The following is a 57671-nucleotide window of genomic DNA, read 5'->3' as shown; positions in this document are numbered from 1 at the left end:
TTGTCTGGGCGGGCGAGGGCTACCAGGGCCAGTACCCGCTGCTGGTGTCCGACCGCTATCTCATCGTCGAAGCGGCGCTCAAGCGCTGCGCAGAAATCGGCACGCGGCTGATCGCCCACGGCTGCACCGGCATGGGCAATGATCAGGTGCGTTTCGACCTGGCGGTGAAGGCGCTGGGCGACTACGAAATCCTCGCTCCCATCCGTGAGATCCAGCGCGAGCACAAGGAAGTACGCGCCTACGAACAGGCCTACCTGGAACAGCGCGGCTTCGAAGTACGCGCCAAGCAGAAGAGCTATACGATCAACGAAAACCTGCTCGGCCTGACCATGTCCGGCGGCGAGATCGACCGCTGGCAGGCACCGGGCGAGGGCGCGCGCGGCTGGTGTGCGCCGCGCAAGGACTGGCCGGCACAGCCCTTGCGCCTGCAGATCCGTTTCGAACAGGGCGAGGCGGTGGCGCTCGACGGCGAGCGCATGGCCGGCCATGTCATCCTCGCCCGGCTCAACGCTGCGCTGGCGCATTACGGTGTCGGCCGCGGCATCTATACCGGCGACACCACCATCGGCCTGAAAGGACGCATCATCTTCGAGGCGCCGGGCCTGATCGCGCTGTTGTCGGCGCACCGTGCGCTGGAAGAAACCGTGCTGACGCGGCATCAGAACCGCTTCAAGCCCGAGGTGGCGCGGCGCTGGGTGGAACTGGTCTACGAAGGCTTCTACCACGACCCGCTCAAGCGCGATCTGGAAGCCTTTCTTGCCTCCAGCCAGTCCTGTGTCAACGGCACGGTGACGCTGGAAACCAGCGGCGGCCTGGTCCATGCCGTGGCGATCGAATCGCCGCACATCCTCAACGCCAAGGGCGCCACCTATGCGCAATCGGCCGACTGGGGCGTGGCCGAAGCCGAGGGTTTCATCCGCCTGTACGGCATGAGTTCCACGCTGTGGGCCGAGGTCAACCGTTCGTGAGCACCGGCCATGCACTGCTCGACGCCTGCCTGCGCCATCTGCGCGCGCTGGTGTCCTACGACACGCAGAACCCGCCGCGACGCATCGGCACGGACGGCATTTTCGATTATCTGCAGGCGCAGCTGCCGGGTTTCCGCCACGAGCTGCGCGACCACGGCGCCGGCGCGGTCAGCCTGTATTCGGTGCGTGGAAAACCGCGCTTTCTGATCAATGTGCATCTGGATACTGTGCCGGCGACACCGACCTGGACGCGCGACCCCTTCGACCTGCTGGTGACCGCCGACCGCGCCATCGGCATGGGCGCCTGCGACATCAAGGGCGCGGCAGCGGCCATGCTTGCCGCCGCCAACGCTGTCGACGGCGATTGCGCCTTCCTGTTTTCCTCTGACGAGGAAGCCAACGACGCGCGCTGCATCGCTGCATTCCTGGCCCAGCCGCGCGACTACGAAGCGGTACTCGTGGCCGAGCCGACCCAGGCCGAGGCTGTGCTGGCGCATCGGGGCATCAGTTCGGTGCGCCTGCGTTTCGCCGGCAAGGCCGGACATGCTTCCGGCGCCAATGCGGCGAGCGACAGCGCCGTGCATCAGGCGTTGCGCTGGGGCGAGCGCGCGCTGGCTTATGCAGAATCCCTGAGCCATCACCGTTTCGGCGGTCTTACCGGCCTGCGTTTCAATATCGGCCGGGTCGAAGGCGGCATCAAGGCGAACGTGATCGCACCCTCGTGCGAGGTGCGCATCGGCTTCCGTCCGCTGCCGACCATGGCCACCGAAGAGCTGATGGAAACCCTGCAGAGCCTGGGCCCGGCCTTGCCGGCGGAATTCGAGCCGACCTTCTTCGGCGCCTCGCTGCCGGCCGGCGATACCGCCCAGGCGGAAACACGCCGCCTGGCCGCGCGCGACGTCGCCGACGAACTCGGCCTGCCGATCGGCAATGCGGTGGATTTCTGGACCGAAGCGGCGCTGTTTTCCGCTGCCGGCCTCACCAGCCTGGTCTACGGTCCCGGCGACATTGCCCAGGCACATAGCGCCGACGAGTGGGTGGCCTTGGGTCAATTGCAGCAAGTTGCAGAAAGCTACGTACGGATAATTGCCCATGGCTCCCGCTAAGGATGTTCGCCAGACCATCGTGCGCCTGCTGTCCAGCATGGCCAGCGCGAAGGAGATCCACCAATACCTGAAGCGTTTCTCCCAGCTCGACGCCAAGCGCTTTGCCGTGGTCAAGGTCGGCGGCGCGGTGCTGCGCGACGATCTGGAAGCGCTGACCTCGTCGCTGGCGTTCCTGCAGGAAGTCGGCCTTACGCCCATCGTGGTACACGGCGCCGGCCCGCAGCTGGACGAACAGCTGGCCGCCGCCGGCATCGTCAAGCAGACCGTCGACGGCCTGCGCGTGACGCCGCCCGAAGCGCTGGCCATCGTGCGCCGGGTGATGCAGACCGAAAATCTGCGCCTGGTGGAATCGCTGCAGGCTTTGGACGTGCGCGCCACGTCCATCGTCGGCGGCGTGTTCGAATCGCGCTATCTCGATCAGGCGCGCCTGGCCCTGGTCGGCGAAGTGCAGGCGGTCAACCTGGCGCCGATCGAAGCCAGCCTGAATGCCGGCTCGATTCCGGTCATCGCCAGCCTGGGCGAAACGCCGGGTGGACAGATCCTCAACATCAATGCCGATTTCGCCGCGAACGAACTGGTGCAGGTGCTGCAGCCGTACAAGATCATTTTCCTCACCGGCACCGGCGGCCTGCTCGACGGCGACGGCCGCGTGATCGATTCGATCAACCTGTCCACCGAATACGATCATCTGATGAGCCAGCCCTGGATCAATGGCGGCATGCGCCTGAAGATCGAACAGATCAAGGATCTGCTGCAGAACCTGCCGCTGGCCTCGTCGGTCTCGATCACGCGGCCGGCCGAACTGGCCAAGGAACTGTTCACCCACAAGGGTTCGGGCACGCTGATCCGGCGCGGCGAGAAAGTACTGCGTTTCACGGCCTGGGAGGGCATCGACCGGCAGCGCCTGCGCGGGCTGATCGAATCGAGCTTCGGCCGTACCCTGGTGGCCGACTATTTCGAGCGCACGCAGCCGTTCCGCGTCTACGTCAGCGAAAACTACCGTGCCGCGGTAATCCTGACCGAAGAGCAGGGCCTGACCTACCTGGACAAATTCGCTGTGCTGGACGAGGCCCAGGGCGAAGGCCTGGGCCGGGCGGTGTGGCAGGTCATGCGCGAGGAAAACCCCAGTCTGTTCTGGCGTTCGCGCCACGGCAACCTGGTCAACCCGTTCTACTATGCCGAGTCCGACGGTTGCTACAAACAGGAGAAGTGGAAAGTGTTCTGGTACGGCCTGGACGGCTTCGACACCATCGCCCGCTGCGTCGCGCATTGCAGCGACCGCCCCGCAACCCTGATCGGCTGACCGCATGAGCAAGAGCGTAGGTATCATCGGCGCGCGCGGCCATACCGGGGCCGAGCTGATCCGCCTGATTGCCGGCCACCCCGGGCTGGAACTGGCTTTCGTTTCCTCGCGTGAACTGGAAGGCCGGCGCGTGGCCGACAGCGTGGCGGGCTTCGACGGCGAGTTGTGCTACGCCAATCTCGATGCTGAAGCCGCGGCGCAGCAGGCAGCCGACGCGGTAGTGCTGGCCCTGCCCAACGGCAAGGCCGCGCCGTATGTCGCGGCGATAGACGCAGCTGCACCGCAACGTGTCATTGTGGATCTTTCCGCCGACTACCGCTTCGACCGCAGCTGGTATTACGGCCTGCCGGAGCTGACCCGGGCGAATTACCAGGGCCAGCGCCGCATCAGCAATCCCGGCTGCTATGCGACCGCGATGCAACTGGCCATTGCACCCCTGAAGGAACTGCTGGCCGGGCCGCCGAGCTGTTTTGGCGTATCGGGCTATTCCGGCGCCGGTACCACGCCGTCGGACAAGAACGACGTGGACAAGCTGCGCGACAACCTGATGCCGTATTCGCTGACCGGCCATGTGCACGAGCGCGAAGTCAGCGAGCAGCTGGGTTTTCCGGTCGAGTTCATGCCACATGTGGCGCCGCATTTCCGCGGCATCACGCTGACCGCGAACCTGTGGCTGCAGCAGGCGCGGACGCGCGATGCGATCCGCGCGCGCTACGCCGAGCACTATGCGGGCGAACCGCTGCTGCGGCTGCTGGACGATGCGCCCTGGGTCAGCCGCATCGCCGGCCGTCATCATTGCGAGATCGGTGCGTTCGCGCTGGCGCCCGGCGGCAAGCGCGTCGTCGTGGTGGCGACGCTGGACAACCTGCTCAAGGGCGCGGCGACCCAGGCGCTGCAGAATCTGAATATCGTGCTGGGCTTTGCCGAATTCGACGGCATTCCGGTGCTGGCCGACGGAGCACAGGCATGAGTGGATTGTTGTGGCACAAGGATGGCGTGGAAGTCGATCCGCGCATCATGCAGTTCCTGGCCGGCGATGACGTGCTGCTGGACCGCGAGCTGTTCCTGCACGATGTGCAGGCCAGCCAGGCACATGTGCAGGGACTCGAACGCATCGGCCTGCTCGGTGCCGACGAGTGCGCCGGCCTGCTGCGCGAACTCGATGCGCTGGCGGCGGATTTCCGCAGTGGCGCCTTCGTACTCGATGCGCGCTACGAGGACGGCCATTCGGCCATCGAGGCGCGCCTGATCGAACGCCTTGGCGACGCCGGACGCAAGGTACATACCGGCCGCAGCCGCAACGACCAGGTGCTGGTGGCCTCGCGCCTGTGGCTCAAGGCCAGGCTGGACGAACTGATCGCCCATTGCACCGCTGCGGCCCGCGTCTGCCTCGACCGCGCGGCCAGCGAGGCATTGCCCATGCCGGGCTATACGCATCTGCAGCGTGCCGTGGTGTCGTCCACGGCGATGTGGTTTGCGGGCTTTGCCGAGGCGCTGATCGACGATGCGCGCCGTGCCCAGGATACGCGCGGGCTGATCGACGCGAATCCGCTGGGCACGGCTGCCGGCTACGGCGTGAACCTGCCGCTGGACCGCGATTTCACCACCGCGGCGCTGGGCTTCGCGCGCCTGCAGGTATCCCCGGTCTACGCCCAGCTGTCGCGCGGCAAGTTCGAACTGGCGGCGCTGGATGCGCTGGCCTCGGCACTGCTGGATCTGCGCCGGCTGGCCTGGGATCTGAGCCTGTTCACCACGGCCGAGTACGGCTTCGTGCATCTGCCGGCGGCCTATACCACGGGCTCGTCCATCATGCCGAACAAGCGCAATCCCGACGTGGTGGAACTGATGCGCGCCAGCTATGCCGCCGTCGCCGCGGCACGCTGCGAAGTGGAACAGTTGCTTTCGCTGCCTTCCGGCTATCAGCGCGACCTGCAGTTCTCCAAGGGTTCCATCGTGCACGGCTTCGGACGCGGCCTGGGTGCGCTGGCATTGTTGCCGGGCCTGTTGCGTGCGCTGGAGTGGAACGAAAGCAGCATGCTCGCGGCGATCGAACCGAGCATGTACGCGACCGATGTCGCGATAGAGCAGGCCGCCGCCGGCGTGCCGTTCCGCGAGGCCTACCGGCGTGCCGCCGAAACCGCGGCCAGTTCCGGCGAGGGACGCACGCCGCAGGGCAGCCTGGATGCGCGCGTATCGCCGGGCGGCGCAGCCGATCTGCGCCTGGACGAACTGGAGCGTCGCTGGCAGGCGCTGGCCGTGGCGACATGAGCACCAGCCGCCATAGCGAACAGGAACTGCCGCGCTGGCGCCGCGCCGTGCTCAAGGTCGGCAGCAGTCTGCTCGCCGCCAACGGCGGCGGCCTGAGCACGCGCCATGCGCTGGGCCTGGCCGAATTCATCGCGTCCAGCCACAGGGCAGGGCGCGAAGTGGTGCTGGTCTCTTCCGGTGCGGTCGCTGCCGGCCGCGCGCTGGTGCGCGCGCAGCCCGAAGCCGCGCATGGCCTGGCTGCGCGCCAGGCGCTGGCGGCGATAGGCCAGACCACGGTCGTTGCGCTGTGGCAGCGTTTTTTCGACCGTCCCGTGGCGCAAGTGCTGCTGACCCACGACGACCTGCGCAATCGTCGCCGCTACCTGAATGCGCGGGCGACCTTGCGCGAGCTGCTCAGTCTTGGCGCCTTGCCGGTGGTGAACGAAAACGACACCGTTGCCGTGGACGAGCTCAAGCTCGGCGACAACGACAATCTCGCTGCCATCGTTGCTGCCCTGGTCGATGCCGACCTGCTGCTCATCGCCACCGACATCGACGGCCTGTACTCAGCCAATCCGCGCAGCGACCCGGCCGCGCAGGCCATCGACGACGTGGCCGCAGTGACGCCGCAGGTACTGGCCATGGCGGGCGGCGCCGGCAGCAGCGTCGGTACCGGCGGCATGCTGACCAAGCTCGAAGCGGCGACCAAGGCCGCCACCGCAGGCATAGGCACGGTGCTGTTCAACGGCACCGATGCGCAGGCCATGCGCCTGCTCGCCGCCGATCGCCTGCGCGGTACGCGCTTCCGTGCCGGCGAAACCCGCCTGCATGCGCGCAAATACTGGCTCAGGCATGCGCCGCTGGCAGGTGGACGCATTCGCGTCGACGCAGGTGCGGCCAGGGCCTTGCAAAGCGGCGGCGCCTCGCTGCTGCCCGGCGGCATTGTCGGTGTCTCGGGCGAATTCGCCCGGGGCGACATGGTGGAAATCGAGACAATGCTCAATGAGCAGGCATCGAGCATCGCCCGCGGCATCAGCCAGTACGCCGCCGGCGAAGTGCGCCGCATTGCCGGACGCAAATCGGCCGAGATCGAAGGACTGCTCGGCTACAGCTACGGCGAAACCGTCGTACACCGCGACGATCTGGTCGCCACCGCAGGAGCGAACCCTTGAGCATCGGCGTGAAGGAACAGGCATTGGCCGCGCGCGTGGCGGCGCAGCAGCTGGCGGAAATGGACACGGCGGCGCGCAACAGCCTGCTCGAAGCCATCGCGGCGAGCATTGCTGCCGCGCAGGATTCGATCCTTGCGGCCAATGCGCAGGACATGGCCGCGGCGCAGGAGCGCGGCATTTCCGGCGCGATGCTCGACCGCCTGCGCCTGGACAGCAAACGTGTGCAGGACATGGTGCTGGGCATGCGCACGGTCATCGCCTTGCCCGATCCGGTCGGCCAGGTGACGCGGCGCGAACAGCGCCCCAACGGTTTGCTGATCGAGCGCGTGCGCGTTCCGCTCGGCCTGATCGCGATGATCTATGAGGCCAGGCCCAACGTGACCGCCGACGCGGCGGCGCTATGCCTCAAGGCCGGCAATGCCGTCATCCTGCGTGGCGGCTCCGAGGCGCAGCAGTCCAATCGCGCGATCGCGCAGGCGATAGGCGAGGGCCTGGAAGCCTGCGGCGTGCCGGCAGCAGCGGTCAGCGTGCTGGCAGATACGCGCCGGGAAAGCATGATCGAATTGCTGCAGCTCACCGATATTGTCGATCTGGCCATTCCTCGTGGCGGCGAAGGCCTGATCCGTTTCGTTGCCGAGCATGCGCGCGTGCCGCTGATCAAGCATTACAAAGGTGTCTGCCATCTGTTTGTCGATGCGAGCGCCGACCCCGAACTCGCACTGCGCCTGCTGATCGACGGCAAGACCACGCGGCCCGGCGTGTGCAATGCGCTGGAAACGCTGCTGGTGCATGAAGCTGCGGCGGCGCAGTTCCTGCCCGCGGCTGCCGCAGCGCTGCACGCGCGCGGCGTCGAGATGCGCGGCTGCGAACGAAGCCGTGCCATCGTCGCCGGCCTCGCGCCGGCCAGCGAGGACGACTACGCGGCAGAGTTCCTCGACCTCGTCATCGCCGTGTGCGTCGTCGCCGATGTGGAGGAGGCCATCGCGCATATCCGCCGCTACGGTTCCGATCACACCGAAGTCATCGCCACGCGCGACGAAGGTAATGCGCGGCGCTTTACCCAGGCCTTGCGCTCGGCTGTGATCATGATCAATGCCTCGTCGCGCTTCAGCGACGGCGGCGAGCTGGGCCTGGGCGCGGAGATCGGCATCTCCACCACGCGACTGCACGCCTATGGGCCCATGGGCGCGGAATCGCTGACGATCGAGCGCTACGTGGTGCGAGGGGAAGGGCAGGTCAGGCATCCCGCCTGAACGGCAAGCCATGCGTGCACCCGTAGGGCGCGATGAACGAACGCGAATTGCGCCGCGAGATCCCGTGCGGCGCGGCAAGCCGCAGACCGCGATGGTGCAATTCGCTGCGCTCATTGCACCCTACGACTAGCAGCAATCCCTGGCGTGCAGTCCTGGCGCCGTTTGCGCGATTCGGGCATCGCCGCCGGCCTGCCGTCAACGCATGTAGGCCGAAGGTCATGGGCGCTGCGCCGCGTGCGCCGAGCAGTGCGATGTATGCCATGAGTTGGGTCGCCGCAACGCAACCGTTTGCTATCGATGCTCATCCAAGTGAGGGCAAGCGCAACACACGTCCCCCTGGAGTATCGCCATGTCTAACTATAACGTCCTGTCTTCTTCCACCTTGCCGTCCAAGTTCGCGGCCACCTGTGCCGCTGCTTTCGGTTTCGCGGTGATCGGGCTGTTCACGCCGTCGCTGCCGCAGCCGGGCGCGGGCACGCCGCACGACAGCGGCATCGTCACCTTGCCGACCATTGTCGTCGTACCCGATGCTGCCGATCGCGCCGCTGCCGCGGCGCTCAGCAACGTCGTCGCCGCTGCCAGCGGCAACTCGGCCGACGGCGCCTGAATCCGTTCGACGGCGCCGCGACTGCTACGCCTCAGGGCGTAATGCGTTGCACGCCGTCGGCGAAAATGCGATCGATCGCGATCGGATCCCAGTAGGTTCCGGCCATGGTCATCAAGGCCAGCAAGGCCACGCTGTCTTCGTAATAGCCTTCCTGGCGCGTACGCACGCTCTCGTAGACCGCGTTGAGCCAGCTCTGCTGCGACGGCGTCACCATCGCTGCCACGCCGATAGGCGCGGCAAAGAAGCTGCTGAAGTAGTTGGTCGCGATCGGCGTGCCGTCGAGCAGATAGCCTGGCCGGATATTCGTCGCCACGCCGCCGCTGGAACTGGCCGCCCATAGCGAGATGCGCCGGGCCTGGCGCGCGGCATTGGCGTCGTCGTGCAGCAGTGCGTGCGTGGCCAGGCGCCAGGGCACGCGGCCGGCGTTGTAGTTGTAGTGGCCGTCGTGCGGCCCTTCGAGGAAATTCGCGGCCGCCGGCTTCAGCTGGCTGGAGCCGGCGCTTTCGCGCACGGTGAAATCCGGCAGCAGTCCGGTTGCCGGCGCATAAGTGGTCTGCAGGTGTTCCACTGCCGCCGTCGTCGCGGCGACGGCCTGTTGCCAGATCGGAACCGTGTGTGCGGCGGCAAAATTATAGAAATGCGCCGGCATGAAATCCGACGGGCGCACGCTGTACTGGTTGTAGGTGGCGTCGTCGGGCGACACCCAGTCGCCCAGCAGCGGCAGGTGCGAAGCCGGGCCCATCACCGAAGCTGCCTGGCCGGCCAGCATGTCCAGCGCCTTGGCGCGGAAATCGATGGCAGCGCCGCTGGGCCATTGCTTCGCCGCCAGCAGCAGGCCCAGCGCAATATCGTTGTCCCCGTCGAAGGCGCTGTCATTGCCTTGCTGGGCCTGGCCGGCGGCGCTGATATTCCAGCTCATCAGGCGATTGTCGATGCCGCTGCGGTGCGCGTCGACATAGCGCCACAGCCCGGCCGCTATCGTTGCCGCATCGGCTTCGCTGCCGGCCATCAGGCTGACGATGACCAGACCGTAGCCTTGTCCTTCCGACACGGTATTGCCGTTGCCGTCGGTATTGCACAGCACGCGGTAACGTGGATTGCCGCTGCCGTCGGTGCCGGCGGCGCGCAAGTACGCTGTCTTCCAGCGCGCATAGGCATCGCGCACGTCCTGGTCCAGCTGGGCCTGGCTGCGGTGACTGGGCCTGATGCTACCGGCTGCATAGTGCACATGTTGCGGAAACGGAAAAGCGGGCGTTTGCGCCTGCGCGGCGCCGGAAGTGGCGGCGGCAAGGGCAAGCAGGATCAGGCGGCGCATGGCGGGGTTCCGTGATTCGCGGGCTAGCACGCACAATAGCCACCGTGGCCGCGACCGGTCGTGACCGGCTGCATGGAATGCCGGTCCGGCCGCGGTTTTCCCGCCAGGTGCCGAGCGATCGTAGCTGGTATCGCAATGGCCAGCCGCGGTGGCGCACGTGGCGGCGGCTACGCAAGGGCTGGCACCGGCGGCGCAATCCGCTGCGCTCATCGCGCCCTGCGAGGTGTGCGTGGGAAGGGGGCGATGAGCGCAGCGAATTGCACCGTCGCCATGCGCGGCTCAGGCGTCACGTACCACGAGCAGGCGCAGTTCCGTCATGTCTTCGATCGCATAGCGTATGCCTTCGCGGCCCAGGCCCGAGTCCTTCACGCCGCCGTAAGGCATGTTGTCGACGCGGAAGCTCGGCACGTCGCCGACGATGACGCCGCCGACTTCGAGCACGTCCCAGGCGCGCAGGGTCTTGCGCAGGTCGTAGCTGAAAAGCCCGGCCTGCAGGCCGAAATCGCTGTCGTTGACCGAGGCCAGCGCGGCGTCGAAATCGTTCCAGCGCTGCAGCAGCACGACCGGGCCGAAGGCTTCCATGCACGATACCGACTGCTTCGCGTCGACATTTTCCAGCACGGCCGGCTGCAGCATGGCGCCGTCGCGGCTGCCGCCGCAGAGCAGCCGGGCGCCGGCCTTGACCGCCTCGTCGATCCAGCCCTGCAGCCGCTGCGCTTCCTTCACGTCGATCATCGGTCCGATGAAGGTATCTTCGGCGCGCGGGTCGCCGCTCTTGAGCGACTTGACCTTGGCCACCAGGCGATCGCGCAGTTCGTCGTAGAGATCGTCATGGGCGAGGATGCGCTGCACGCTGATGCAGCTTTGTCCCGATTGGTAGAACGCACCGAATACCAGGCGCTCGACGACGAAGTCGAGGCGGTCGCGCTGGTCTGCATCGACGATGCAGGCGGCGTTGCCGCCAAGCTCCAGCACGACTTTCTTCTTGCCTGCGCGCGCCTTCAGATCCCAGCCCACGCCGGGCGAGCCAGTGAATGACAGCAGCTTGAAGCGCTCGTCGGTGGTGAACAGGTCGGCGCCGTCGCGGTGCGCCGGCAGGATAGAGAAAGCGCCGGCAGGCAGGTCGGTTTCGGCCAGCACTTCGCCGATGATCAGCGCGCCGATGGGCGTGCGGCTGGCCGGCTTCAGCACGAAGGGGCAGCCTGCGGCGATGGCCGGCGCCACCTTGTGTGCCGCCAGGTTGAGCGGGAAATTGAACGGCGAGATGAACGAGCAGGGCCCGATCGGCACGCGCTTGGAAAAACCGCGATAGCCGCGCGCCCGTGCGGAGATTTCCAGATTGATGGTCTCGCCGTCGATGCGCAGCGATTCTTCCGCAGCCACTTTGAAGGTATCGATCAGGCGGGCCACTTCGCCGCGGGAATCCTTGATCGGCTTGCCGGCTTCGATGCACAGCGCCACGGCCATTTCCTCGGCACGTTCGCGAAAGCGCTGAATGCAATGCTCCAGCACCGCCTGGCGCTGGTAGGGCGCGAAACGCCGCAGCGGTTCCTGTGCCTGTACCGCCGCGGCAATCGCCGCGTCGATGGCCTTGGCATCGGCCAGGGCGACGCGCGTGGCGACCTTGCCGCTGAATTTGTCGGTGACTTCCAGATCGGTATTGGCGGCGACGGCCTTGTTGGCCAAGTAATACGGATAGGTTTCGGCGAGCACGGCGGTCTCCTGCAGGGGCGCTACCAAGCCGGCCAGGTTGCCTGGCCGGCCCGAACAGACGGCGGAATCAGATCGCCTGGCTCAGCTCGCGGATCTCGCGATTGAGCACGCGGTCGTTGTCGGAATAGTCGATGGGTACGTCGATCAGATGCACGCCCGGCGTATCCAGGCAATGCTGCAGTAACACGGCGAATTCGTCGCTGGAGGCGGGCCGGTGGCCGTGGGCGCCGTAGGATTCCGCATAGCGCACGAAATCCGGGTTGCCCATGTCCATGCCGAAATTGGGAAATTCCATATGTGCCTGTTTCCACTTGATCATGCCGTAGGCATCGTCGCGCAGCAGCAGCACCGTCAGGTCGAGTTTCAGCCGCACGGCGGTTTCCAGTTCCTGCGAGTTCATCATGAACCCGCCGTCGCCGACCACCGCTACCACCTTGCGTTGCGGATGCACGATCTTGGCGGCGATGGCCGAGGGCAGGCCGGCGCCCATGGTCGCCAGGGCGTTATCCAGCAGCAGTGTATTGGGCTGGCGGCAGCGGTAATAGCGCGCATACCACAATTTATACATGCCGTTGTCGAGGCAGAGAATGCCGCTGTCGGGCATCACCCGGCGTGTGTCGGCGACCAGGCGCACCGGATAGATGGGGAAGCGCGCGTCGCTGGCGCCCTGGTCCAGGTGTTTCTCCAGGTGCTGGCGTACCGTGTCGAACCAGCTGAAGTCCCAGTGCGGCTGGCGCTCCAGCGCCTGGGTCAGCTGCCAGATCGTGTTGGCTACGTCGCCGACGACTTCGATCTGCGGAAAGTAGACCGTGTCGACTTCGGCGCCGGAGAAGTTGATATGGATCACCGTGCGCTTGCCGCGGCGCATGAAGAACGGCGGCTTCTCGATCACGTCGTGGCCGCAGTTGACGATGCAGTCGGCCTGCTCGATCGCGCGGTGGACGAAATCGCCATCGCTCAGCGCGGCATTGCCCAGCCACAGCGGATGATCTTCGTCGATGACGCCCTTGCCCATCTGCGTGGTGAAGAACGGAATGCCGCTATGGTCGATAAAGGCGCGCAGCATCTTGGCGCAGGTCTTGCGGTTGGCGCCGGCGCCGACCATCAGCAGCGGGCGCCGTGCCTGGCGGATGGCGTTGGCCGCATGCGCGACGGCTTTTTCGTCCGCGATGGGGCGGCGGTGGTAGCTGGCGGGAATCACGATCGCGTCGGTGTCGTCGCGGGCGATGTCCTCGGGCAGTTCCAGGTGCGAGGCGCCCGGGCGTTCTTCCTCGGCGCGGCGGAAGCTTTCGCGCACCCGGGCCGGAATGTTGTCGGCCGAGACGATCTGGCGCGTGTACTTGGTCAGCGGCTTCATCATGTCGACCACGTCGACAATCTGGAAATGTCCTTGTTTGGACAGTTTCACCGGCTTCTGCCCGGTGATCATCAGCATGGGCATGCCGCCGAGGTTGGCATAGGCGGCTGGCGTGACCAGGTTGGTTGCGCCCGGCCCCAGCGTGGCGAGGCAGACGCCGGCGCGGCCGGTCAGGCGGCCGTAGGTCGCGGCCATGAAGCCGGCGGCCTGTTCGTGCCGGGTCAGCACCAGCTTGATCGAGGACTGGCGCAGCGATTCGAGCAGGTCGAGGTTTTCCTCGCCGGGAATGCCGAAGACGTATTCCACGCCCTCGGCTTCCAACGCCTTGACGAACAGATCGGATGCTTTCATCGCCCGCTCCTTCGGTGGAGGGGCGATTCTGTGCCCCGCCCCGATAGCGGTCAATGCGTGCCCTGGCGATACCGCGGTGCTGTTCGCCGCTGGCGCCCTGCGATGAATTGCGTCGGCTTCAGCCTTCGACGCGGACGTTCAGTTCGCCGTCGGCGAGACGGGCGCGCAGCAGCTGGCCGGCTGTCGTATCGGACGGCGTACGCACGATGCGGCCGCTGGCCGGATCCTGCAGCAGGGCATAGCCGCGACCGAGTACCGCCAGCGGGCTGATCGCATGCAGTGCACGCGCCAGCTGCGCCAGCTGGCCCTGGCGCGCATCCAGCCGGGCGCGCAGGCTGCTCTGCAGCAATTGCTGCCGGTTGGCCAGTGCCAGGCGCAGGCGCTGCAGGCGTTCCCGTGGATGCTGGCGCAACAGGCCTGCCTGCAGCGTGTCCAGGCGCGAACGGGTGCGCTGCTGGCTGCGCGCCAGCGCGTGGGCCAGGCGTAGCTGCAGGCCGTCGAGCCGGCTGCGGCCCAGTTGCAGACGCGCGGCAGGACTGCGTGCCTGCAACTGGGCCAGCAGGCGATCGAGCTGCTGCTGGTGCCGCTGCAGACGCCGCTGCAGCAGCAGTTGCAGCCGGCCTGCGCGCTGTTCCAGCGCGCGGCGGATTTCCAGCGCATCGGGTACCAGCAGTTCCGCCGCGGCCGACGGAGTCGGCGCGCGCAGATCGGCGACGAAGTCGGCGATGGTGAAGTCGATTTCGTGGCCGATGGCCGAGACCACCGGTATCGCACTGGCATGGATGGCGCGGGCCACGGCTTCGTCGTTGAAGGCCCACAGGTCTTCGATGGAGCCACCGCCGCGAGTGAGCAGGATCACGTCATGGCGCGCCGCCGCAGCAACGCGCTTGAGCGCCAGCACGATGGCCGGCGGCGCTTCCTTGCCTTGTACCGGCACGGGCACGACGTCGACCTGCAGCAGCGGATAGCGCCGGCCGAGCACGCTGAGCACGTCGCGCACGGCCGCGCCCGAGGCCGAAGTGATCACGGCGAGACGGCGCGGGTGCGATGGCAGCGGCCGCTTGCGCTCGCTGGCGAACAGGCCTTGCGCCGCCAGCAATGCCTTGAGCCGTTCGAACTCGCGCTGCAGCGCGCCTTCGCCGGCTTCTTCCAGGTGTTCGACGATGAGCTGGAATTCACCGCGCGCTTCGTACAGCGACACACGTGCCCGCGCCAGCACCTGCATGCCGTCGGCAGGGCGGAAGCGCAGCAGGCTGCTCTTGGGCTTGAACATGGCGCAGCGCACCTGGGCGCCGCCGTCCTTGAGACTGAAATACAGATGGCCCGAGGCGGGGCGGGCGAAGTTGGACAGCTCGCCGGCCAGCCAGATCAGGCCGAATTCGTCTTCGAGCAGATCGCGCGCGCGCCGGGTCAGCTGCGAAGGCGTCAACACGTCGCGGCCCAGGGAATACTCGACGCGGTCTTCGGACATCGGTCCAGGCAGCAGTGCCGGCACCGGGCCGGACGGGCCGGCAGTGTAGGTGCGCCCGCCGGTTGCGGCAACGGCGCGCACTGCCGTGCCCGCAGCGGCCCGGCCGGTTTGTGCCAAGCGGTAACCAGGCTGCAGATACGCCACCGCACTGGTTATAGTGGGACATGACATCAGGGGTCATAACGAAAATGGCAGCAACCACGAGCGTGGCCGAGGCGAATCAGGTGCCGGCCGGCGAACGCGCACTGCGGCAGCGCCTGGATACTTTTGTCGGCGGCTGGCGCGAAAACCTCGGCGGCGGCTGGGACGGCGCCAAGGCCAGCCTGCTGCACGAGGAGCTGGAGAAGATCAACGCCGAAGCCGACGCGCAGGATCTCGGCGAGATTGCCGCGCTGACGCTGGAACTGATCGTGTTCCTCTGTTCCTTTGTCGAAAATGGGGTGATTCCCAGCAGCGCGCAGCGCCAGGCACTGGCCGGCATGGTCGACAACCTCGGCCGGCCCGCCACTACCGCCGCCGAGCGGCCGGCGCCGCGTGCGGCCAAGCGCGCCGCGGCCAGCCATGCGCGCGGACTGGTGCATTACCTGTCCAGTGCTGCGCGCAGCATTGAGGCGCTGGCGCCGACGCTGGGGGCGCAGCGTTTCCTGGTGCGTCCGTTCGAAGACATTGCGCCGCTGATACTGGCGATGAGCGAAAGCGCGCCCGATGTGCTGGTGATCGACGATGCCTTCGTGCCGCAGCTGCATGGCGTGCTGGAAGCGTTCGCGCGGGCACGCGACCGCAGCGATCCGCCGGTCTGCCTGGTGCTGTCCGAAGGCGGAGATCTGGCGCGGGTGCTGTATGCCCAGCGTGCCGGTGCCGATGCGGTCGTGTCCACGCGTGACGCAGTGGCGATCCTGGCGCGTATCGAAGAGATGCTGGAGCAGCGCCGCAGCCTGGGCTACCGCGTGCTGGTGGTGGAAGACGATCCGGCCCAGGCCAAGTTCTGCGAATCGGTGCTGCACCATCGCGGCATCGTCACCGAGGTCTGCGCCAACGCCGCTGGCGTGATCGAGTCACTGCACGCCTTCCATCCCGACCTGGTGCTGCTGGATTTCTATCTGCCCGACGGCAACGGCATCGAAGTCGCCCAGACCATCCGCACCGAACCTGGCTGCGCCTTCCTGCCGGTGGTATTCCTCTCCGGCGAGCAGGACCTGGACCGGCGCTTCGACGCCATTTCCATGGGCGGCGACGATTTCCTGACCAAGCCGGTGAAGCCGCGCCATCTGCTCATGACAGTGGAAAGCCGCGTGCGCCGTGCGCGAACGCTCAGCGCGAGCGAGGGCTCGGCCCGGGGCGAACGGCGCGGCACCTTGTCGGGCCGCGATGTTTTTCTGCAGGAATTGCAGAACCTGGCGGAGGCCGGCAGCGAAGCCTGCGCGGCGCTGGTGTTTATCGGCGTGGACGAGATCGAATCGGTACGCGAACGCATAGGCTTCGTCACGGCCGGCACCCTGGGCCAGCAGCTGGCCTCGGCCATTGCGGCGGAATTGCCGTTTGCGCGGCCGCTCTGTGCCTACGGCGAATATGCATTCCTGGCGCTGGCCCAGCGCCACGACGAGCTGGCTTTGCGCGAAGCGCTGGAACAGGCGCGCCAGCGCCTGGCTGCGCGGACATGGCTGTCGGCCGACGATCCGCTGCGGCTGGGTTTCAGCCTGGCGGCACAGCGCATCAGCGGGCCGGCGGAGCGCGCCGAAAGCCTGATCCGGCGCGTGCGCCAGCAGGCTTTGCAAGTGCAGGGCAACGGCGGCAACGGCATCGCACTGGACCTGCGCGATCCGAACGTCGCCAGCGAAGACCCGCGCGTGCGCCTGGTGCGCGCCATCCTGCGTACGCCCGCCGATCCGAGCAATTCCGTGCTCGAATACCAGCCGCTGGTAGCACTGGCGGGCAATCTCGGCCACCAATATCTGGCGCGCATGCAGCTCAAGCCGCCGCGCAGTTCGCACGGCATTCTGATTTCCGCCGACGAATACCTGCCGCTGGCGCGCGACCTGGGCCTGGCCAGCCAGGTGGACAAGCGCATCGTGCGGCTGGCCCTGCGCCAGCTGCATGCGCACCAGGAAGAGCTGGGCGAGCTGCGCCTGTTCCTGCCGCTGACCGCCGAGTCGCTGCTGGACCCGGCGTTCGCGCCGTGGCTGGCGACCGAGCTGCGCACCCAGGGTGTGCCGGCGGCGGCGGTGGCGCTGGAGTTCTCCATCGCCGACCTGTGCGAGCAACTGCCCGGCGACGCTGCGATCGAAGCCTTGCAGCGGGTCGGTGCGCGCTTCTGCCTGCGCGCTGACGACGAGTCGGAACGTGCCCAGCGCTGGTTGACGCATGCGGCGTTCAGCGTCGTGCGCTTCGAACGCCCGGCTGGTGGCAGCGACAAGCATTCGCCCTGGGCCGGCGTGGCCTCGCGCTTCGCCACGGTGCGTGCGCTGGGCAAGATCGTCATCGCCACTGGCGTGGCCGACATGGGCGATTTCAGCGAACTGCTGCGCAGCGGTGCGCACTATGCCAACGGCGCCGTGGTCTGCGACTGGCTGCGCGATTTCGAATTCGATTTCGCCGGTGCAGAAATGTAGTTCGGCTATTTTTTCGAGCCGGCGTGATTGCGCCGGCGCGAATGCACGTAGCGGCAGAGCAGGCTGATGCCGACAAAACCCGCGACCAGCGCCGCCGGCCAGGCCAGCAGCACCGGCCAGCGCAGGCCCAGCGCGGTCAGCGCCAGCAGGCTCAGGGCGATCCAGGGCAGCGAGGTGGCCTCGGCCTGGCCGAGTACGCGCTGATTGCCCAGCGCCGCGCCGACGCTGTGGGCGATGCGCATCATGCCGGCCGCCGCGCGGCTGGAACTGCCGCCGGCATGGCGGCCGCCGGCTTCTGCTATTTTGTGCACTTTGCGCTTCTTCAGCACGATCTCGGTGGCGTTGTCCAGGTCGGCCAGATACTGCTGTTCCATCTGCGCGGCAAAATCGCGGTCTTCCACCGCCAGGTCGATCTCGCAATTGCCCATCCAGCTGGCGATGTTCAGATTGCTGGAACCCACGCGTGCCCAGCGCGAATCGGCGACCGCGGTCTTGGCGTGCATCATCGAGCCGTTCCATTCGAACACGCGGATGCCGGCTTCCAGCAGCGGCCGGTAGCCAGCCTGGGACATGCGCGCCACCGCCGGAATATCGCTGGTGCCCGGCACCAGCAGGCGCACGTCGACGCCGTCGCGCGAGGCTGCCGACAGAGCCTGCACGTAGGGCGGCAAGCCGACGAAATACGCATCGGCCAGCCACAGGCGTTGCCGTGCCATGGCACAGATCAGCTGGTCCAGGCGGAACAGGCCGGCCGTGCTGGGCTGGGTGGCGATGACGCGCACGTCGACCTGGCCGGCCTCGGCGCCCGAGCTTTGCAGCAGCTCCGCCGCCAGCGGCTTGCCGAGCTGCGACCACAATTCGGCAAATGCGTGCACCAGTTCGGCCACGGCCGGGCCGCGCAGGCGCACGCCGGTATCGCGCCAGGGCGGCATTTTTTTCTTGGCATCGCCCAGCCATTTCTCCGACAGGCAGACGCCGGTGATATAGGCCTCGGCATTGTCGATCACCAGCAGTTTGCGGTGATCGCGGCTGATCCAGCCGAGCAGGCTGTCCAGCCGTGGCGGGTTGTACGAACGTACTTCGCCGCCGGCGGCCAGCAGCGGCTGCCAGAAGCCGCCGCCGTCGCTGCCCAGGCAGCCCATCCAGTCGCGTACCACGCAGACGGTCACGCCGTCCTGGGCGCGGGCGACCAGGGCATCGCGGATGCGCCGCCCGACGGCGTCGTTGCGGATGATGTAATTTTCCAGAAATACGTTTTTTTGTGCACGGCCTATCGACGCCTCCCAGGCATCGAAGTGCACGGCGGCATCGATCAGCAGATCGACGTCGTTGCCGCCGATGAGCGGCGCACCGGCGGCACGGCTGAAAGCCTGCTCGGCCATGCGGCGCCAGGGAGAGAGCGCCAGCAGCGGGGGCGGACACGCGGGAATGGTCATGCGTGCAAGTGTAGCTGCCGAGTCTGTTTACGGAATGTGCTCGGCGGGCGCCGGGTTGTCCCTCAGGGACGTGCCGGTGTAGTTTTCCAGCACCTGCAATGGAGCCCGCCATGGATTTCGCGATCGAACACGACACCGCTGCGCAGCGCTTCCACACCCTGGTCGACGGCTTCCGCTGTGTGCTGGACTACCGCCTGGAAGGCCAGCGCATGGCCATCGTACATACCGGCGTGCCAGGCGAAGTCGGCGGCCGCGGCATCGCTGCCCAGCTCACCGCCGCGGCGGTGGCGGCGGCGCGGGCCAATGGCTGGAAGGTGGCACCGCTGTGCTCGTATGCGCAGGTCTGGTTCGAACGTCACCCGGAAGAGGCTGACCTGCTGGGCTGAAGCGGCAAGGGGAGGGTAGCTCCATGGGAACGCGCGATCCGCGCATCGATGCCTATATCGCCAAGTCGGCCGAGTTCGCCCGGCCCATCCTGGAATACCTGCGCGAGACGGTGCTCCAGTACTGTCCGGCGGTGGAAGAAACCATCAAATGGGGCTTTCCACACTTCATGTATCACGGCATGTTCTGTTCCATGGCCGCGTTCAAGCAGCATTGCGCATTCGGTTTCTGGAAATGGCCGCTGCTGTTCGGCGAGACGTCCAGCGCCGAGGCCATGGGCGATTTCGGCCGCATTACCTCGCTCAAGGATGCGCCGGGCAAGAAACTGCTGGCCGGCTATCTGAAACAGGCCATGCAGCTCAACGAAACGGATACCAAACCCGGCGCCGGCAGCAAGAAAGCGCCCAAGCCCGCGGCCCGGATACCCGACGACCTGGCCGCCGCGCTGAAGAAGAACCGCAAGGCCGCGGCCGTGTTCGATGCCTTCAGCCCGTCGAACCGGCGCGAATACATCGAATGGCTGAGCGAAGCCAAGCGCGAGGAAACCCGCGCCAGGCGCCTGGCCCAGGCGCTGGAATGGATCGCCGAGGGCAAGTCGCGCAACTGGAAATACGCATCCTGCTGAGCAGCGGCGAATCCATCGCCGCCGCCGCTGCCGGGTCGCTTATTCCGGCGCGCGCTGCAGGCGGAATACCGGATACAGGTTGAACTGCTCGTCCCAGGACGCATGCCGCCGGGCGAAGAATTGCAGGCGCGCGGCGGCGTTCCTGACGAAATCGGGTTCGGTGGCGAGCTTGCGCTGGAATTCGGCGGCGAGTTGCGGATCGCGTTTGAGCTGTTCGCGCGCCACGTCCTCGGCGACATATTCCTCCATATATTCCTTTTGCTCGAAAGCGGCATTGAACTGGCCCCAGGCGGCGAGCGAGTCGGGCGCCTGTGGTTCCAGCAGGGCGACGACGATGCGCGAGCGCGCCTGCGCCAGCGGAATGTAGACGGCGCCGGCGGCGAGATCGCGGGTTTCGTCCTGCCAGCTGCCTTGTAGCGTGGCGCGGTCATGGCCTTCCACCGGCTGTCCGCTGAAGCTGGTCGCGCTGGCGCGGAAGGTTTCCAGCGCCTGGCGCGGCAGGGCGGTGGCGAGGCGCTTGTAGCTGACGCCGTGCAGTTCCAGCGTGGGCACTACGCGGGCGGCCCAGGCAACCGGCACCAGGTAACCGCCCTTGGGCGCCTCGACTGTCGCATTAGGCTGTACATCGTCGCGCAGCGGCACTTTCCACACTTGCGGTTTGCGTTCGTCGTAGCGCGTCATCAGCGCGCCGGAAACCTCCGACGGCGTGCGCGTATAGGCGTAGCCGCGGAATTCGACCTCGCGCGCCTTGTCGCTGGCCTTGTAGTCCAACGGCACCGCCGTGCCGCCCAGCGTGGCGGCGCGCTCGTCCGCGGTGAGCTGTTCCGCGTGCCAGTCCTTGCCGCGTTCGGCGATGAGTTCCATCACGTCGAGGATGGTGTTGCGCGTGATCTTCACGCGTACCGGATACGGCTTCCACGAATGCGTTTCCACCAGCATGCCGAAGCGGTTGCGCAGTGGCAGATAGCCGGTGGAGAAGCGCGGCGGCGCGACGCCGTCGGCAAAGCCCGAGGCAGGGTCGTCGCCGATCACGAAGGACGGATAGAAACCGACCGGCAGCGAACCCTGCTTGCTCAGTTTGGCGATGGTCTGGTCGCGCAGCTCGCGGCCGAGCTTGCGCAGTTCGTCGTCGCCGGAATACAGCGGTTCCACCGAGATGGAGACGTCGTGCTCGAACTTGGCCCCGTCGGTGACGTGCAGGTCGACATAGACGGTCGGGTCCCAGCGGTTCATCAGCGCCAGCATGGCCTGCATCTCCGGCGTTTCGGCCTTGAGATAGTCGCGATTGAGGTTGAGATTCTGTGCCGTGGTGCGCCAGCCCATCTGCTCCGGCCCGCGCTGGTTCGGCCGGTTCCAGGCGCCGAAGCGTTCATGTCCGTCGATATTGAACACCGGTACGAACACCAGTACCTGCTTGTCCAGCAGGCCTTTGCCGGCCTTGCCCTGCAGCAGTTCGCGCAGCAGCAGGAAGCCCGCGTCCTTGCCGTCGATCTCGCCCGCATGAATGCCACCCTGGAACAGGCTGACCGGAATGCCGCGCTCGCGCGCCGCCTCGGGCGTGCGTGCGCCGCTGCCGCTGGCGACCAGGGCCAGCATCGGCCGGCCTTCCGGCGTGCGGCCGAATTCCTCGCAGCTCACCGTGTCGGGAAAGCTCTTGGCGAAACGTGCGCACAGGTCGATCACCTCGTCGTAGCGGCCGGTGCGCTTGAAGCCCGACTGTTCCGACAGCGTGCGCAGGTTGTCGGGAGCAGCCACGGCATTGGCGCCCAGCAGCAGGGCGGCGAGGTAGGCGGCAGAGCGGATCATGGATACGTAGCCTGGTAGGGACAGGAATGCGCAAGCATAGCCATTGCGTAGTCGTGGCGACATGCGCAAGCGCCGTGCTTTATCCAATCGGCAGGAATCGCTGCAGACAGGTGTTGCCTGGCCGCATTCGTGCTCAGGCCAGCTGCCACAACAGCGCGGCCAGGCCGAGCTGCGCGAGGAAGGCCAGGGCCGACCAGCAGCTCGCCGCCAGCCAGCTCCAGCCACGCAGGTCGGAGCGTCTGGCAATGACGCTGAGCAGCAGTCCGGCCAGAAGGTTGAAGCCGACGAAGATCGTCAGTGCCACGCCGATCAGCCAGGGCTGCGCTGCAGCGCTACTCATGCCGTTGAGGCCGATCACCAGCATCAGCATCAGGGCAAGGAAAACGAATACGCCGATGGCGGCGAACAGGAAGGTCAGCAACAGCAGTACAGGCATGGTCGCGGCACCTGCGGAGGACGCCGCAGGATAGCAACCGTCGTCGGGTTTTTGGCACAGCTACAGCGTGCGCAGTTGCTCGGCCAGGCTGCGGGTCTGCGCACTGGCCACATCGCCGGTATGCGCGGTGGATTTGTTCTCGATCAGCAGGATCAGGCATTCCTGCTCGGCTATCGGCAGGTGGCGCACGCCCTTGGGCACGACGTAGAGCTGGCCGGGGCCGAGTTCGACCTCGCCATCGGGCAGGCACAGGCGCAGGCGGCCCTGCAGTACGAAGAACAGTTCGTCCTGCTCGTCATGGCTGTGCCAGACCAGTTCGCCCTGTACCTTGGCCACTTTGAGATAGGCATCGTCGAGTTCGCCGATCACGCGTGGCGACCACAGCTCGGCCAGTCCGGCGGCAAGCTGGCGTGGATCGAGTGCAAGCGGCCTGGCTACGGCATCGTTCAGCACAGCATGGCTCCCAGTTGTCCGGCAAAGATCGTTTCGCCCCAGCGCAGCCACAGCGCGGCCAGCAGCGCGGCGACGGCCAGCGCGGCAAGCCAGGCGATACGGCGCCAGGACAGCGTGGTTTTCACGGCGTGGACTCGGCCGGGCGCAGCAGCGGACGTGCAGCGACGGCATCGTCGCGGGTCAGCCAGCTGACGCCAGCGGCGAGCAGGCCCAGCGCGATGCTGGCGATCCAGATCGGCGTATAGCTGCCGGTAGTGTCGTACAGGCGGCCGGCGACCCAGGCGCCGACGAAGCTGCCGACCTGATGGCTGAGGAATACGACGCCGTACAAAGTGGATAAGTATCGAACGCCGAACATGCTGGCGACCGCGCCGTTGGTCAGCGGCACCGTGCCCAGCCAGAGGAAGCCGAACACGGCGGCAAATACCAGGGCCGAGGCGCCGCTGAGCGGCACGGCGAGGAAGATCGCAATCGCCACGGCACGCGCGGCGTACAAGGCGGCGAGCAAGCGCGGCCGGCTGTGTCGCCCGCCCCATAGCCCGAACAGGTACGAGCCGGCGATATTGAACAGGCCGACCAGGGCCAGCGCGCTGGCGCCGACACCGGCGGCAATGCCCTGGTCGACCAGGTAGGCAGGGAAATGCGTGGCGATAAACGCGATATGGAATCCGCAGACGAAGAAACCGGCATTGAGCAGCCAGTAATGCGGATGCGCGGCGGCGTCGCTCAAGGCCTTGCCCAGGCCACCGGCCGGTTCGCCGACGACGGCGGCGGCAGGATCTTGCACGGGCGGGCGAATGCCGATCGCCGCGACGATGGTCAGCAGGATGAAGACACACAGGCCGAACAGCGCGCCGCGCCAGTCCCAGCCGGCAATCAGGGCCTGGGCAATCGGTACCACGGCAAACTGGCCGAACGAGCCGCCAGCGGTGACCAGGCCGAAGGCCATGCTGCGTTGCTGTGGACTGACCAGGCGGGCGACGCCGGTCAGCACGACGACAAAGGTGGTTCCGCTCAGGCCCAGGCCGACCAGTACGCCGAGGCTGGCCATGATGCCGCCCGGCGACAGGGTTAGGCCGGCCATGATCAAGCCGGCGGCATAGACCAGCGCGCCGACGACCAGCACGCGGCGAACGCCGTAGCGGTCGGCGATCGCACCGACGAATGGCTGGGCCAGGCCGAACAGCAGGTTCTGCACGGCGATGGCGAAGCCGAAGTATTCGCGCCCTATGCCGAACTCGCGGCCGATGGGTTGCATGAACATGCCGAAGCTCTGGCGTACGCCCATGCTCAGGGTGACGATGAGCGCGGCGCAGGCAATGGCGATGACCGCCGTGCGGGACCAGCTTGCCGCGGAAGAATGCGCCACAGGAGAATCGAAAGGTTTCATCGGCAAAGGCCCAAGCGAAGCTGTAGCGCAGGGTAGCGATGCGCGTATTGTCGCAACAGCGCTGCGGCGCGGGATTCAGTATCAATGGACGATTGAGAATGAGCGAATCGCTGTCCGACATTGCCGTGTTCGTGGCCTGCGCCGACAGCGGCCGGCTCAGCCTGGCGGCGCGTTCGCTGGGCATCACCCTGGCGGTGGCCAGCGCCGCGCTGAAACGGCTGGAGGTGCAGCTTGGCGTACGCCTGATCCTGCGTACCACGCGCAGCCTGCGCCTGAGTGTCGAAGGCGAACGCTATCTGCCGCATGCGCGCGAAGCGCTGGCTGCGCTGAGCGCCGGCCGCCTGGCGCTGAGCCGCGACCGCGAAGGACTGCGCGGCCTGGTGCGCATCACCGCGCCGGCGGATTTCGGCCGCAATCGCCTGGCTGGCTGGCTGGACGAATTCGCCGCCGGTCATCCGCAGGTGCAATTCCAGATCAGCCTGGACGATGCCATCACCGATTTCTTCGCCGCGCCGGTGGACATTGCCCTGCGCTATGGCAATCCGGGCGATTCCAACCTGATCGCGTTGCCGCTGGCGCAGCTGCAGCGCGTCGCCTGCGCCGCGCCCGACTACCTGGCGCGGCATGGCGCGCCGGAACATCCGCGCGAACTCGCCGCCCATGCGACCGTCTGCTTCATGCGCCAGCAGCGTCCGGCCGACCGCTGGCGCTTCGTGCGCGGCGAGGAGGAGTACGAAGTCAGCGTGTTGCCGCGCTGGATCTTCAACGATGCGGAAATGGTGCGGCGCTGGGCGCTGCGTGGTCGCGGCATCGCCAATCGCGTCTGGGCCGACGTGGCCGAAGACGTGGCTGCAGGCCGGCTGCAGCGCGTGCTGCCGCAATGGCTGGGCGAGACCGAACCGCTCAACCTGATGTATGCGGAACGGCGCCTGTCGCCGGCCCTGCGGGCGCTGATCGACTTCCTGCTGGCGCGGCGCGAGGAACTGGCGGCCTGCCAGCCTTGAGCGCCGCGGCGGGGAATCGACGGTATCTCAGCCGCGCTGCTTGAACGCAGCCAGCCCGGCGGCGGCCTGTGCGCGCACTTTCTTCTGCAGGAACGGCGACCAGCCCAGCAACATGCCGGGTGCGCCCAGCGCCTGGCGCGACCACCGCCAGAAATCGAAATTATCCAGATGTTCACTAATCAGGCCGTCGCGGAAACGGAATTCCGCGTGGATGATGTTGTGTACCGGCCGGCCGCTGGCGCTGAAGCTGTACCAGGCCTGCCAGTCGGCGCTGCCCTTGTCGCCGTCGGCGCGCACATTGGCGAATTCCACGCGCAGGTCCTTGCCGCGCTCGCACAGCATGCGCCACATCGCGCCGATGTCGGCGCCGTACAGGTCGAAGGCCGGATCGTGGAAATGGGCATCGCCCGCATAGCAGGCTGCCATGGCCGCGGCATCGCGGCGCTGGAAGGCGCGATAGAACGTGTCGATCAGATCGGTTTCGCGACTCATGGGAGTTCCTTGGCAGATTTTGCGCAACGGCACGCGGCAGGCCTACTTTCATTCGTCCGTATGGTGCCACGGACAGCCCCGTCCGGCAGAGGCGTATTCGTCAGTGTGGCGGATCTGCCACTAGCGCTCGCCGGTTGCTGCCGTCCGCTACCGGCCTTCGCCTGAGAACTGGCGATGCGGGGTTGCCGGTCCGGGCTGCGTTCGACGCACCTTGCGTCGTCGCCGCCGCCCATGCCTTGCGCAACGGGTTCCGGCATCCGGAAAAGTATGGAAAGAGTAGCTAACAATACTAATTTACCTTTGGGGGGATGCTGCGCTGGGACACGTCCCATCAGCGCTGATCCGGCAAATTTCGTTGCCGCTGGACCGGCATTGCGCGCATGGCCGAGGAGAATCGGCTGCGCTTACATTCGCGTTGAAATCTGACAAGGAGCAATACCATGGTGAATCGAGTCATAGGCCGCCTGATGGCGCATGAGCTGAGCGAAGAAGAAGTGCGTCAGGTGAGCGGCGGCGACCCGAATCCGACCATCTCGGCGGACACGGCGAGCGGACCCGACTGCAGGCCCGACGATTGTGAGGTCGGCTGATAGGTAGTAGCGGTGCCTGGTGCACGTTCGTGCACCAGGTTTGCGCCTGTGACGCGTCTGCAAGCGCGCACCCGGCTCCACGCGTACGACGCGGACAAACAGGTACTGACGTGAACATTCTCATTTATTCCATTACCTACGACGTACATGTCGCGGCGGTCACACTTGCCCTGGCAGACCAGGGCCACGCGGTTCAGATAATCCACGGCAGCGACTATCCGACACGTTCCTGCATGAGTGCCTGCATCGACACCGGGCACGATCTGCGGCTGTTGCATGAACTCGGACAGGCGCGGAGTGTGCTCAGCGATGCGGACACCGTGTGGAATCGGCGCTATGTCACTCACGAATTGCCCGACGATGCCGTGCATGCAGCCGATCATGCGTTCGCCAGCCGCGAGGCCCGCAGCTTTGCCGATGGCGCGCGCGTTGCGCTGGCACAGCGCGGCTTCTGGGTGAATTCACCCGCGGCGCAGGCGTGCGCGAGACACAAGCTGGCGCAGCTGCGCGTGGCGCGCGAATGCGGGCTGCGCATTCCAGCCACGCTGATCAGCAACAACAAGTCGGATGTATTGGCGTTCTGCCGTCGACAGGGCGGCCGCACGATCTACAAGCCGCATATGCCAGCCACCTGGCTCGCGTCGGACAACAGCGGCAACATGGCTTGCCTGTACACCGCCGTTTGCAACGAGGCCGATCTGAACGAACTGCCGGAATCGGCATTCCAGCTTTCTCCCGGCATCTACCAGGGCTATGTGGAAAAACACTACGAAGTCCGCGCCACGTTCTTCGGCGAAGAGGAGTTGTCGCTGCGCCTGGAATCGCAGCAACAGGAAATCAGCCGTATCGATTGGCGCCGCGGACAACGCGGCGACATGCAGTACCAGCCGCATCGCTTGCCCGACGCTATCTACCAGGCTTGCCTGCAGCTTATGCGCCGCTTCGGCATTGTCAGCGGCTGCTTTGACTTCATCGTCGACAGCGACGGTGAATATGTCTTTCTCGAAGTCAATGAAGGCGGCCAGTTCCTCTGGGTGGAGCAGCGCTGCGCGGAAATTCCCATGTTGGACACTTTTTGCGATTTTCTCGTTTGCCGCGATCCGGCCTATCGGCGCAAGCACGATTCGCCGCGCCTGAGCTTTGCCGAGGCCTATCGTGATCCGCGCTTGAAAACCTGGCTGGACGACAATGTCGCGGCCCATGTGCCGGCCACGGTCTGGCATGTGAGCGCCGAATGAAGCGCATCCAGGGCGGCATCAAGGATTGCAGCGGATATGCGTGAAGCGATTGTCGCGGCCGAGGCGGCCGAGTGCGGGCTTGCCTGCCTGGCCATGATTGCGGCACATCACGGCCAGCACTACACGCTGCGCGAATTGCGCCAGCGTTTTCCCACCTCGATGAAAGGCGTGACGTTGGCACGCCTGATCGCGATTGCATCGGAGCTGGGCCTGCAGGGCCGTGCGCTGCGCATCGAACTCGATCAGCTGGAGCAGCTGGCCATGCCCTGCGTGCTGCATTGGGATCTGAGCCATTTCGTCGTGTTGCTGCGCAGCGGTAGACGTGGCATCACCGTCCTGGACCCGGCCTCGGGTCTGCGTGAACTCAGTTATGCGCAGGCGTCTGCGCATTTCACCGGGGTTGCACTGGAGCTGTCGCCGACGGCGGACTTTCGCCCGCGGCCTGCATCGCCAGCGATCGGCGTGCGCGAGCTGACCGGACCGGTCGACGGACTGGCCAAGGCGCTGGGCCTGGTACTGGTGCTGTCGCTGAGTTTGCAGGTGTTCGTCGTGCTGGCACCGTTCTACCTGCAATGGGTGGTCGATCAGGTATTGGTGTCGGCAGATCGCGGCTTGCTTGTCGTGTTGGGGCTCGGCTTCGGCTGCGTGCTGCTGTTGCAGGTGGGTACTGGAGTATTGCGCGGGTGGACGGTGGTCTATCTGTCGGCGCGTCTGGGCTTGGCTTGGGCCGGCAACGTGTTCATCCATCTGCAGAAACTTGGTCTTGATTTTTTCCACAAACGACAGCTTGCCGACATCGTGTCGCGCATGAACAGCATCCAGTCGATCCAGCGCACGCTGACCACCAGTTTCGTCGAAGGCATTGTCGATGGCCTGATGGCGGCGGTCACGCTTGCGATGATGCTGCTCTACAGCGCCAAGCTGGCGCTGGTCACGTTGGCGGCGGTCGCGCTCTATTTCATCCTGCGCCTGGCCGCGTTCCGCGGTTTGCGAGACGGTACCGAGAAGCAACTGCTGGCCGCGGCGCGACAGCAAGGCCATTTGCTGGAATCGATACGCGGAGCGCAGTCGGTCAAATTGGCGGGCGCTGAAGCGGAGCGGCGCTCGGTCTACTTCAACCTCATGCATGAAAGCGTCGGCAGTGACGTCCGCGTCGCGCGCCTCGGTCTGGGCTTCGGCGCCGCGAATCAGATCATATTCGGCATCGAACGCATCGCGGTGATCTGGATTGCCGCTCATCTGGCCATGCGCAACGTGTTCTCGGTCGGCATGCTGATCGCCTATCTCGCCTATAAGGACCAGTTCGCCCTGCGTGTCGCGGGGCTCGTCGACAAGTGCATGGAACTGCGCATGCTGCGCCTGCACGGCGAGCGCCTGGCCGATATCGTGCTCAGCGAGGCCGAAGCGGAAGTTGTCTGCGCGGCGCTGCCGGCAGTTTGCCGCATCGAAGTCGAAGCGCTGGGTTTTCGCTATGGTGCTGGCGAAGCCTGGGTTGTCGAGGACTGCAGTTTCGTGGTGGAAGAAGGCGAATCCGTCGCCATCGTCGGTGCCTCGGGCAGCGGCAAGACGACGCTGGTCAAGCTCATGCTCGGCCTGCTGGTGCCGGAACGCGGACGCATCTGCCTGGGGGGCCGCGATCTTGCCCAGATCGGTGCGCGCAACTACCGCAAGATCGTTGGTGCGGTCATGCAGGACGATCAACTGTTCGCCGGCAGTCTGGCCGACAACATTGCGTTCGGCGATGTGCAATGCGATCTGCAGCGTGTCGAAGAAGCCGCGCGACTGGCTGCTGTGCATGATGAAATTCAGTCGATGCCCATGGGCTACCACAGCTTGGTCGGCGACATGGGGACCGTTTTGTCGGGTGGGCAAAAGCAGCGCGTGATCCTTGCACGTGCGCTTTATCGAAACCCCCGCATCCTGTTTCTGGATGAAGCGACCAGCCACCTCGATGTGGAACGCGAGCGACTGGTGAACGACGCGGTGCGCGATCTTCGCCTGACCAAAGTGATTATTGCGCACCGGCCGGAAACCATTGCCAGTGCCGATCGGGTACTGCTGCTACGCGACGGGCGCATCGTGCCGCTCGCGTCGCCACAGCGATTGCATGATGTGTGCGCATGAGTAGAACGCTGTTTCGTGCCCAAGCGGTACAGGCGCGGCGCGATGAACGGCTCGGTCGCATCAGCCTGGTGCAACCGCTGCGTTTGTGGCTGCTGGGCGTGGCCGTTGCGGTGGCGGCTGTATTGATTTTGCTGGTGCTGGCGCTGGGAGAATATACGCGGCGCTCTCGTGTCAGCGGTGAGCTGGTACCCGATCTTGGCTTGTCCAGCGTGCTTGCGCCGGGCGACGGTGTGGTCGGACGGATCTTTCCCCAGGAAGGCGACGAGGTTGGCGTCGGTGCCGAGCTTGCGCTGATCACCGTGCCGCGGGTGACGGGCGAGGGTAGCGACACACTCAGCGTGATCCGTAGCGGCATCGCCCAGCGGGGCGAGAGCCTGCTTGAGCTGCAACGATCGCAGCTCGCGCAGCTCGATGCCCAGGCTGCTGGCCAGAGGCAACAGCTTTCGGCGGCACGGCGCGAGCTGGAGCAGATCGAAGCCGAAGTCGGCACGCGCAAGGCACAGGTCGATCTGGGGCGCGAAACTTTGCAGCGCTACCGCCGCATTGCCAATGACCGCTACGTCAGCCAGATTCAAGTCAATCAGCAAGAGCAGGCCGTGCTGGAGCTGGTACAGGCACAGCAGGCATTGCAGCGCCAGACGACAACCATACGACGCACGGTTGCCCAGCTGGAACAGAGCCTGCATGAATTGCCATCGCGGCGCGATGCGCTGCAGGCGGCGACGCAGCGCGATCTGGCCTTGCTGGCGCAGGAGCGCGTGCAGCAGGAGGCCGGCGGCGAACTGCTGTTGCGCGCACCGCTGGGCGGCTTGATCGCCAGCCGTGCGGTCGAGCCCGGGCAGGCAGTGAAGAGTGGGCAGATCGTGTTGACCTTGCTCCCGCACCATTCGCGATTGCAGGCGCAATTGTCGGTTCCCAGCCGCGCGATCGGGTTTGTCGAGATCGGTGATCGCGTGCTCCTGCGCTATCAGGCGTATCCGTACCAGAAGTTTGGCCATCACGCCGGCACGGTGGTGCGGGTGTCGCGCAGTCCAGTAGCGCGGGGCAGTGCGGAGGCCGCGCCGGCCGACAGCTACTACCGCGTGCTGGTGGACCTGGATGCGCAGAGTGTCAGCGCCTACGGCAAGCCCGAAGCGCTGCGCCCCGGCATGATGCTGGACGCGGATATATTGGGCGAGCGCCGTCGCTTGTATGAGTGGGTACTGGAACCGCTGTATTCGTTGTCCGGTCGCGTCGGCGATTGATGGCGTTGCTGCGCGCGACGGAACACAATCGCAGCTGACCTCACAAGCGGGAGCAGCGGCGATGGCCAAGGCAACGGCTGGCAAGCAGGGCGATGACGGCAGCGCCGAGGTCGATGTATTTCTTGATCGGCTGCAGCACCCGGCCAAGGATCTGGCCGTGCAGCTGCGTCGCGGTGTACTGGCGGCCGACGCGCAGATCCGCGAAGGCATCAAGTGGAATGTTCCCAGTTTTCGCACGAGCGACTATTTCGCCACGATGCATTTGCGCGCCAGGCAGGGCGTAGGCCTGATCCTGCATTTCGGCGCGAAGAAGAACGCGATTGCCGAGCATGGCGTGACGATTGCCGATCCGGCCGGGCTGCTGCAGTGGCTGGCCAGGGACAGGGCGATGATCGTGTTTGCCGATTTGCCGCAATGGGAGGCGCAGCGGGGGGTGTTGCAGGTTCTGCTGCGAGAGTGGATCAGCAAGATGGGCTGAGGGGTTCAGTTTTTTCCAGAGGCGGGGAAGTCAATGCTTCGGCATGGGCTTTTGTTGCGAAGCCGCCGGGCGCTGCTGGGGTTCGTCTGGTGGCTTACGCCAACCGCGGTCTCCACCGTGTCTGCTTGCCTGGACGCAACGCGCCTGGCAGGCGGTTTCCTGCCAGGCGCGGAATGGGCTTGCCTGGCGATCAGAAGGTGATGCTCCAACTGTCGATCTTGCCCGTGTCGCCCGGGCCGTTGTCGTTGACGCGCAGTTTCCAGGTGCCGTTCAAGGCTTCGCTGCCGAGGTTCAAGGTGTAGTTGCCGACCAGGTTGTCGGTGCCGGCGCCGGTGCGGTTGTGGATGTTGTAGAGGCTGCCGTCGGGAGCGACCAGATCGACTTTCAGATCGCCGCGGTAGGTGTGCACGATGTTCACGTTGACCACGGCATTGTTCGGCGCGTTGCCGCTACGGCCGGATACGGCGATGGGGCTTTCCACCGTGGTGTTGTCGGTGATGGCGAAATCGGTGCCATTGCTGTAGGTCTGGACGCCGCCACCGGTGCTGTAGTCGCCGAGCAGGCTGGCAGCGGAGAAGGCCGCGCTGGCTTTCAGGCGTACGTGATACGTGCCCGCCGCCGGTGTGGGAAACGTACAGGTTTCCATATTGCCCGATTGCAGTGGGCGGCAGTCGTAGCTGCTGTCGGTCGGCGCGCTGCCGAATTTCACGTACATGTCGGCATTGCCGCTACCGCCGGAAAGCGTGAACGCGAGATTGCTGGCGCCGGCCGGTACGGCCAGGGTGAAATTCAGTGCGCTGCCGGCGGCCGCGGCAAGGCCTGTCGCTGCCACGCCCTTGGTCAGCACCGTCGTGCCGGGCGGTGGGCCGCCGCCGTTGGTCTTGGCCATTTCGCCGAGGAAGGCCAGGCCGAGCTTGGCGAAATGCACGCTGTGGCTGGCCGTGCCGCCCATCTTGGCCAAGGTATCGTTGGCGGTATGCAGGTTGGGGAAGGTCGGGCCTTCGTCGTACATGGCGGCAGGAAAGCCGGCCGAGGTCCACGAGGCATGGTCGGAGCAGCCATAGCCGCAGCTGGTATTGATCAGGGTCAGCCCCGATGGCGCCATGTAGGCGGAGAACAGGTCGCGCAGGAACTGCACCAGCGTGGCGTTGGAATAGTCAGTCATCACGCGCAGGGTCGAGGTGGAGTTGCTCGCCTTGTAGTTGGTCATGTCCATCTGCAGCACGCCGACCACGTTCTTGCCTTGCGTCTTGAACGACTGGGCAATGGCGTTGGAGCCGCGCAGGCCGACTTCCTCGGCGGCATAACCCATGAACTTCACCGTGCGCTGCGGCTTCCAGCCGCTGGCCATGGCGATGCGGATCACTTCCGTCAGGGTGGCGATACCCGAGGCGTCGTCGTCGGCACCGGGCGCGTTCATGGTTTCGCCGCTGCCGGAATTGGAGATCGAGTCCAGGTGTCCGCCCAGCACCACGATTTCGTTCGGCAGTTCATTGCCCTGTACGGTCAGGATCACCGACGGCTGGGTGCTGCAATTGCTGCATCCGGTAAAAAGTTCGGCGCTCACGTCGCTGCGGCCGTTGCCCAGGGCCAGCCACTTGTCGCGAATCCAGGTCGCGGCATTCCTGCCGTGCGTGGTGGCGTAGTAGCGGTTCGGATAGGACGTGGACAGATGGGTGATGCTGGCGCGGATATTCGCTTCGGCGACCTGGCCCAGCCAGGGGCTGACCGTGGCCTGGTTGTCGATGGTGTAGGCGGCAAGGAATTGTTCGTTGACGGCCTTGTGTGCGGCGTTGTCCTGGATGAAGGTTTCGGCTTCGGCCCGCGTGGCAAAGGCGAAATAGCCGCCGCAGCGGCGTTCGCCTTCGTGGATGCGCTGGCTGATGTCGGCCAGGCGGAAGGTGTCGACTTCGGCCAGGACGAGTTCCTTGCCCAGCGTGTCCTTGAGCAGCTTCGGCGCGCGTGCCAGGTCGGCCACGCTGCGCAGATAGCTTTCCCGCGAGGTGACCACGTAGACCGGCGCGAACGGATCTTCGCCCCGCTGCAGCATCGCTTCGCTGCTGCCTGGGCTGTGATCGGCCAGGCCGTGGGCGAGTGCGGTAGTGGCCAGCAGGGCGGTGCAGAGCAGGCCCAGTGCGAGCGACAGCGCACGCGGACGCAAGGTGTAGGCGGACTTCGGGTTCGGCCGGACGCGCGCAGCGCCGCCTTCACCCGCAATGGAATTGCGCATGAGTCATTCTCCCCGTAATGGATCGCTGCCCCCCGGCAGCGGCGATGCGAAGCACCGCGGCGCAGGAGTTAAGGGAAGAATGCACAGCGACGCAAGGGCATTAGCTGTTGCGTCGCAGCAGACATGCGGTGGCGAATTCTGTGCTTTGTGAACGGTGCACGCTTTTGGACAAGCGCAGGTTTGCGGGGGATTCGCTGCTGGCGGCTGCGGGATGGCAGGGTATGGCGTAGAGCGTCGCTGTGCCGGTGGCTGGCGCGGGTTCTGTTGCACGGCAATATCGAGGATGGGCGCCGGGGCGGGATCTGGGCCGATCGAGTGCGCTTGCGCGCGGATCGGTGGCCGGCCTGCGTGGAGGGCTATGCTGAATCGGAGCGCTGCGAGTGCGTTGCCGGTCCGCAGCGCGCCAAGCCTATTCCCGCAGTGGGCTGCGCGGCCATGGTGCCGGTGCAATTCGCTTCCGCTCATCGCACCCTACGCAGGCAAGCGGCCGTTGATCGCCTGGCCGCCGGATAGAAACACCCTCCCCTTGAAGGGGAGGGCCAGGATGGTGTTGCTGCCTGCAGCTGCGTCGTTGGTCTTCCGGCCGAATCAGGTATTCGCCGAGGCCGAGCGCATCCCCACCGCCCGCCTGGCGCGGTGGTTGATGCGTTCGCGCAGATCGTCCAGCACCGTATACGCGGCCGGCACCACGACCAGGCTGAGCAGGGTCGAGGTGATCAGGCCGCCGATCACGGCAATCGCCATCGGCGCGCGGAAGCTCGCGTCGGCGCCGAAGCCCAGCGCGATCGGCAGCATGCCGGCGCCCATTGCCAGCGTGGTCATGATGACCGGGCGCGCACGCTTGCGGCAGGCGTCGACCAGGGCGTCGTGCTGGCTGAGACCGTGGTCCTGTTCGGCGATCACGGCGTAGTCGACCAGCAGGATCGAATTCTTGGTCGCGATGCCGATCAGCATCAGCAGGCCGATCAAGGCTGGCAGGGACAGGTAATTGTTGGTCAGCAGCAGCATGCCGAACGCGCCGCCGGCGCACAGCGGTACCGCGACCAGGATGGTCAGCGGCTGCAGTGCGTTGTTGAACAGCAGCAGCAATACGGCGTAGACGCAAAAGATGCCGGTGCCCATGGCAACAAGAAAACCCAGGAACAATTCCACGAAGATTTCCGCATCGCCGGTATTGCCCATCTTCACGCCGGGCGGCAGCTGCTTGAGCGAAGGCAATTGCTCGATCTCGGCCATGACTTCGCCCAGCGGGCGGCCGTTGAGCTCCACGTTCATGGTGACGTTGCGCTGGCGGCCGTAGCGGTCGATCTGTGCCGGACCGCTGTCGAGACGGATATCTGCCACCGCTGCCAGGGCGACCGGCCCGTCGCGGCCGGGTACGCGCAGCAGGGAAATCAGCGCGGGCTGGTCCAGATTGTCTTCGGCGATGCGTACGCGGATCGGAATCTGCCGCTCTGGCAGGTTGAGCTTGGCCAGGCGCTGGCGGAAATCGCCGGCGGTGGCGATACGCGCCGCTTCGGCAATATCGGCGGTGGCGACGCCGAGGTCGGCGGCGCGCAGGGGATCGGGCGTGATCACCACTTCGGGCCGCAGCAGTGATGCGGTCGAAGTGACGCTGCCCAGTCCTTTGAGGTTGCGCAGGTCGCGCTCCAGCGCCTGGCTGGCCTCGGCCAGCAGGCGCGGATTGTCGCCGGCCAGTACCAGCTGCAGCAGTTCGCCCGGTTCGCTGCTGATATAGCTGACGCGCACGCCGGGCAGGTCGGACAGGCGTGCACGCACTTCGCGTTCCAGCACTTTCTGGTGGCGTTCGCGCTCGGCCGGCTTGCCCCAGTCCAGCGTCAGCGTGGCCTTGCGCACGTCGCCGACCAGGGCCTGGTTGGGATCGCCCATATCGAGCACGCCGCCGATGGCGGTATACACGCGCTTGAGTTCGGGCAGATCGGCCAGCCTGGCGCGGGCCAGCTCGGCCACTTCGCGCGTTTCTTCCAGGTTGGCACCGGGCGGCAGTTCCAGGCTCAGGTTGCTGCGGCCCAGATCGGCCGGCGGGATGAAGGTGGCGGGAATCAGAGGCACGATCGCCAGCGAGGCGATGAACAGGCCGAAGGCCAGCCACAAGGTGCGTGTACGGTGCGCGAGTGCACTTTCCACCAGGCGCAGATACCAGCGCATCAGGCGGCCTTCCTTTTCCTCGTGTACTTCGGGCTTGAGCAGGTAGGCCGCCATCATTGGCGTGAGCAGGCGCGCCACCAGCAGCGAGAACAGCACCGCCGTGGCGGCAGTCCAGCCGAATTCGCGGAAGAACTTGCCCGGAATGCCTGGCATGAACGCGACCGGCACGAATACTGCGGCCAGGGTCAGCGAGGTGGCGATCACCGCCAGGCCGATTTCATCGGCGGCATCGGTCGCGGCTTCCTGCGGCGATTTGCCCAGGCCCAGGTGGCGCACGATGTTTTCCACTTCGACGATGGCGTCGTCGACCAGGATGCCGACCACCACGGCCAGCGCCAGCAAGGTGATCATGTTCAGGCTGAAGCCGAACCAGTGCATTACGGCAAACGTGGGAATAATGGACAAAGGCAGGGCGAGCGCCGAAATCCAGGTCGCCCGCCAGTCGCGCAGGAACAGCCAGACCACCAGCACGGCGAGCAGGGAGCCTTCCCACAGCATGGTCATGGACGAGGAATACGAGGCTTCCGCTTCCTCGACGGTGGAGCTGACTTCGGCGAAACGCAGGTTGGGATAGGTCTTCCCCAGCTCGTCGACTTTGGCGCGCACGGCGCGGCCGACGCCGACTTCGCTGGAGCCGCGCGTACGCGTGATGGCAAAACCGACAGCGGGCTTGCCGTCGAGCAAGGCCAGCTGGCGCTGCTCCGCGGCACCGTCGCGGATCTCGGCCAGGGCCGACAGCCTGACCTGGCGTCCGTCGGGCAGGGCGATGGGCATGTCGCGCAGCTGGCTGACCGCATCGACCGTGCCGACCGTGCGCACCACCTGTTCGTTGCCGCCCCAACTGGCCTTGCCGCCGGGCATTTCCACTTGTATGCGCGCCAGTTGCAGCGATACGGCGCCAGCGGTGATGCCGTGCGCTTCCAGTGCGCCGGGCTTCAGATCGATGCGCACTTCGCGGTCGACGCCGCCAGTGCGCTTGACCTGGCCGACGCCGGGCACGCTGAATAAGGCCTTGGTCACCGCATCGTCGACGAACCAGCTCAGCTCGTCCGGCTTGAGCGTATCCGACGCCACGGTGAAGCTGAGCATGGCGCCGCCGACCATGTTGACCTTGGCGACGACGGGTTCTTCGATGTCCTGCGGCAAGTCGATGCGGATGCGCGTGATGGCGTCGCGCACTTCGTCCAACGCTTCGTTCAGATCGCGGCCGAGTTCGAATTCGATGCGCGTGTTCGACACGCCTTCGTTGACCGTGGAAACCAGCTTGTCGATATCGGCCAGGCTGGCGACGGCGTCTTCGACCTTGCGCGTGACTTCGGTTTCCATCTGGCTGGGCGCGGCGCCGGGCAGGGTGACGGTGACCATCACCATTGGCAGGGAAATATCCGGGAAACGCGAGATGGCCAGGCTGCGGAAACCGGCCACGCCGGCGGCGCAGAGCAGGATGAACAGCAGGATCGACGGCAATGGTCGGCGTATGGCCCAGGCGGAGATATTGATGCTCATGGTGCGGCCGTCCCGCTCTGGGCCGGGACGATGCGTACGCGGTCGCCTTCGCTGAGGAAACCGGCACCGCGGGCGACTACCGCCTGGTCGGCGGCCAGGCCGCTGACGATCTCGATCTGGCTGCCGTCGACGCGGCCGATTTCCACGCGCTGGCGCGTCACGCGCTGCTGTTCGCCGACGCGGAACACATAGGAATGGCCGTCGCGCTGCACTACGGCGGCCAGGGGCAACAGCAGTGCAGGCGTTTCGCCCAGCAGCAGTTCGCCCTGGGCAAACATGCCGGCGCGCAGCTTGCCCGGATCGGCCAGGCTGGCGTAGACCACGCCGGTGCGGCTGGCGCTGTCCACGGCGGTGGCGATACGGCGCACGCGCGCCTGCGCCTGGCTGCCGTCGGGCGAGTTCACAATGACAGAAGTGCCTTCCTCTACCCGTATCAATTCGGCCTCGGGCAGGTTGCCGCGCCATTCCAGCCGGCTCTGGCGGATCAGGCGCAGCAGTTCCGCGCCGGAGGAGACCACCTGGCCGGGCTGCACGTCGCGGCGCGAGATGGCGCCGTCGTCGGGCGCACGCAGTTCGGCAAAGCTCAGGCGCAGCGCCACGGCTTCGCGCTGCGCCTTGGCCGAAGCGAGGCGCGCTGTTGCCTGGGTGGCTGCGCCCCACATTTCGTCGGCGTCGCGCGCGCTGATCAGGCCTTTTTCGCGCAGCGCGCCCATGCGCTGGTTGTTGCGCTGGGCCACGGCCAGCGCAGCCTCGGCCTCGGCCACGGCGGCATCGGCCTGGCGCTGGTCGGAGGCGAGCGTGCGCGTGTCAAGGCGCAGCAGTACCTGGCCTTTGCGCACGTTTTCGCCCACGTCCACCAGCACTTCGGCGACGCGCACGCCGGACAGTTCGACGCCGAGCAGCATTTCTTCCTGCGCGGCAATGGCGCCGGAGGCGACCAGGCGGCGCTGCAGTGCGCGCGCCTGCGGTTTGACCAGCTCGACGCTGAGGCTGGCGCTGCCGCCGTCATCGGCGGGTGCCGCCGCGGCTTTGGCAGTTTCGGGGTCCGATTTACAACCGCCCAGGGCGATCAGCCCGGCCAGGCACAGGGCCCAGGGCAGGCGGTGGTGCAGCAGATGCGTTGACATGGAATAGGCTCGATAGTGGAAATGGGTAATCCGGCGCCGATGGCTGCCTGGATGAATGACAGGGCTACCGTGCGACTGCGGCGCGACCCGCGCGCGGCGGCTTCAGGTGGCGAATTGCAGGCGGGCCAGCTCGGCATACAGGCCGTCCTGTCGCAGCAGTTCCTCGTGCCGGCCCTGGGCGACGATGCGGCCGCCGTCGAGCACGACAATGCGGTCGGCCTGTTGCACCGTGGCCAGGCGGTGGGCGATGACGATGGTGGTGCGGCCGCGCATGAGGTTGTCCAGCGCGCCCTGGATCGCCGCCTCGGACTGGGCGTCGAGATTGCTGGTGGCTTCGTCCAGCAGCAGGATGGGTGAGTCCTTGAGCAGCGCGCGGGCGATGGCGATGCGCTGCTGCTGGCCGCCGGACAGGCGCACGCCGCGCTCGCCCAGGTAGGTGGCGTAGCCTTCGTTCTGCGCACTAAGGAATTCGTGCGCCTCGGCAGCGCGGGCGGCGGCTTCGACCTGGGCGGCGCTGGCGTCGACACGGCCGAAGCGGATGTTGTCCTGCGCACTGGCGCCGAAGATGACGGTGTCCTGCGGCACCAGCGCGATCGCGCCGCGCAGCTCGGGCAGGGCCAGCGCGCGCAGGTCGCGGCCGTCGATGCGCACGCTGCCGGACTGCGGGTCGTAGAAGCGCAGCAACAATTGGAAAACGGTGCTTTTGCCGGCACCCGAGGGGCCGACCAGGGCGATCGTCTCGCCCGGCTGCACGCGCAGGCTGAAATCGTGCAGCGCGGCGGTGTCCGGGCGCGAGGGATAGCGGAATTCGACATGGTCGAACTCGATCGCGCCGCGCGCCGGCTGGTCCAGCGCCGCCGGCTGTGCCGGCGAGACGATCTGCGCCGGCGTGGCGATGAGTTCCATGATGCGTTCCAGCGCGCCGGAAGCACGCTGCACCTCGCCCCAGACTTCGGTCAGCGCACCGACCGAACCGCCGGCCATGACGGCGTACAGCACGAACTGGCTCAGGATGCCGGGCTTGATCTCGCCGGCCAGTACCGCCTTGGCGCCAACCCAGAGCACCAGCACGATGGCGCCGAATACCAGCAGTATGGCCAGCGCGGTGAGCGCGGCGCGCATGCCGATGCGGCGGCGAGCGCTGGAGATGCCACGATCGATCGCTTCGCCGTAGCGGCGCTTTTCGGTCGGCTCGCGGGCGTAGGCCTGTACCGCGTGCACGGCGTTGAGGGTTTCGTTGGCGACGGCGGACGCGTCGGCGATGCGGTCCTGGTTTTCCTTCGACAGTTTCTGCAGGCGGCGTCCGCCCAGCACCATCGGCAGGATCACCAGCGGAATGACCAGCGCGGCGTACGCCGCCAGGCGCGGGCTGGTCCAGACCAGGGCGACCGACGCGCCAACCATGGTCGCGGCGCTGCGTACTGCCACGGACAGGCTGGAGCCGACCACGATCTGCACCAGCTCGCTGTCGGCGGACAGGCGCGACGTGAGTTCGCCGACGCGGGTGCGTTCAAAGAAGGTCTGGTCCAGCGTAAGCAAATGGTTGTACAGGCGCTGGCGCAGCTTCGCGACGACGCGCTCGCCCAGCAGGGCGACGCAGTAGTAGCGCGCGGCGGTGGCGATGGCCAGAACCACGGCGACGCCGAACAGGGCGAGAAAACTGGCGTTGATGCTGGCGGCATTGGCGTCGGCAAAGCCGGCGTCGATCATGTGGCGTACGGCCACCGGCAGCGACAGGGTGGCCGCCGAGGAAATCACCAGGAACACGATCCAGCCTGCTACCAGCCCGTTCTGGCCGCGCAGCAGCGGCAGGATCAGGCGTAGCGAGCCCAGGCTGCGGCGCGGCGTTGCAGGTGCGGTGTCGGTCATCGCGGAGAATCCATTCCTGGGGCCGACACGGTCGGCGAGCTAGCGGGCGGGACAGAGCCTGATGGTCATGGAGACGGTAGCAGCGGATTCAATCGCTGCGTTTCAACTGGCTGCGGCCGCGGGTGAGATCGGCCAGCCAGAGGCGCAGCGACTCTATGCGAGGATCGGGCAAGGCAAGGCGAAGACGCGCCCCGTCGCTGAGGAAGTGTTCATCCAGGCAGTCTGCCTCGAACTCGTTTAAGCGCGCTTTAAGCAGGGCGAGGTGGGCGAAGGGCAGGTCGAACTCCACCGCAGACTTCTGCACCAGCGGCGTGCGCTCGGCCTGGCGCAGGCATTCGGCGGCAACACCGCCATAGGCGCGGATCAGTCCGCCGGCACCGAGCTTGATGCCACCGTACCAGCGCGTCACCACCAGCATCACCTGGTCGAAGCCCTGGCCGTCGATGGCCTGCAGTATCGGTTTGCCAGCGGTGCCGGCCGGTTCGCCGTCGTCGGAAAAGCGGTATTGCTGGCCGATGCGGTAAGCCCAGCAATGATGGGTGGCCGGAGTCTTGGCGATCTGTTCCAGCCAGGCCAGCGCCTCGGCCGGTGCGGCGACGGCACTGGCCTGACAGAGGAAGCGGCTTTTCTTGATGTCGAGCAGCGCCTGCGCCGGTTGCGCAAGCGCGCATAGCGCGGTGGTCATGCGCGGATTATCGGCGATGCGACGCGCGTCTGCGGCGGGTAGTGCCGGCGCGAGTCGCCGTGCTGCTCAGCGCAGGTCGCGCAGGTCTTGCGGCAGGGCGAATTGCGGATGCTTGCGCTTGAACAGGTCGAGGTTCTCCAGCGCTTCCTCGCGCTGGTTGTCGCGCAGCAGGCTGCGGATGGCGATGACCCAGTCGGCCGGCGCCAGCTTGGCATTGCGCTGCAGCGCAGCCGAGCGGTTCATGCTGCCGGCACCGGCGGCGGCGCTTTCCGCGGCCGGCCGGGGAGCACGGGCGGCGGGCTTGGCGGCGGCAGGCTGGACCTTGCCGTCGTCGCCGGCGTTGAGGCCGTATTCGTCCCGGCGCGAGCCGGAAGCCAGGGCGGCCTTGCGCTCGACCGAGTTGTAGTCGCGTACTTCGCGATCGGCGAACGGTTCCGGCTGTTGCGGACTGGCAGCATCTTTTGCTTTGGCCAGTTCGCGCTTGTCGGCGCTTTGCGCCTGGGCTTCGAGCAGGCGCGCGTCCAGGGCCTGGTCGACAGGCATAGGTTTCGCCGCCGTGACCGCTGCGGCTGCTTCGAACTCGGCAGTTTCGCCCTTGGACAGTTCGTCTGCCTTGACGACTTCGACGCTACGGCGCAGCGGCGCGGTCGAGGCGCGGCTGCGCGCTGCGGCGGCTGGCGGTGATGGTGGCGGTGGTGCGGGCATCGACGCAGCGGGCGGCGGTGTTGCTGGCGGCGACGCCGCGAGATTGGCGGACGCGACTGCCGCTTCGGCGGGCGGCAGCGCCACGGCAGGCAGCGGCTCGGGCGTGGTGATGGCGGTGATGGGAATGACGTCGCGCTCGGCCTGGGCGGTGCTGGCCGGCGCACGCAGCGCTTCGGCCGGTCCCTGCTGCATGCCTTGCATCTGCCAGGCAATACCGGCGGCGAGTACAAGTCCGGCAGCACTGCTCAGGCCTACCAGCCACCAGGGGCGGCGATGGCGCTGGTTGGCATGGCGCAGGGCGTTGACGCGTTGCGGTTCCACAGCGGTGCGGGCCAGGTTGAGCACGGCTGCATCGAGCTTGGCATCGGGCTCGGCCTGGGGCAGGCGCCGGTACAGGCGTGCCAGTTCCGATTCCTCGCCGGCGAGGAAGGCTTCGAATTCGCGCTCGTGGTGGTTTCTCTGTGTCATTCGGCAAACCTTGCGCGGATCTTCGCGAACGCATAGCGCAGACGCGATTTCACCGTTTCCTGTCCAGCTCCGGTTACTTCGGCGATTTCTTCCAGCCCGAGTCCGTTCTCCATGCGCAGCACGAACGCGGTACGTTGCTCGTCGGGCAGGTCTTCCAGCGCCAGCTGCAGGCGGCGCCGCTGCTCGAATTCGCTCAGGACCCGGTCCGGCCGCTCCGCCTCGGGCGCATCCAGCTGGCGGAATACCAGTTCGGTTTCCTCGGCCCCGGCATGGGGTCTATGGCGGCGCAGCAGGTCGATCGCAAGGTTGTGCGCGATCTGCAGCAGCCAGGTGGTGAATTTGGCCTCGGGCCGGTAGCGCTCGCGTGCCACGATGACGCGGCTCCAGGTTTCCTGGAACAGCTCGTCGGCACTGGCGCGTTCGCGGCAGTGGCGCAGCAGGAAGCGGTACAGGGTGCCTCGATGGCGCGTGTACAGGGCTTCGAACGCGTGCGCGTCGCCGCGGCCATAGGCCAGCATCAATTCTTCGTCCGTACACTCCTCCCTCATGGGGCCGCAGGGTAAGCGATCACTGCAACAACGTCATCCGTCCGGGAAACAGTGAGCGACTCGGAATTTGCTTTTGATGCGCAAGCCCCTCGATCCGAGGGATGGCCCCACCCCTGCAGCGCAAGGGTTTGGCCCGGTGGCGGTGCAAGCAGCCGCGGCGACAATGGTCATGCCGGGATACTTGTGCAGGCCTTCCTTGGCCCGGGGAGCTGCAACGGCGTCTGTGCAGGCGCGGGGTTTGACGCCATCGCGACCTTGTCCGCCTGATACTCTGCTAGGTAGCCGGCCGGCGCTGTACCCGCGCCAGCTGTGCTCGCCTTATCTCTCTTCTCAACACGGATGCTGATCATGGCCCCTACCGAAAAGTCGTCCATGCGCAAGGCTGCGCCTGCGCCGGAAGCCGATAGCCTTGAAGCCGATGTCGAAGCGGTGATCGAGGCGGCGGTAACGCCGTCGCCCGCCGAGGCCATCCACGAATTGCGCGACAGCGTAGGCCGGGCCTGGTCGGAGGCGCGCGACAGCGTCAGCGGCCTGGGCGTGAAGCTGGGCCAGCGCGCGCGCAACGTGCGCGACGAAACGCGCCAGGCCGCCAGCGATACGCGCGAGTCCTTCGACGATGCGGTCAGCGAAATGGGCGAGCTTGGCGAGGAAATTGCCGAAGACGCGATGGAACTGGGCCGTTCCATCGGCGTGAGCGTGTCGCAGTTCGTACGCCGCCATCCGGTGCGTTCGGTCGCGATTGCCGCGGTGGCCGGTGCCCTCGCCGCGCATCTGCTGCGCCGGCGCCGCTGAACATGGACGAGACAGCCGCAGGCGACGACGCTCCGCGCCGCCGCCGTCGGCGCTTGCCTGCAGGCCTGTTCGGCCGGCTGGGCCGCTGGTTCGTGCTGGGCACGGAGGTGCGCGATGCAGCAATCGCCTTGTTGCGTGCCGAAGCGCGCCTGGCGCGGGCGGCGCTGCCGCTGTTGCTGCTCTGGCTGGGTATTGTCTGTATTGCCGGCGTGTTGTTTCTGGCCACGTTGTGGGGCGGTGCCATGTTGCTGCTGTACCGCTGGACCGGATCGATAGCAGCGGCGCTGTTATGGCTGGGCGCGGGCAGTGCAGTCTTGCTGGCGCTGGCCGGCTGGTATCTGCGCCAGATGCTGCGCGCCGCGAGTTTTGTCGAGTCGCGCCGGCGTGTCGTGCAATGGCTGGAAAGGAGCGAGCCGCATGATGGGGATAAGCAAGCTGCAGCACCAGGTGAATGATTCGGCACTGCGCCTGGACAAGGCGCTGGTCGAAGTCGGTGGCGAAGCGAACAAGGTGAAACGCACGGCGCGCGTGTTGCCGGCCGGGCTGCTGCTCGGCCTCGGCGTGGCCGGCGGCTTCCTGCTGATGGTGATGCCCAAGCATCTTCGGGGCAGCGTGCTGCTTAGCCTGGGCAAGTTTGCCCTGAACCGGCTGTTGCCGCTGCTGTCCGAGCTGCGCCAATGAACGAACCGCGCTGGTGGCGCATGCGCTGGCATTGGGTCGAACCCCAGGCAGGAGAAACGACTGCCGCGCTGGACGAGGAAGCGCGCCTGGGTGCGAACCACCAGCAGCGCCAGATAGCTTCGCTGCGGCTGACCCTGGTCTGGCTGTCGCTGCTGGCGACGGTTACGGTGATGTACCTGGCCAAGGCACTGCTGGTGCCGGTGCTGCTGGCGGTATTCCTGGCGCTGTCGCTGAATCCGCTGGTGGCCAGTCTGTCGCGGCGCTGGCTGCCGCGCGCGCTGATCGCTTTCCTCGTCATGTTTGCCGGTACTGCCGTGGTTGCGCTGGTTGCGGTCGCGGTAGTCGAGCCGGCGCGGCATTGGATAGAACGCGCGCCCGAGGCGGCGCGCCTGCTTACGCCGCGCATGCGCGCGGTAACCCAGCAGATCGAGGCGGCCGGGCGTGCTACCCGGTCGATGATGGGCACGCGCAACGCCAGCCCGGATGCCGAGCCGCCAGTGCTGATCGACATATGGGGCACGGTGGCGGCGGCGCCGCGTCTGGTGGTTGCGCTATTCAGTGTTTTTTTACTTATTTATTTTTTCCTTGTGTACGGCGAGGCACTGCTGCGCCGTGGCGTCAGCCTGACTTCGTCGCAGGCTTCACGGCGCAATGCGGTCGACATCGTGCGGGTGATGCAGCACGAGATTTCGCGCTACCTGTTCACCACCACCGCCATCAATACTCTGGTCGGCATCGGCGCCACGGCGATCGCGTTCGGCGCCGGCATTCCCGATCCGCTGCTCTGGGGCGTTATTGCCTTATTGCTGAATTTCATTCCCTATTTCGGCCCGCTGTGCATGACCTTGCTGTTTGCGGTGCTGGGCCTGCTGAGCTTTGCCAAGCTCGGTCCGGCGCTGACGCCGGCCGGTCTGTTCGCCAGCCTGGTCATCGTCGAAGGCCAGTTCCTCACGCCGCTGGTGCTGGGGCGACGCCTGCAAATCAATCCGCTGATGATCCTGCTCTGGCTGATGCTGCTGGGCTGGCTCTGGGGGGCGATCGGCATCGTCATCGCGGTGCCGCTGCTGGTGGCGCTGAAGATCGTGGCGCAGCGGGTGGAAGGCTGGGATTGGTTCGCCCGGCTGGTCGGCTGAGGCTGGGGCACCAGCTCCCTGGCGCGCGGAGGCGGCCCGGCTGGCATGCTACCATCGGCGTTCATTTGGCCGTCCAAACGGATAGACGATGCAGATCCAGACCAAGCTGCCCAAGGTAGGCACCACCATCTTCACGGTGATGAGCCAACTGGCCCAGCAGCACAATGCGGTGAACCTCGGCCAGGGCTTTCCGGATTTCGACGGTCCGCAATCGCTGCGCGATGCGCTGGCCGCGGCGATGAACAGCGGCAAGAACCAGTACGCGCCGATGACCGGCATCGCGCCGCTGCGCGAACAGATCGCTGCCAAGACCGAAGCGCTTTACGGGCGCAAGGTCAATGCCGATGCGGAAGTGACGGTGACGTCAGGCGCGACCGAGGCCATCTTCGCGGCCATCGCCGCGGTGGTGTGTCCCGGCGACGAAGTGATCGTGCTCGATCCCTGCTACGACTGCTACGAACCGGCGATCGATCTGGTCGGCGGACGTGCGGTGCATATTCCGCTGACGCTGCCCGATTTTTCCGTCGACTGGCAGCGCGTCAAGGACGCAGTGACGCCGATGACGCGCGTGATCATGGTGAATACGCCGCACAACCCTTCCGGCGCCGTATTCAGTGCGGCCGATCTGGATACGCTGGCGGAAATCACCCGCGGCACGCAAATCCTGGTCATCTCCGACGAAGTCTACGAGCACATCGTGTTCGACGACCTGCCGCACCAGAGCGCACTGCGCCATGCGGAACTGGCCGAACGCAGCTTCGTCGTCTCCTCTTTCGGCAAGACCTACCACTGCACCGGCTGGAAGGTCGGCTATTGCATCGCACCGCGCGCACTGAGTGCAGAATTTCGCAAAGTACACCAGTACCTGACCTTCTGTACTTTCGGTCCGGCGCAGTGGGCGTTTGCCGACGTGCTGGCCAATGATCCGCAGCATTACCTCGATCTGCCGGCGTTCTACCAGCACAAGCGCGACCGCTTCCGCGAGCTGCTGGCACCGACCAAATTCCAGCTGCTGCCGGTAAGCGGTGCCTATTTCCAGCTGGTCGACTATACCGCGCTGAGCGACAAGGACGACCTGGGTTTCTGCGAATGGCTGGTGCGCGAAGCCGGTGTCGCGGCGATTCCGGTGTCGGCCTTCTACGAGACTGCACCGGATGCGCGAATCATCCGCTTCTGCTTCGCCAAGAGCGATGCCACCCTTGCCGCAGCGGCCGAGCGCCTGGCCAAGCTTTGAATTTTCGAGTGAATTTTCACTGATCCGGACCTGCTCATGAGCGAATCCAAACAAGCGCTGCGCGTCTCCGTCGTGCAAGGCGATACGCGCTGGCACGACGCCGCGGCCAACCGCGACTACTACGGCGAAAAGGTGCTGGCGCTGAAAGGGCAGAGCGACCTGATCGTACTGCCGGAAACCTTCACCAGCGGCTTCACCAACGAAACCCTGGGCAATGCCGAGGACATGGACGGCGACAGCCTGAAATGGCTCAGGACGATCGCAGCCCAGGCCGATGCCGTGGTAACCGGCAGCCTGGTCACGCGGGTCGGCGACAAATGCGTCAACCGGCTGGTGTGGATGCGACCCGACGGCAGCTTCGAGCTGTACGACAAGCGCCACCTCTTCCGCATGGCACGCGAGCACGAGCGCTACGCCGGTGGCGATACGCGCCTGATCGTCGAGCTGAAGGGTTGGCGCATCTGTCCGCTGATCTGCTACGACCTGCGTTTCCCGGTGTGGATACGCAATCGCTACGGCAACAGCGTGGCCGGGCGTTTCGACTACGACCTGGTGCTGTTCGTGGCGAACTGGCCCAGCCCGCGCCGCTACGCCTGGCAGACCTTGCTGCGCGCGCGCGCGATCGAGAACCTGAGCTATTGCATCGGCGTCAATCGCGTCGGCACTGACGGCAATGGCCTGAGCTATGCAGGCGACAGTGTGGTGCTGGATTTTCTCGGCCAGCCGCTGGTGGAACTGGGCGCCAGCGAACTCACCGCGACCGCCACGCTGGACCCGGCTGCGCTGGACGCGCATCGGGAACGCTTTCCCGCCTGGATGGATGCGGACGCGTTCGAGTTGGTGCAGTAAGGATAACTGCGTAGCCGCGACCACCGCGGCGGCAGCGCCAATTGGAACGGTTTTGACGAACCCAAAAGGAAGGCCGCCAGGAGGCGGCCTTTTTTACGCTGCCGGCAAGCCAGCACTGCATTTGCTGCTTACGGTTCGAAGCTGTTGCGGAAGATCTGGTCCACGGGGGCGGCTGAGCAGCCCTGTACCTTGACGTCGTCGACGTACCAGCCATGCGGCGCCAGGCCGACGCTGCTGTCGGAGGAGACGCGGAAGCGGAAGCGCACGGTCTGGCCGGCGTAGCTGTTCAGATCGACCACCGACTTCTTGTAGGCGCGTGCGCCACACCAGGCTTGCAGGCCGTTGCCCGGACCGTCGTTGAGCGCACCGGTATACGGGTCGGTCAGCAACTGCGCGTTCGGTACCTGGGTCCAGCTGGAGCCATCGTTGGTGGAGACTTCGAGAAGGCCGCCATCCCAGCAGCCGCCGGCCGTGCGCGGTTCCAGATTGAGGTCGCTCTGGAAGCTCAGGGTAAGCGGCGACTGGCCGGCCGGCAGGGTGATGGCCGGCGAGATCAGGCGCTGGTCGCTGGTGCTGGCGAGGTCGGCCGCGAGCCACGACTTGGTCGGCGAGAACGGCCGTGCCGTGCTGACTGCCCAGGTCGAGGCACCGGTGCTGCCGGTGGTGGCCCAGGTGCTCATGTCGCCCTCGATGTCGTTGCTGAACACGAGGTTCGGCGTCTGCGTGTCAGCGCAATCGCCTGGTGCCGGCGCGGTCTTGAAGGTGAACACGGGGGCGTTGGCGCTGGTGCCGCAGATATTGGCCGCACGTACGCGCCAGTAGTAGCGCGTGTTGCTGTTGAGCGCTGGCGCGACAGTCACTGAGCTCGCCGTACCGATCACGTTCTGGGTGAAGACGATGGCGCCGAAGGCTGCATCGGTCGCCACTTCCACCGTGTAGTTCCTGGTCTGGGCCGAGGCCGACCAGCTCAGGGTGGGGGTTGCAGCAACCAGGGTGGCATTGTCGGCCGGCGCGGTCAGGGCCGGCACAGCCGGCGTCACGGTCGCCAGTACAAGACTCAGCGGCAAGCTCTGGTTGCCGCTGGCCGAGCTGGCATCGACGTTCATGACGTAGCTTCCCGCCGCTGCGCTGCCCGGCGCGAACGTCGCGGTCGCGGAATTGCCCGGCACGACGCTGGCCGGGGACACGTTGAGTGTGGCGCCGGCCGGTACGTTGCTGGTGGTCAGGGCGACCGGGGTGTTATAGCCCAGGATGCTGCCGACATTGATCGTAGATGCCGCGCCGGCGGGCGCACACACTTCCATGGCGCTGGGTGTGGCGGCGAGGCTGTAGTTCGACACCAGCGAGCAGTTATCGCAGATCAGGGCGAAATCCTGGTCGGTTGCGTCGCCCGTGCCGGGCACGCCGTCGCCGGGCAGGGCGGTGGCGCGCACCCGGACCGTGAGCGAGCCGCTCGTGCCGGCCGGCAGGAACACATTTTCCAGGTTGTTCTTCGCGTCTGCCGTGCCGCCAGTGGTGGAGACTCCGGCAGCCATCACGTTGCCTTTGTACAGATTGGCGCCATTGTCGACTTCGAGATCGAGATCGTTGACGAGCGCCGGGCTGGCGCCGACCGCGCCGGGAGCATCGGTCCAGGCCAGGCTGATGCGTACTGGCCTGGTCGGATCGGAAATGCCGACCGAGAGCACGTGCGCATCGCCGGCGTTGTCGAGAATTACCGTCTGGTCGAGCATCTGCCGCGGCACCCCGCCGCCCGTGGTGCGCGGCAGGTTGATGCGACCCCAGCCTTCGTTGTTGTTCGGTACGTCGGCGGCGGTCATGTCGATCGCGCCGTTGATGAGTAGCGCCTTGGCCATGGCCGGGCTGAACGTCGCGCCGGCGTGGTTGCCGCGCCACCACTGGGCCAGGATGGCGAGAGTGCCGGAGACCTGGGGCGCAGCCATGCTGGTGCCGCTGCAATTGGAGTAGTAGCCGTTGGTGCCCGCGATGGGCGTGCCGCACTGGGTGGCGCCCGCGCGGCGGCGGGTCGAGGCAATGGTCTCGCCCGGTGCGGCGATGGTCGGCAGCACGCGGCCGTCGAGTGCGGGGCCGCGGCTGGAGAAGCCCGACACGTTGCCGATGGCGCCGGCGCGGAAATTCAGCGACGACGCGGTCGTGATCGGGTTCTTCGCCTCCTTCGGCGCGGTGATCGTGCTTGCGCCCGGGCCGCCGTTGCCGGCCGAGAATGCGATGATGAACGGCTGGTTGCCGGCTGCATCGAAGTCGCCGTCGCGAATCATCATGTCGAACGTGCGCTCGCTGGCCTGGTAGCCGTGCGGCGCTGGTTCGCCCGTATGCCAGCTCGCATTCATGCCGATTGCGTTGCCGCTCAGCGAAGTCTTGGACAGGCTCTGCCAGCCACCGTCCGGCGGCCAGGCCGCGCCGGTGCACACGGCGTAGATCGATGCGCCGGTCGCCAGGCCCTGGCCGTAACGGAAGCCGTTGGCATCGTCTTCGTCGACGGTGGCGTCGCCGCCGTCGCCGATCGCCATGCCGGCGATGATGCCGGCCACATGCGTTCCGTGGCCGCCGCCGGCTTCGTCGTCGCCGTTCGGCGCGGCGCAGCCCGGATAGCTGAAGCCGCCGACGATGCGCGGTGACAGATCCGGATGGCCGAGATCGACGCCTGTATCCACGACCGCCCAGGTCGCGCCGTTGCCGTTGAAGCCGAAACCGGCGAGCCAGGGCACGTAGCCGGTCTGCGGCTGGTTGGCGGCGTTGTAGTTGCCGGCCACGATCTGCGCGGCCATTTCGTCTTCATAGCGGATGGTCGGACTGGCATAGGCCAGCGCGAGCACCTGCGGCAGCCGCGCGATATCGGCCAGCCTGTCCGCGTCGACCTCGATCCAGGCGTCGAAGAAGGCCTTGTCGGGCTGCGCCGGAGCGTGGGTCAATACCCGGGCGCCCAGTTTTTCCAGTGCGCCGACGACGCCGGCGACATCGCCATTGTTATAGAAATGCACATCGACGTTGGCAATGCGTCCGCGCCGTCCGTGCAGGTCCGGATTGATCTTGTAGTCGGCGAGGAAGCCGCCCTGCCAGCGCACGTGCGGCAGGCTGACGGTTTCCGCGACATTGTCGATCAGGCCCCAGACCAGATAGGTTTCGCCGGGGTAGTACTGCAGAACGCGCAGGCCACGTTGTTGCAGCGCCTCGCGCCAGGAATCCTTGATCGGGGCGTCGAACTGCACCAGGTGCAGGCCTTCGCCGGCAGTGGTGGTCGGGAAGAATCCGTTGCCGATGCGCGCCGGATCCTGCAGCGGATCGAAGTCGACCTGGTTGAAGCGGATGCGGCCGGCGTCGGCGAGGATGCGGGCGCGGTCGGTGCTGGCGACCAGCTTGTCTGCGTCGGCGCGGCTCAGCTCGAGGATCTGGAAACTGGCATAGGCCTCGCGCTTGAGCGGCGTGATCGACAGGGCCTCGAGGCTGTTGCGGGCAGCATGATCGAGTCGGACACGTACGCTATCGGCGGCAAGAGCGGTGACGCTGCTGCCAATCAATGCGGCGAGCAGGGCGATATACAGGGGTTTGCGCATTTAGGTCATCCCGGGCAAGGGCAGGTGGATGAATGTCGCGGCGCGCAATGGCCTGCGCATCAGCTTCCTTGGTCTGCCGGACGGGCCGCTGCTCCGCCGCCTGTGCCTCGGGGTGAAGCACTGCTTCAGTCGCCCGGCAGACTGGCATCGACTCTAGGAGGATGCGGGTAGGCCAGGGGCGACCATACGTTGGTTGGCTTATGCGTTTCGTGCCAACAGAATGTACATTCTGGAATGTTTGCGCAGTGAGTGCGCATGCGTACGTCATTTTGAAGACGTGTGGTTTATAGAAAATTGGATTATTTACGCATCTAAAAAAAAGCCGCCCGGAGGCGGCCTTTTTTTACGCTGCCGGCAAGCCGGCACTGCATTTGCTGCTTACGGTTCGAAGCCGTTGCGGAAGATCTGGTCGACCGGGGCGGCCGAGCAGCCCTGTACCTTGACGTCGTCCACGTACCAGCCGTGCGGCGTAAGGCCGACGCTGCTGTCAGAGGAGACGCGGAAGCGGAAGCGCACGGTCTGCCCGGCATAGCTGTTCAGGTCGACCACCGACTTCTTGTAGGCACGCGTACCGCACCAGGCCTGCAGGCCGTTGCCCGGACCGTCGTTGAGCGCGCCGGTATACGGATCGGTCAGCAACTGGGCGTTCGGCACCTGGGTCCAGCTGGTGCCGTTGTTGGTGGAGATTTCCAGCAGGCCGCCATCCCAGCAGCCGCCGGCCGTGCGCGGTTCCAGATTGAGGTCGCTCTGGAAGCTCAGGGTCAGCGGCGACTGGCCGGCCGGCAGGACAACTGCCGGCGAGATCAGCAGCTGGTTGCTGGTGGTGGCCAGGTCGACAGCCAGCCAGGACTTGGTCGGCGAGAGCGGACGTGCCGAGCTGACTGCCCAGGTCGAGGCACCGGTGCTGCCGGTGGTGGCCCAGGTGCTCATGTCGCCTTCGATGTCGTTGCTGAACACCACGTTCGGCGTCTGTGCATCGTCGCAATCGCCCGGTGCCGGCGCGGTCTTGAAGGTGAACACCGGAGCATTGTTGCTGGTGCCGCAGACGTTGGCGGCACGTACACGCCAGTAGTAGCGCGTGTTGCTGTTGAGTGCCGGGGCGACTGCCACCGAGTTCGCGGTACCGACCACGTTCTGGGTGAAGACGATGGCGCTGAAGCCTGCATCGGTCGCCACTTCCACCGTGTAGTTCTTGGTCTGGGCCGAAGCCGACCAGCTCAGGGTGGGGTTCAGGGCCACTAGGGTGGCGTTGTCGGCGGGTGCGGTCAGCGTCGGCACGGCCGGCGTCAGTGTTGCCAGCACCAGGCTCAGCGGCAGGGTCTGGTTGCCGCTGGCTGAACTCGCATCGACGTTCATGCTGTAGCTGCCTGCAGCCGCGCTACCCGGGACGAAGGTGGCCGTGGCCGAATTGCCCGGTACGACGCTGGACGGCGACACGTTGAGCGTGGCGCCGGCGGGTACGTTGCTGGTGGTCAGGGCGACCGGAGTGGTATAGCCCAGGATGCTGCCGACGTTGACCGTGAAAGCCGTCGAACCCGGCGAGCACAGTTCCACCGAGCCGGGCGTGGCGAGCAGGCTGTAGTTCGGCGTCAGCGCGCAGTTGTCGCAGATCAGGGCGAAGTCCTGGTCGGTCGCGTCGCCGGTGGCGGGAATGCCGTTGCCGGGCAGGGTGGTTGCGCGAACCGTGACCATGAGCGAGCCGCTGGCACCGGCGGGCAGGAATACATTCTCCACATTGTTCTTCGCATCGGCGGTTCCGCCGGTGGTGGAGATGCCTGCCGTGAGTACGTTGCCCTTGTAGGTGTTGGCGCCGTTGGTCACTTCCAGGTCGAGATTGTTGACCAGGGCCGGGTTGGCACCGACCGCGCCGGGCGCGTCGGTCCAGGCCAGGGTGATGCGCACGGGCTTGGTCGGATCGGCAATGCCGGCCGAGACGATATGGCTTTCGCCAGCGTTGTCCAGCACTACGGTCTGGTCGACCATATGGCGCGGCGAGGCACCGCCGACGCTGCGCGGCAGGTTGATGCGGCCCCAGCCTTCGTTGTTGTTCGGCACGTCGGCGCTGGCGCCGATGTCGATGGCGCCGTTGACCAGCAGGGCCTTGGCCATGGCCGGGCTGGGCGTCGCGCCGCTGTGGTTGGAACGCCACCATTCGGTCAGCACCGCGACTGCGCCGGCAGTATGCGGCGAGGCCATGCTGGTGCCGCTGCACATCGCGTAGTGGCTGGCTGTGCCGCTGATGGCCGTGGCACAGGCGGTGCCGCCGGCGCGACGCATGGTCGAGGCGATCTGCTCGCCCGGCGAAGCGACGTTCGGCAGCACGCGGCCGTCGACCGCAGGGCCGCGGCTGGAGAAGCTGGCGATGTCGTTGATCGCACCGACGCGGAAGTTGCGCGAGGCGGCGGTGATGATCGGATTTTTCGCTTCCTTGGGCGCGGTCAGCGTGTTCGGATTCGGGCCGGAATTGCCGGCGGAGAACGCAATGATGTACGGCTGGCTGCCGGCGGTATCGAAATCGCCGTCGCGCACCATGGTGTCGAAGGTACGTTCACTGGCCTGATAGCCGTGGTTGGCACCTTCGCCGGTAGTCCAGCTGGCATTGGTGCCGATGGCATTGCCGGCGATGCCGCGCTTGGACAGTTCCTGCCAGCCCGCGGCCGGCGGCCACGGCGCACCGCAGTCGACGGTTGCCATGGCGTAGATCTGCGCGCCCTTGGCCACGCCCAGGCCGTAGTAGAAGCCGGCCGCATCGGTTTCTGCGACGCTGCCGCCGGGACCGTCGCCCAGGCCCTGGCCGGCGATGATGCCGGCCACGTGGGTACCGTGGCCACCGTTGGAATTATCGTCGCCACCGGCCGGGCTGGAGCAGCCGGGGAAGGTATAGCCGCCGACGATGCGCGCCTGCAGGTCCGGATGGGTCAGGTCCACGCCCGAGTCGGTCACGCCCATGATCACGCCGGCGCCGCTATAGCCGAAGGTGGTCAGCCAGGGCGAATAGCCGAGCTGCGGCTGGTTCGAGGCGTTGTAGTTGCCGGCCACGATCTGGTCGGACATTTCGTCTTCGAAAAAGCCGCGCGGGCTGGCATAGGCCACCGCGACGACTTGCGGCAGCGCGGCCAGCTGGCCGAGCTTGTCGGCGTCGACCTGGATCCACGCGTCGAAGAAGGCTTTGTCCGGCTGCGCCGGCGCATGCGTCAGCACGGTGGCGCCCAGCTTTTCCAGCTCGCCGATCAGGCCGGTGACATTGCCATCATTGTAGAAATGCACATCGATATTGCGGATGCGGCCGTTGTAGCGGCTCAGTTCCGGATTGATCTTGAAGCTGTCGAGGAAACCGCCCTGCCAGCGCACATGCGGCATGGCGACAGTTTCGGCGACGCTGTCCATGCGGCCCCAGACCAGGAAAGCTTCGCCCGGATAGTACTGCAGCACGCGCAGTCCGCGCGCTTCCAGCTCGTCGCGCCAGGCTTGCTTGATCGGTGCATCGAATTGCACCAGATGCAGGCCGTAGCCATCGCTGGTGGTCGGGAAGAAGCCGGCGCGGGACTGGGCCGGATTGCGCAGCGGATCGAAGTCGACCTGGTTGAAGCGGATGCGGCCTGCATCCTCGATCACACTGGCCTGTTTCGTTTGAGCCAGCAGTTTCTGCGCGTCGGCGGCGGTGAGTTCCAGCACCTGGAAGCTGCCGTAGCCCTCGCGGCTGAGCGGAGCAATGGAGAGGGCCTCAAGCACTGAGCCGGCGGAATGGTCCAGACGCACGCGGACGGTGTCGGCGGCATGGGCCAGGGCGCTGCCGCCAAGCAAGGCAGCGAGAGCGAGATACAACGGTTTACGCATGATGACTCCCCAAGATTGAATCAGCAGATGAGCATTTGCTGTTCCTGCCCGCGACGACGCGCAACTCGCCGTAGCTGCCTCCCTGGCCGGGCAGGAATGGATCGGCTGACAAGGGCTGCTACAGGTGCAGCCGCATGCAGACCGACTGACCTCCCATACCGGTGCGTCCCTGTCGCACCGTTCGGGTCCGTGTGCAGGAGGTCATCGCCGACTATAGGACAAGATTCGACGGGCGCCTACGGCGGCGCACGGTGGGTGCCTGGAGTGGCGGCGGAGGCGTTTGCCGGGCAGGCGACGGGCTCGCACGGTATTGCCGCTGCGCCCGCAGCAGGGCGGTAGTTGCGGCGCAGTACGGGCTCAGCCGGGCGGACGGTCCCAGTACGGTTCCGGGCCGAAGCGCTCGACCAGGAAATCGATCAGGCTGCGCGTCTTGGCAGGTACCGTGCGGCCGGCGGCATAGACCGCATGCACGGCGATGTCGGGAATCTGCCAACTCGGCAATACCGGTACCAGCTCGCCGCGATGCAGGCGTTGCCAGACCAGAAAGCTCGGCGACAGGCAGATGCCCAGGCCGGCGATGGCCGCCGAAGCGATCACGTCGCCGTTGTTGACGCGCAATGTGCCGTTGAGATTGACCGTATGCCGCTCGTTGCCACGCACCAGCACGATCTCGTCGCGGCGTGCGGCCAGGGTATAGCTGAGGAAGTTATGTGTGGCCAGATCCTGCGGCTGCTGCGGCTGGCCGGCGCGGGCCAGATAGGCCGGACTGGCCACCAGCAACAGGCGGCAAGGTGCAATGCGCCGCGCCACGAGGCTGGAGTCGGCCAGCCGCGCGATGCGGATGGCCATGTCGAAACCTTCTTCGACGAGGTCGACCTGGCGGTCGTTGAGATTTAGCTCCAGCTCGATGCGCGGGTGGCGCTGCTGGAATTCGGCGATCGCGCTGCCGAGGTGATGGATGGCGAAGGACATCGGCGCTGAGACCCGCAGACGTCCGCGCGGGTCGGCCTGCAATTCTGAGGCGACGGCTTCGGCTTCGTTGAGCGCGCCGAGTATCTCACTCACGCGCTGGTAGTAGCGCTCGCCCGCTTCGGTCAGGCTGAGCTTGCGCGTGGTGCGATGCAGCAGGCGAACGCCGAGTTGTTCTTCCAGCGATTGCACCAGTTTGCTGGCCAGTGCGCGCGAGATTTCCATCTGGTCGGCGGCGGCCGTATAGCTGCCTGCGTCGACGACGCGGACAAACAACTGCATGGCCTGCAGCTTGTCCATTCAGAGGATTTCCAGCGCGCGTTGCGGCGGCCGCGCGATCAGCGCGCGTTCGCCGCAGACGATGACCGGGCGCTGCATCAGCTGCGGGTGGAGCACAAGAGTGGCCACGATGTCGATCGGGCTGCTGTCGCTGGCGATGCCGAGCGCGGCTAATTCGCTTTCGTCCCGGCGCAGCAACGCGGGCGCTTCGTCGCCCAGCAGGTGCAACAGCCGCGCCAGGGTGGCGGCATCGGGCGGCTGTCGCTGGTAGTCGATCAGTTGCGCTGCGATGCCACGGGCGGCGAGCCATTCCAGCAGCGCGCGGCATTTGGAGCAGTGCGGGTTGTAATAGACAGTGCAGTCGCTCATGCGGTACGCAGGCGTAGGAACAGCCGACACTGTGCCGTCACGCTGCGCCCGCGGCAAGCGGGAAAGGGCCGCCGGCTGGCGGCGTGGCTCAGGCGGCGATGCCGGCGGCCGGATTCAGCCGCAGCGCGCGGCGTGCCTGGTCCAGTTCGCGCCGGATCACCAGCCTTTCGGCATCGGCGCGCCCGGCGCAGCTGCCCAGCACGTTGCCGTGCTGCGGACAAAGCACTTCGTACCAGCTGGCGCGCACGGTACCCAGGTGATCGCGTTCGTCGATGCGCTCGATCGCGTAACCGAGTACACGTGTTTCCAAAGTGCGCAAAGTGCGCATAGCAGATCTCCAGCGGGTTTGAGCGAGGCGCAGAGCATACTCAGCCCATGTGGAAGTAACGTTAACGTACGGTTGCGACTGGGTTAACGGTGGTCGACAGCGCCAGGGTGGCAGAGTTCCCGGCGCGTTACGGTCGGGTGCTGCGATATCGATACGATTTTATTAATATTTAAATATTTGTATATAGATGCAATGTGGTGGTGCTGCGCGCGGGCGGTGTCGTTGCGGTCGGGCGAGGGGCGCCCGCAGGGCAGGCTGGCCCCCTGGGGAAATCCCTCAGCAAGCTGAACGAAGCACGCGCCCGCCATGACGCCCTTTGCTACGGAAATGCGTATTCAGGAGGCAGACTCGCCTGCGCCAATGTCCGGTTTTGCCCTGACTCGGCGTTCAGGCTGTTTGCATACTGCGGTGGCGGTGGCAACGCTGATGGCGGGGTCGCTAGAATGGCGCCGTTCGCGGCAGCAAACGCGGTCGATGGTGACCTGCTTGTGCGGATACCGGTAGTAGCCGGGCACCGAACGGGGGCAGGGGGCAGCTTACTTATCTGCGGTATTCGAGGAGCAGGAAAATGAAACAGTGGGTCCTTGGTGTGGCACTGGTGCTGACCGGCGCCTTCGGGGCGGGCCCGGTGCTGGCGGCCGGCGGCAAGATCGCCATCGGCGTGGCGGAATTCAAGAACGAGTCGGGAGCCGGCTGGTGGCGCGGCGGCGTGGGCTGGGAACTCTCGGGCATGCTGTCCAACGAGCTGGGCTCCAGCGGCAATTTCACTATTGTCGAGCGCGCCAAGCTGGACAAGGTGCTGGAAGAGCAGAACCTGGCCGCTTCGGGACGCACGCGTGCGGGTACCGGCGCCAAGATGGGCAAGGTCACCGGCGCCGATTATCTGGTCATGGGCACCGTGACCTCGTATGAAGAGAACACGCAGTCCACCGGCGGCGGCATCAGCTTCAAGGGCATTTCGCTCGGTGGCAAGAAAAGCGATGCCTATCTCGCTGTCGATGTACGCGTCGTCAATACCAGCACCGGCGACATCGAGTTCTCGCGCACCATCGAGGGCCGTGCTTCTGGCGGTGGCGTCGCGGTCGGTGTCTATCGCGGCGGCTTCGGTGGCAATCTCGCCTCCGAGAAGAACACGCCTGCCGGCAA

Annotated in this window: 47 protein-coding genes (2 of these 47 only partly in view); 24 read left to right on the top strand and 23 right to left on the bottom strand. The window is 66.3% G+C overall.

The features are described 5' to 3' along the window. From DFR29_RS18670 to DFR29_RS18635, 8 genes are all read left to right on the top strand, one after another. Nucleotides 1–968: the 3' portion of an argininosuccinate synthase gene (locus DFR29_RS18670; RefSeq protein WP_133820146.1), read on the top strand. Its footprint begins 247 nt before the window's first position; 968 of the gene's 1215 nt are visible here — the last part of the coding sequence; its start codon lies off the left edge, out of view; the stop codon is at nucleotides 966–968. Then, nucleotides 965–2074: an acetylornithine deacetylase gene (locus DFR29_RS18665; RefSeq protein WP_243746106.1), complete on the top strand. Its 1110-nt coding sequence runs from the start codon at nucleotides 965–967 to the stop codon at nucleotides 2072–2074. The genes DFR29_RS18670 and DFR29_RS18665 overlap by 4 nt, the downstream gene beginning before the upstream one ends. Continuing rightward, nucleotides 2061–3377 carry an acetylglutamate kinase gene (locus tag DFR29_RS18660; RefSeq protein ID WP_133820145.1) on the top strand — a complete coding sequence of 439 codons (1317 nt, stop codon included), beginning with the start codon at nucleotides 2061–2063 and terminating at the stop codon, nucleotides 3375–3377. The genes DFR29_RS18665 and DFR29_RS18660 overlap by 14 nt, the downstream gene beginning before the upstream one ends. 4 nt (nucleotides 3378–3381) lie before the next feature. Beyond that, nucleotides 3382–4347, top strand: a complete 966-nt coding sequence (gene argC / locus DFR29_RS18655; RefSeq protein WP_133820144.1) for an N-acetyl-gamma-glutamyl-phosphate reductase — start codon at nucleotides 3382–3384, stop codon at nucleotides 4345–4347. Continuing rightward, nucleotides 4344–5645: an argininosuccinate lyase gene (locus tag DFR29_RS18650; protein ID WP_133820143.1), complete on the top strand. Its 1302-nt coding sequence runs from the start codon at nucleotides 4344–4346 to the stop codon at nucleotides 5643–5645. The genes argC and DFR29_RS18650 overlap by 4 nt, the downstream gene beginning before the upstream one ends. Further along, nucleotides 5642–6796 carry a glutamate 5-kinase gene (gene proB, locus DFR29_RS18645; RefSeq protein ID WP_133820142.1) on the top strand — a complete coding sequence of 385 codons (1155 nt, stop codon included), beginning with the start codon at nucleotides 5642–5644 and terminating at the stop codon, nucleotides 6794–6796. Before DFR29_RS18650 ends, proB begins: the two co-directional genes overlap by 4 nt. After that, nucleotides 6793–8049 (top strand): glutamate-5-semialdehyde dehydrogenase, encoded by a 1257-nt coding sequence (locus tag DFR29_RS18640; protein ID WP_341829860.1) that lies wholly within the window; start codon nucleotides 6793–6795, stop codon nucleotides 8047–8049. Before proB ends, DFR29_RS18640 begins: the two co-directional genes overlap by 4 nt. 349 nt (nucleotides 8050–8398) lie before the next feature. Then, a complete protein-coding gene (locus DFR29_RS18635; protein ID WP_133820141.1) occupies nucleotides 8399–8656 on the top strand; it encodes a hypothetical protein in 258 nt (85 codons plus the stop codon). A gap of 31 nt (nucleotides 8657–8687) precedes the next feature. On the opposite strand, the gene DFR29_RS18630 is transcribed toward DFR29_RS18635, so the two are convergent. From DFR29_RS18630 to xseA, 4 genes are all read right to left on the bottom strand, one after another. Continuing rightward, nucleotides 8688–9971: a glycosyl hydrolase family 8 gene (locus DFR29_RS18630; RefSeq protein ID WP_166654196.1), complete on the bottom strand. Its 1284-nt coding sequence runs from the start codon at nucleotides 9969–9971 to the stop codon at nucleotides 8688–8690. Between the two features lie 279 nt (nucleotides 9972–10250). Continuing rightward, nucleotides 10251–11684, bottom strand: a complete 1434-nt coding sequence (locus DFR29_RS18625) for an aldehyde dehydrogenase family protein (RefSeq protein WP_133820139.1) — start codon at nucleotides 11682–11684, stop codon at nucleotides 10251–10253. Nucleotides 11685–11751: 67 nt separating this feature from the next. Next, a complete protein-coding gene (locus tag DFR29_RS18620) occupies nucleotides 11752–13392 on the bottom strand; it encodes an acetolactate synthase large subunit (RefSeq protein ID WP_133820138.1) in 1641 nt (546 codons plus the stop codon). A 118-nt stretch (nucleotides 13393–13510) separates the two neighbouring features. Further along, complete coding sequence (gene xseA / locus DFR29_RS18615; protein WP_133820251.1) at nucleotides 13511–14863, bottom strand: exodeoxyribonuclease VII large subunit; 1353 nt, start codon at nucleotides 14861–14863, stop codon at nucleotides 13511–13513. Nucleotides 14864–15051: 188 nt separating this feature from the next. On the opposite strand from xseA, the gene DFR29_RS18610 reads away from it, so the two are divergent. Further along, nucleotides 15052–17472, top strand: a complete 2421-nt coding sequence (locus tag DFR29_RS18610) for a response regulator (RefSeq protein ID WP_166654195.1) — start codon at nucleotides 15052–15054, stop codon at nucleotides 17470–17472. 5 nt (nucleotides 17473–17477) lie between these two features. Here the strand turns inward: DFR29_RS18610 and DFR29_RS18605 are convergent, their stop codons facing one another. Next, nucleotides 17478–18908, bottom strand: coding sequence for a phospholipase D-like domain-containing protein (locus DFR29_RS18605; protein WP_133820136.1), 1431 nt, complete (start codon nucleotides 18906–18908; stop codon nucleotides 17478–17480). A 110-nt stretch (nucleotides 18909–19018) separates the two neighbouring features. On the opposite strand from DFR29_RS18605, the gene DFR29_RS18600 reads away from it, so the two are divergent. Both DFR29_RS18600 and DFR29_RS18595 read left to right on the top strand, forming a co-directional pair. Next, the gene (locus DFR29_RS18600; protein WP_133820135.1) at nucleotides 19019–19294 is read left to right on the top strand and encodes a GNAT family N-acetyltransferase; all 276 of its coding nucleotides are present in this window, start codon (nucleotides 19019–19021) and stop codon (nucleotides 19292–19294) included. 23 nt (nucleotides 19295–19317) lie between these two features. After that, nucleotides 19318–19917, top strand: a complete 600-nt coding sequence (locus tag DFR29_RS18595; RefSeq protein WP_133820134.1) for a YdeI/OmpD-associated family protein — start codon at nucleotides 19318–19320, stop codon at nucleotides 19915–19917. Between the two features lie 39 nt (nucleotides 19918–19956). On the opposite strand, the gene DFR29_RS18590 is transcribed toward DFR29_RS18595, so the two are convergent. From DFR29_RS18590 to DFR29_RS18575, 5 genes are all read right to left on the bottom strand, one after another. Further along, nucleotides 19957–21723, bottom strand: coding sequence for a M14 family metallopeptidase (locus DFR29_RS18590; protein ID WP_133820133.1), 1767 nt, complete (start codon nucleotides 21721–21723; stop codon nucleotides 19957–19959). A gap of 133 nt (nucleotides 21724–21856) precedes the next feature. Beyond that, the gene (locus DFR29_RS18585) at nucleotides 21857–22159 is read right to left on the bottom strand and encodes a hypothetical protein (RefSeq protein WP_133820132.1); all 303 of its coding nucleotides are present in this window, start codon (nucleotides 22157–22159) and stop codon (nucleotides 21857–21859) included. Between the two features lie 60 nt (nucleotides 22160–22219). Next, complete coding sequence (locus DFR29_RS18580) at nucleotides 22220–22612, bottom strand: cupin domain-containing protein (RefSeq protein WP_243746105.1); 393 nt, start codon at nucleotides 22610–22612, stop codon at nucleotides 22220–22222. Next, the gene (locus DFR29_RS30345; RefSeq protein WP_279571526.1) at nucleotides 22606–22737 is read right to left on the bottom strand and encodes a hypothetical protein; all 132 of its coding nucleotides are present in this window, start codon (nucleotides 22735–22737) and stop codon (nucleotides 22606–22608) included. The genes DFR29_RS18580 and DFR29_RS30345 overlap by 7 nt, the downstream gene beginning before the upstream one ends. Beyond that, complete coding sequence (locus DFR29_RS18575) at nucleotides 22734–23981, bottom strand: MFS transporter (RefSeq protein ID WP_208113647.1); 1248 nt, start codon at nucleotides 23979–23981, stop codon at nucleotides 22734–22736. The genes DFR29_RS30345 and DFR29_RS18575 overlap by 4 nt, the downstream gene beginning before the upstream one ends. A 119-nt stretch (nucleotides 23982–24100) precedes the next feature. On the opposite strand from DFR29_RS18575, the gene DFR29_RS18570 reads away from it, so the two are divergent. Continuing rightward, entirely contained in the window at nucleotides 24101–25006 is a 906-nt protein-coding gene (locus DFR29_RS18570) for a LysR family transcriptional regulator (protein WP_133820129.1), read from the top strand. A 27-nt stretch (nucleotides 25007–25033) separates the two neighbouring features. Here DFR29_RS18570 and DFR29_RS18565 read toward each other — a convergent pair whose 3' ends face one another. Then, nucleotides 25034–25498, bottom strand: coding sequence for a nuclear transport factor 2 family protein (locus tag DFR29_RS18565; RefSeq protein ID WP_133820128.1), 465 nt, complete (start codon nucleotides 25496–25498; stop codon nucleotides 25034–25036). Between the two features lie 440 nt (nucleotides 25499–25938). On the opposite strand from DFR29_RS18565, the gene DFR29_RS29285 reads away from it, so the two are divergent. From DFR29_RS29285 to DFR29_RS18545, 5 genes are all read left to right on the top strand, one after another. Continuing rightward, a complete protein-coding gene (locus DFR29_RS29285; protein ID WP_166654194.1) occupies nucleotides 25939–26088 on the top strand; it encodes a hypothetical protein in 150 nt (49 codons plus the stop codon). 110 nt (nucleotides 26089–26198) lie between these two features. Beyond that, nucleotides 26199–27326, top strand: a complete 1128-nt coding sequence (locus DFR29_RS18560; RefSeq protein ID WP_133820127.1) for an MvdC/MvdD family ATP grasp protein — start codon at nucleotides 26199–26201, stop codon at nucleotides 27324–27326. A 36-nt stretch (nucleotides 27327–27362) separates the two neighbouring features. Next, a complete protein-coding gene (locus DFR29_RS18555) occupies nucleotides 27363–29450 on the top strand; it encodes a peptidase domain-containing ABC transporter (RefSeq protein WP_133820126.1) in 2088 nt (695 codons plus the stop codon). Next, nucleotides 29447–30694: an HlyD family secretion protein gene (locus DFR29_RS18550; RefSeq protein ID WP_133820125.1), complete on the top strand. Its 1248-nt coding sequence runs from the start codon at nucleotides 29447–29449 to the stop codon at nucleotides 30692–30694. Before DFR29_RS18555 ends, DFR29_RS18550 begins: the two co-directional genes overlap by 4 nt. Nucleotides 30695–30755: 61 nt before the next feature. Beyond that, nucleotides 30756–31172, top strand: a complete 417-nt coding sequence (locus DFR29_RS18545) for a DUF1801 domain-containing protein (protein WP_166654193.1) — start codon at nucleotides 30756–30758, stop codon at nucleotides 31170–31172. Nucleotides 31173–31362: 190 nt separating this feature from the next. Here the strand turns inward: DFR29_RS18545 and DFR29_RS29715 are convergent, their stop codons facing one another. The 7 genes from DFR29_RS29715 to DFR29_RS18510 all read right to left on the bottom strand — a co-directional run bounded on the left by DFR29_RS29715 (nucleotide 31363) and on the right by DFR29_RS18510 (nucleotide 42449). After that, a complete protein-coding gene (locus DFR29_RS29715) occupies nucleotides 31363–33402 on the bottom strand; it encodes a M20/M25/M40 family metallo-hydrolase (RefSeq protein WP_133820123.1) in 2040 nt (679 codons plus the stop codon). 588 nt (nucleotides 33403–33990) lie between these two features. Further along, complete coding sequence (locus DFR29_RS18535; protein WP_243746104.1) at nucleotides 33991–37077, bottom strand: efflux RND transporter permease subunit; 3087 nt, start codon at nucleotides 37075–37077, stop codon at nucleotides 33991–33993. Next, complete coding sequence (locus DFR29_RS18530) at nucleotides 37074–38204, bottom strand: efflux RND transporter periplasmic adaptor subunit (protein ID WP_133820122.1); 1131 nt, start codon at nucleotides 38202–38204, stop codon at nucleotides 37074–37076. The genes DFR29_RS18535 and DFR29_RS18530 overlap by 4 nt, the downstream gene beginning before the upstream one ends. A 102-nt stretch (nucleotides 38205–38306) precedes the next feature. Continuing rightward, entirely contained in the window at nucleotides 38307–40073 is a 1767-nt protein-coding gene (locus DFR29_RS18525; RefSeq protein WP_133820121.1) for an ABC transporter transmembrane domain-containing protein, read from the bottom strand. 88 nt (nucleotides 40074–40161) lie between these two features. Next, nucleotides 40162–40758 (bottom strand): IMPACT family protein, encoded by a 597-nt coding sequence (locus tag DFR29_RS18520; RefSeq protein ID WP_133820120.1) that lies wholly within the window; start codon nucleotides 40756–40758, stop codon nucleotides 40162–40164. 66 nt (nucleotides 40759–40824) lie between these two features. Continuing rightward, nucleotides 40825–41931, bottom strand: coding sequence for a hypothetical protein (locus tag DFR29_RS18515; protein ID WP_133820119.1), 1107 nt, complete (start codon nucleotides 41929–41931; stop codon nucleotides 40825–40827). Then, on the bottom strand, nucleotides 41928–42449 hold the full coding sequence (locus DFR29_RS18510) for an RNA polymerase sigma factor (RefSeq protein ID WP_243746103.1): 522 nt from the start codon (nucleotides 42447–42449) through the stop codon (nucleotides 41928–41930). Before DFR29_RS18510 ends, DFR29_RS18515 begins: the two co-directional genes overlap by 4 nt. 378 nt (nucleotides 42450–42827) lie before the next feature. On the opposite strand from DFR29_RS18510, the gene DFR29_RS18505 reads away from it, so the two are divergent. The 6 genes from DFR29_RS18505 (at nucleotide 42828) to DFR29_RS18480 (ending at nucleotide 47168) form a co-directional block, all read left to right on the top strand. After that, the gene (locus tag DFR29_RS18505; RefSeq protein ID WP_133820117.1) at nucleotides 42828–43271 is read left to right on the top strand and encodes a hypothetical protein; all 444 of its coding nucleotides are present in this window, start codon (nucleotides 42828–42830) and stop codon (nucleotides 43269–43271) included. Nucleotides 43272–43273: 2 nt separating this feature from the next. Then, nucleotides 43274–43726 carry a hypothetical protein gene (locus tag DFR29_RS18500; protein WP_133820116.1) on the top strand — a complete coding sequence of 151 codons (453 nt, stop codon included), beginning with the start codon at nucleotides 43274–43276 and terminating at the stop codon, nucleotides 43724–43726. Next, entirely contained in the window at nucleotides 43689–43952 is a 264-nt protein-coding gene (locus DFR29_RS18495; RefSeq protein WP_133820115.1) for a hypothetical protein, read from the top strand. Before DFR29_RS18500 ends, DFR29_RS18495 begins: the two co-directional genes overlap by 38 nt. Further along, nucleotides 43949–45085: an AI-2E family transporter gene (locus DFR29_RS18490; protein ID WP_133820114.1), complete on the top strand. Its 1137-nt coding sequence runs from the start codon at nucleotides 43949–43951 to the stop codon at nucleotides 45083–45085. Before DFR29_RS18495 ends, DFR29_RS18490 begins: the two co-directional genes overlap by 4 nt. 88 nt (nucleotides 45086–45173) lie before the next feature. Beyond that, entirely contained in the window at nucleotides 45174–46319 is a 1146-nt protein-coding gene (locus DFR29_RS18485) for a pyridoxal phosphate-dependent aminotransferase (protein WP_133820113.1), read from the top strand. A 36-nt stretch (nucleotides 46320–46355) separates the two neighbouring features. Continuing rightward, nucleotides 46356–47168 (top strand): amidohydrolase, encoded by an 813-nt coding sequence (locus DFR29_RS18480; RefSeq protein ID WP_133820112.1) that lies wholly within the window; start codon nucleotides 46356–46358, stop codon nucleotides 47166–47168. Between the two features lie 128 nt (nucleotides 47169–47296). Here the strand turns inward: DFR29_RS18480 and DFR29_RS18475 are convergent, their stop codons facing one another. From DFR29_RS18475 to DFR29_RS18455, 5 genes are all read right to left on the bottom strand, one after another. Next, nucleotides 47297–50743: a S8 family serine peptidase gene (locus DFR29_RS18475; protein WP_133820111.1), complete on the bottom strand. Its 3447-nt coding sequence runs from the start codon at nucleotides 50741–50743 to the stop codon at nucleotides 47297–47299. A gap of 378 nt (nucleotides 50744–51121) precedes the next feature. Beyond that, nucleotides 51122–54580 carry a S8 family serine peptidase gene (locus DFR29_RS18470; RefSeq protein ID WP_133820110.1) on the bottom strand — a complete coding sequence of 1153 codons (3459 nt, stop codon included), beginning with the start codon at nucleotides 54578–54580 and terminating at the stop codon, nucleotides 51122–51124. A 357-nt stretch (nucleotides 54581–54937) separates the two neighbouring features. Then, entirely contained in the window at nucleotides 54938–55849 is a 912-nt protein-coding gene (locus DFR29_RS18465; protein WP_133820109.1) for a LysR family transcriptional regulator, read from the bottom strand. Next, nucleotides 55850–56197, bottom strand: a complete 348-nt coding sequence (locus DFR29_RS18460) for an ArsC/Spx/MgsR family protein (RefSeq protein WP_133820108.1) — start codon at nucleotides 56195–56197, stop codon at nucleotides 55850–55852. A gap of 88 nt (nucleotides 56198–56285) precedes the next feature. Continuing rightward, nucleotides 56286–56525, bottom strand: a complete 240-nt coding sequence (locus DFR29_RS18455) for a hypothetical protein (protein WP_133820107.1) — start codon at nucleotides 56523–56525, stop codon at nucleotides 56286–56288. Between the two features lie 568 nt (nucleotides 56526–57093). Here DFR29_RS18455 and DFR29_RS18450 point away from each other — a divergent pair. Continuing rightward, nucleotides 57094–57671, top strand: partial view of a CsgG/HfaB family protein gene (locus DFR29_RS18450; protein WP_133820106.1) — the 5' portion only. The gene runs 139 nt beyond the window's last position; the window shows 578 of its 717 coding nt (coding positions 1–578); it begins with the start codon at nucleotides 57094–57096; its stop codon lies beyond the right edge, outside the window.

This window comes from Tahibacter aquaticus (genome assembly GCF_004363655.1).
GTDB classification, from domain to species: Bacteria; Pseudomonadota; Gammaproteobacteria; order Xanthomonadales; family Rhodanobacteraceae; genus Tahibacter; species Tahibacter aquaticus.
The sequence above is the reverse complement of the archived record's forward strand: the minus strand, read 5'-3'. Positions and strand labels throughout refer to the sequence as shown.

Coding starts and splice junctions, on each gene's coding strand:
- DFR29_RS18660 (WP_133820145.1), top strand. CDS start 2,061: ATGGCTCCCGCTAAGGATGTTCGCCAGACCATCGTGCGCCTGCTGTCC.
- argC (WP_133820144.1), top strand. CDS start 3,382: ATGAGCAAGAGCGTAGGTATCATCGGCGCGCGCGGCCATACCGGGGCC.
- DFR29_RS18650 (WP_133820143.1), top strand. CDS start 4,344: ATGAGTGGATTGTTGTGGCACAAGGATGGCGTGGAAGTCGATCCGCGC.
- proB (WP_133820142.1), top strand. CDS start 5,642: ATGAGCACCAGCCGCCATAGCGAACAGGAACTGCCGCGCTGGCGCCGC.
- DFR29_RS18635 (WP_133820141.1), top strand. CDS start 8,399: ATGTCTAACTATAACGTCCTGTCTTCTTCCACCTTGCCGTCCAAGTTC.
- DFR29_RS18630 (WP_166654196.1), bottom strand. CDS start 9,971: ATGCGCCGCCTGATCCTGCTTGCCCTTGCCGCCGCCACTTCCGGCGCC.
- DFR29_RS18620 (WP_133820138.1), bottom strand. CDS start 13,392: ATGAAAGCATCCGATCTGTTCGTCAAGGCGTTGGAAGCCGAGGGCGTG.
- xseA (WP_133820251.1), bottom strand. CDS start 14,863: ATGTCCGAAGACCGCGTCGAGTATTCCCTGGGCCGCGACGTGTTGACG.
- DFR29_RS18610 (WP_166654195.1), top strand. CDS start 15,052: ATGGCAGCAACCACGAGCGTGGCCGAGGCGAATCAGGTGCCGGCCGGC.
- DFR29_RS18605 (WP_133820136.1), bottom strand. CDS start 18,908: ATGACCATTCCCGCGTGTCCGCCCCCGCTGCTGGCGCTCTCTCCCTGG.
- DFR29_RS18600 (WP_133820135.1), top strand. CDS start 19,019: ATGGATTTCGCGATCGAACACGACACCGCTGCGCAGCGCTTCCACACC.
- DFR29_RS18595 (WP_133820134.1), top strand. CDS start 19,318: ATGGGAACGCGCGATCCGCGCATCGATGCCTATATCGCCAAGTCGGCC.
- DFR29_RS18590 (WP_133820133.1), bottom strand. CDS start 21,723: ATGATCCGCTCTGCCGCCTACCTCGCCGCCCTGCTGCTGGGCGCCAAT.
- DFR29_RS18585 (WP_133820132.1), bottom strand. CDS start 22,159: ATGCCTGTACTGCTGTTGCTGACCTTCCTGTTCGCCGCCATCGGCGTA.
- DFR29_RS18570 (WP_133820129.1), top strand. CDS start 24,101: ATGAGCGAATCGCTGTCCGACATTGCCGTGTTCGTGGCCTGCGCCGAC.
- DFR29_RS18565 (WP_133820128.1), bottom strand. CDS start 25,498: ATGAGTCGCGAAACCGATCTGATCGACACGTTCTATCGCGCCTTCCAG.
- DFR29_RS29285 (WP_166654194.1), top strand. CDS start 25,939: ATGGTGAATCGAGTCATAGGCCGCCTGATGGCGCATGAGCTGAGCGAA.
- DFR29_RS18555 (WP_133820126.1), top strand. CDS start 27,363: ATGCGTGAAGCGATTGTCGCGGCCGAGGCGGCCGAGTGCGGGCTTGCC.
- DFR29_RS18550 (WP_133820125.1), top strand. CDS start 29,447: ATGAGTAGAACGCTGTTTCGTGCCCAAGCGGTACAGGCGCGGCGCGAT.
- DFR29_RS18545 (WP_166654193.1), top strand. CDS start 30,756: ATGGCCAAGGCAACGGCTGGCAAGCAGGGCGATGACGGCAGCGCCGAG.
- DFR29_RS29715 (WP_133820123.1), bottom strand. CDS start 33,402: ATGCGCAATTCCATTGCGGGTGAAGGCGGCGCTGCGCGCGTCCGGCCG.
- DFR29_RS18535 (WP_243746104.1), bottom strand. CDS start 37,077: ATGAGCATCAATATCTCCGCCTGGGCCATACGCCGACCATTGCCGTCG.
- DFR29_RS18530 (WP_133820122.1), bottom strand. CDS start 38,204: ATGTCAACGCATCTGCTGCACCACCGCCTGCCCTGGGCCCTGTGCCTG.
- DFR29_RS18525 (WP_133820121.1), bottom strand. CDS start 40,073: ATGACCGACACCGCACCTGCAACGCCGCGCCGCAGCCTGGGCTCGCTA.
- DFR29_RS18520 (WP_133820120.1), bottom strand. CDS start 40,758: ATGACCACCGCGCTATGCGCGCTTGCGCAACCGGCGCAGGCGCTGCTC.
- DFR29_RS18515 (WP_133820119.1), bottom strand. CDS start 41,931: ATGACACAGAGAAACCACCACGAGCGCGAATTCGAAGCCTTCCTCGCC.
- DFR29_RS18510 (WP_243746103.1), bottom strand. CDS start 42,449: ATGCTGGCCTATGGCCGCGGCGACGCGCACGCGTTCGAAGCCCTGTAC.
- DFR29_RS18505 (WP_133820117.1), top strand. CDS start 42,828: ATGGCCCCTACCGAAAAGTCGTCCATGCGCAAGGCTGCGCCTGCGCCG.
- DFR29_RS18500 (WP_133820116.1), top strand. CDS start 43,274: ATGGACGAGACAGCCGCAGGCGACGACGCTCCGCGCCGCCGCCGTCGG.
- DFR29_RS18495 (WP_133820115.1), top strand. CDS start 43,689: ATGATGGGGATAAGCAAGCTGCAGCACCAGGTGAATGATTCGGCACTG.
- DFR29_RS18490 (WP_133820114.1), top strand. CDS start 43,949: ATGAACGAACCGCGCTGGTGGCGCATGCGCTGGCATTGGGTCGAACCC.
- DFR29_RS18485 (WP_133820113.1), top strand. CDS start 45,174: ATGCAGATCCAGACCAAGCTGCCCAAGGTAGGCACCACCATCTTCACG.
- DFR29_RS18480 (WP_133820112.1), top strand. CDS start 46,356: ATGAGCGAATCCAAACAAGCGCTGCGCGTCTCCGTCGTGCAAGGCGAT.
- DFR29_RS18475 (WP_133820111.1), bottom strand. CDS start 50,743: ATGCGCAAACCCCTGTATATCGCCCTGCTCGCCGCATTGATTGGCAGC.
- DFR29_RS18470 (WP_133820110.1), bottom strand. CDS start 54,580: ATGCGTAAACCGTTGTATCTCGCTCTCGCTGCCTTGCTTGGCGGCAGC.
- DFR29_RS18465 (WP_133820109.1), bottom strand. CDS start 55,849: ATGGACAAGCTGCAGGCCATGCAGTTGTTTGTCCGCGTCGTCGACGCA.
- DFR29_RS18460 (WP_133820108.1), bottom strand. CDS start 56,197: ATGAGCGACTGCACTGTCTATTACAACCCGCACTGCTCCAAATGCCGC.
- DFR29_RS18455 (WP_133820107.1), bottom strand. CDS start 56,525: ATGCGCACTTTGCGCACTTTGGAAACACGTGTACTCGGTTACGCGATC.